The organism is Martinezella tropici, assembly GCF_008370325.1.
Taxonomy (GTDB): domain Bacteria; phylum Pseudomonadota; class Alphaproteobacteria; order Rhizobiales; family Rhizobiaceae; genus Rhizobium; species Rhizobium tropici_B.
Genome location: NZ_VNIP01000020.1, coordinates 1 through 53,894, shown reverse-complemented (window position 1 = coordinate 53,894; position 53,894 = coordinate 1). Strand labels below are relative to the sequence as shown.

64 protein-coding genes, 1 tRNA gene and 1 pseudogene (1 of these 66 running past the window's edge) are annotated in these 53,894 nt (G+C 59.4%); 20 read left to right on the top strand and 46 right to left on the bottom strand.

Annotated elements, in window-relative coordinates; all coding sequences use genetic code 11:
• Window positions 1-89: the final stretch of an FMN-dependent NADH-azoreductase gene (locus FP026_RS29555; protein ID WP_149638104.1), read on the top strand. 526 nt of this gene lie to the left of the window's left edge; the window shows 89 of its 615 coding nt (coding positions 527-615); the start codon falls outside the window, past its left edge; the stop codon is at window positions 87-89.
• A gap of 53 nt (window positions 90-142) precedes the next feature.
• Here FP026_RS29555 and FP026_RS29550 read toward each other — a convergent pair whose 3' ends face one another.
• Entirely contained in the window at window positions 143-724 is a 582-nt protein-coding gene (locus FP026_RS29550) for a TetR/AcrR family transcriptional regulator (protein ID WP_149638103.1), read from the bottom strand.
• Window positions 725-829: 105 nt separating this feature from the next.
• Between FP026_RS29550 and FP026_RS29545 the strand changes: the two genes are divergently transcribed.
• Window positions 830-1,606 (top strand): SDR family oxidoreductase, encoded by a 777-nt coding sequence (locus FP026_RS29545; RefSeq protein WP_149638102.1) that lies wholly within the window; start codon window positions 830-832, stop codon window positions 1,604-1,606.
• A 111-nt stretch (window positions 1,607-1,717) separates the two neighbouring features.
• On the opposite strand, the gene FP026_RS29540 is transcribed toward FP026_RS29545, so the two are convergent.
• Both FP026_RS29540 and ilvA read right to left on the bottom strand, forming a co-directional pair.
• Complete coding sequence (locus FP026_RS29540; protein WP_149638101.1) at window positions 1,718-2,056, bottom strand: HlyU family transcriptional regulator; 339 nt, start codon at window positions 2,054-2,056, stop codon at window positions 1,718-1,720.
• Window positions 2,057-2,093: 37 nt separating this feature from the next.
• Window positions 2,094-3,308 carry a threonine ammonia-lyase gene (ilvA, locus tag FP026_RS29535; RefSeq protein ID WP_246665492.1) on the bottom strand — a complete coding sequence of 405 codons (1,215 nt, stop codon included), beginning with the start codon at window positions 3,306-3,308 and terminating at the stop codon, window positions 2,094-2,096.
• Between the two features lie 388 nt (window positions 3,309-3,696).
• Between ilvA and FP026_RS29530 the strand changes: the two genes are divergently transcribed.
• Window positions 3,697-3,782 (top strand) — tRNA-Leu (locus FP026_RS29530).
• A 77-nt stretch (window positions 3,783-3,859) separates the two neighbouring features.
• Here FP026_RS29530 and wrbA read toward each other — a convergent pair.
• A complete protein-coding gene (gene wrbA, locus FP026_RS29525; protein ID WP_149638099.1) occupies window positions 3,860-4,459 on the bottom strand; it encodes an NAD(P)H:quinone oxidoreductase type IV in 600 nt (199 codons plus the stop codon).
• 239 nt (window positions 4,460-4,698) lie between these two features.
• Here wrbA and FP026_RS29520 point away from each other — a divergent pair, with 239 nt between their 5' ends.
• The 6 genes from FP026_RS29520 to FP026_RS29495 all read left to right on the top strand — a co-directional run bounded on the left by FP026_RS29520 (window position 4,699) and on the right by FP026_RS29495 (window position 14,839).
• Window positions 4,699-5,472, top strand: coding sequence for a competence/damage-inducible protein A (locus FP026_RS29520; RefSeq protein ID WP_149638098.1), 774 nt, complete (start codon window positions 4,699-4,701; stop codon window positions 5,470-5,472).
• A 113-nt stretch (window positions 5,473-5,585) separates the two neighbouring features.
• Window positions 5,586-6,431, top strand: a complete 846-nt coding sequence (locus FP026_RS29515; RefSeq protein ID WP_149638097.1) for a universal stress protein — start codon at window positions 5,586-5,588, stop codon at window positions 6,429-6,431.
• 316 nt (window positions 6,432-6,747) lie between these two features.
• Window positions 6,748-7,245 (top strand): xanthine phosphoribosyltransferase, encoded by a 498-nt coding sequence (gene gpt / locus FP026_RS29510; RefSeq protein ID WP_149638096.1) that lies wholly within the window; start codon window positions 6,748-6,750, stop codon window positions 7,243-7,245.
• Between the two features lie 770 nt (window positions 7,246-8,015).
• Window positions 8,016-11,813 (top strand): vitamin B12-dependent ribonucleotide reductase, encoded by a 3,798-nt coding sequence (locus tag FP026_RS29505; RefSeq protein ID WP_149638095.1) that lies wholly within the window; start codon window positions 8,016-8,018, stop codon window positions 11,811-11,813.
• Window positions 11,814-12,224: 411 nt separating this feature from the next.
• Window positions 12,225-13,631 (top strand): hypothetical protein, encoded by a 1,407-nt coding sequence (locus FP026_RS29500; protein ID WP_149638094.1) that lies wholly within the window; start codon window positions 12,225-12,227, stop codon window positions 13,629-13,631.
• 209 nt (window positions 13,632-13,840) lie between these two features.
• Window positions 13,841-14,839, top strand: a complete 999-nt coding sequence (locus FP026_RS29495; protein ID WP_246665491.1) for an acyltransferase family protein — start codon at window positions 13,841-13,843, stop codon at window positions 14,837-14,839.
• A gap of 34 nt (window positions 14,840-14,873) precedes the next feature.
• Here FP026_RS29495 and FP026_RS29490 read toward each other — a convergent pair whose 3' ends face one another.
• On the bottom strand, window positions 14,874-15,989 hold the full coding sequence (locus tag FP026_RS29490) for an alpha/beta fold hydrolase (RefSeq protein ID WP_246665490.1): 1,116 nt from the start codon (window positions 15,987-15,989) through the stop codon (window positions 14,874-14,876).
• 312 nt (window positions 15,990-16,301) lie between these two features.
• Here FP026_RS29490 and FP026_RS29485 point away from each other — a divergent pair, with 312 nt between their 5' ends.
• Window positions 16,302-17,924 carry an ABC-F family ATP-binding cassette domain-containing protein gene (locus FP026_RS29485; protein ID WP_149638092.1) on the top strand — a complete coding sequence of 541 codons (1,623 nt, stop codon included), beginning with the start codon at window positions 16,302-16,304 and terminating at the stop codon, window positions 17,922-17,924.
• Window positions 17,925-17,941: 17 nt separating this feature from the next.
• On the opposite strand, the gene FP026_RS29480 is transcribed toward FP026_RS29485, so the two are convergent.
• The 5 genes from FP026_RS29480 to FP026_RS30805 form a co-directional block, all read right to left on the bottom strand.
• Window positions 17,942-18,952 (bottom strand): OmpA family protein, encoded by a 1,011-nt coding sequence (locus FP026_RS29480; RefSeq protein WP_149638091.1) that lies wholly within the window; start codon window positions 18,950-18,952, stop codon window positions 17,942-17,944.
• Window positions 18,946-19,884, bottom strand: coding sequence for a hypothetical protein (locus FP026_RS29475; RefSeq protein WP_149638090.1), 939 nt, complete (start codon window positions 19,882-19,884; stop codon window positions 18,946-18,948). The genes FP026_RS29480 and FP026_RS29475 overlap by 7 nt, the downstream gene beginning before the upstream one ends.
• A complete protein-coding gene (locus tag FP026_RS29470) occupies window positions 19,884-20,702 on the bottom strand; it encodes a hypothetical protein (protein ID WP_149638089.1) in 819 nt (272 codons plus the stop codon). Before FP026_RS29470 ends, FP026_RS29475 begins: the two co-directional genes overlap by 1 nt.
• A complete protein-coding gene (locus FP026_RS29465; protein ID WP_149638088.1) occupies window positions 20,680-22,128 on the bottom strand; it encodes a hypothetical protein in 1,449 nt (482 codons plus the stop codon). The genes FP026_RS29470 and FP026_RS29465 overlap by 23 nt, the downstream gene beginning before the upstream one ends.
• 176 nt (window positions 22,129-22,304) lie before the next feature.
• Window positions 22,305-22,427, bottom strand: coding sequence for a hypothetical protein (locus FP026_RS30805; RefSeq protein ID WP_281408628.1), 123 nt, complete (start codon window positions 22,425-22,427; stop codon window positions 22,305-22,307).
• A gap of 216 nt (window positions 22,428-22,643) precedes the next feature.
• Between FP026_RS30805 and FP026_RS29460 the strand changes: the two genes are divergently transcribed.
• From FP026_RS29460 to FP026_RS29440, 5 genes are all read left to right on the top strand, one after another.
• Entirely contained in the window at window positions 22,644-23,660 is a 1,017-nt protein-coding gene (locus FP026_RS29460; protein ID WP_149638087.1) for a ketopantoate reductase family protein, read from the top strand.
• A 179-nt stretch (window positions 23,661-23,839) separates the two neighbouring features.
• The gene (locus tag FP026_RS29455) at window positions 23,840-24,067 is read left to right on the top strand and encodes a hypothetical protein (RefSeq protein ID WP_149638086.1); all 228 of its coding nucleotides are present in this window, start codon (window positions 23,840-23,842) and stop codon (window positions 24,065-24,067) included.
• A gap of 12 nt (window positions 24,068-24,079) precedes the next feature.
• Complete coding sequence (dapA, locus tag FP026_RS29450) at window positions 24,080-25,009, top strand: 4-hydroxy-tetrahydrodipicolinate synthase (protein WP_149638085.1); 930 nt, start codon at window positions 24,080-24,082, stop codon at window positions 25,007-25,009.
• Window positions 25,010-25,382: 373 nt separating this feature from the next.
• A complete protein-coding gene (locus FP026_RS29445; protein WP_149638084.1) occupies window positions 25,383-25,652 on the top strand; it encodes a hypothetical protein in 270 nt (89 codons plus the stop codon).
• 95 nt (window positions 25,653-25,747) lie between these two features.
• Complete coding sequence (locus FP026_RS29440) at window positions 25,748-26,080, top strand: DUF1883 domain-containing protein (protein WP_149638083.1); 333 nt, start codon at window positions 25,748-25,750, stop codon at window positions 26,078-26,080.
• Window positions 26,081-26,088: 8 nt separating this feature from the next.
• Here FP026_RS29440 and FP026_RS29435 read toward each other — a convergent pair whose 3' ends face one another.
• Together FP026_RS29435 and FP026_RS29430 are read right to left on the bottom strand one after the other, a co-directional pair.
• Window positions 26,089-27,405 (bottom strand): replication-associated recombination protein A, encoded by a 1,317-nt coding sequence (locus FP026_RS29435; RefSeq protein WP_149638082.1) that lies wholly within the window; start codon window positions 27,403-27,405, stop codon window positions 26,089-26,091.
• On the bottom strand, window positions 27,402-28,805 hold the full coding sequence (locus FP026_RS29430) for a DegQ family serine endoprotease (protein ID WP_149638081.1): 1,404 nt from the start codon (window positions 28,803-28,805) through the stop codon (window positions 27,402-27,404). The genes FP026_RS29435 and FP026_RS29430 overlap by 4 nt, the downstream gene beginning before the upstream one ends.
• Before the next feature lie 174 nt (window positions 28,806-28,979).
• On the opposite strand from FP026_RS29430, the gene FP026_RS29425 reads away from it, so the two are divergent.
• Complete coding sequence (locus FP026_RS29425) at window positions 28,980-29,327, top strand: lysozyme inhibitor LprI family protein (RefSeq protein ID WP_149638080.1); 348 nt, start codon at window positions 28,980-28,982, stop codon at window positions 29,325-29,327.
• 210 nt (window positions 29,328-29,537) lie between these two features.
• On the opposite strand, the gene ilvD is transcribed toward FP026_RS29425, so the two are convergent.
• Entirely contained in the window at window positions 29,538-31,376 is a 1,839-nt protein-coding gene (gene ilvD / locus FP026_RS29420) for a dihydroxy-acid dehydratase (RefSeq protein WP_149638079.1), read from the bottom strand.
• 339 nt (window positions 31,377-31,715) lie between these two features.
• Between ilvD and msrP the strand changes: the two genes are divergently transcribed.
• Window positions 31,716-32,666, top strand: coding sequence for a protein-methionine-sulfoxide reductase catalytic subunit MsrP (gene msrP / locus FP026_RS29415; protein ID WP_149638078.1), 951 nt, complete (start codon window positions 31,716-31,718; stop codon window positions 32,664-32,666).
• Window positions 32,666-33,319, top strand: a complete 654-nt coding sequence (gene msrQ / locus FP026_RS29410; RefSeq protein ID WP_432444163.1) for a protein-methionine-sulfoxide reductase heme-binding subunit MsrQ — start codon at window positions 32,666-32,668, stop codon at window positions 33,317-33,319. The genes msrP and msrQ overlap by 1 nt, the downstream gene beginning before the upstream one ends.
• A 30-nt stretch (window positions 33,320-33,349) precedes the next feature.
• On the opposite strand, the gene FP026_RS29405 is transcribed toward msrQ, so the two are convergent.
• From FP026_RS29405 to FP026_RS29385, 5 genes are all read right to left on the bottom strand, one after another.
• Window positions 33,350-34,240, bottom strand: a complete 891-nt coding sequence (locus FP026_RS29405) for an efflux RND transporter periplasmic adaptor subunit (RefSeq protein ID WP_149638076.1) — start codon at window positions 34,238-34,240, stop codon at window positions 33,350-33,352.
• The gene (locus FP026_RS29400) at window positions 34,237-34,446 is read right to left on the bottom strand and encodes a DUF1656 domain-containing protein (RefSeq protein WP_149638075.1); all 210 of its coding nucleotides are present in this window, start codon (window positions 34,444-34,446) and stop codon (window positions 34,237-34,239) included. The genes FP026_RS29405 and FP026_RS29400 overlap by 4 nt, the downstream gene beginning before the upstream one ends.
• Before the next feature lie 4 nt (window positions 34,447-34,450).
• Window positions 34,451-36,523 carry an FUSC family protein gene (locus FP026_RS29395; protein ID WP_149638074.1) on the bottom strand — a complete coding sequence of 691 codons (2,073 nt, stop codon included), beginning with the start codon at window positions 36,521-36,523 and terminating at the stop codon, window positions 34,451-34,453.
• Entirely contained in the window at window positions 36,520-36,990 is a 471-nt protein-coding gene (locus tag FP026_RS29390; RefSeq protein ID WP_149638073.1) for a MarR family winged helix-turn-helix transcriptional regulator, read from the bottom strand. Before FP026_RS29390 ends, FP026_RS29395 begins: the two co-directional genes overlap by 4 nt.
• A 157-nt stretch (window positions 36,991-37,147) precedes the next feature.
• Window positions 37,148-37,774: a TetR/AcrR family transcriptional regulator gene (locus FP026_RS29385; RefSeq protein WP_149638072.1), complete on the bottom strand. Its 627-nt coding sequence runs from the start codon at window positions 37,772-37,774 to the stop codon at window positions 37,148-37,150.
• A gap of 70 nt (window positions 37,775-37,844) precedes the next feature.
• On the opposite strand from FP026_RS29385, the gene FP026_RS29380 reads away from it, so the two are divergent.
• Window positions 37,845-38,363 carry a DinB family protein gene (locus FP026_RS29380; RefSeq protein ID WP_149638071.1) on the top strand — a complete coding sequence of 173 codons (519 nt, stop codon included), beginning with the start codon at window positions 37,845-37,847 and terminating at the stop codon, window positions 38,361-38,363.
• Between the two features lie 22 nt (window positions 38,364-38,385).
• On the opposite strand, the pseudogene FP026_RS29375 reads toward FP026_RS29380, so the two are convergent.
• The 28 genes and pseudogenes from FP026_RS29375 to rpsJ all read right to left on the bottom strand — a co-directional run bounded on the left by FP026_RS29375 (window position 38,386) and on the right by rpsJ (window position 53,542).
• Window positions 38,386-38,787 (bottom strand): annotated as a pseudogene (locus tag FP026_RS29375) (DUF2809 domain-containing protein).
• 172 nt (window positions 38,788-38,959) lie between these two features.
• Window positions 38,960-39,382 carry a 50S ribosomal protein L17 gene (gene rplQ, locus FP026_RS29370; protein ID WP_015339614.1) on the bottom strand — a complete coding sequence of 141 codons (423 nt, stop codon included), beginning with the start codon at window positions 39,380-39,382 and terminating at the stop codon, window positions 38,960-38,962.
• A 49-nt stretch (window positions 39,383-39,431) separates the two neighbouring features.
• Window positions 39,432-40,442 (bottom strand): DNA-directed RNA polymerase subunit alpha, encoded by a 1,011-nt coding sequence (locus FP026_RS29365; RefSeq protein WP_112337464.1) that lies wholly within the window; start codon window positions 40,440-40,442, stop codon window positions 39,432-39,434.
• A 103-nt stretch (window positions 40,443-40,545) separates the two neighbouring features.
• Window positions 40,546-40,935, bottom strand: coding sequence for a 30S ribosomal protein S11 (gene rpsK, locus FP026_RS29360; protein ID WP_004118426.1), 390 nt, complete (start codon window positions 40,933-40,935; stop codon window positions 40,546-40,548).
• A gap of 131 nt (window positions 40,936-41,066) precedes the next feature.
• Window positions 41,067-41,435: a 30S ribosomal protein S13 gene (gene rpsM / locus FP026_RS29355; protein WP_149638070.1), complete on the bottom strand. Its 369-nt coding sequence runs from the start codon at window positions 41,433-41,435 to the stop codon at window positions 41,067-41,069.
• Window positions 41,436-41,652: 217 nt separating this feature from the next.
• The gene (locus FP026_RS29350) at window positions 41,653-42,303 is read right to left on the bottom strand and encodes an adenylate kinase (protein WP_149638069.1); all 651 of its coding nucleotides are present in this window, start codon (window positions 42,301-42,303) and stop codon (window positions 41,653-41,655) included.
• On the bottom strand, window positions 42,300-43,640 hold the full coding sequence (secY, locus tag FP026_RS29345; protein ID WP_149638068.1) for a preprotein translocase subunit SecY: 1,341 nt from the start codon (window positions 43,638-43,640) through the stop codon (window positions 42,300-42,302). The genes FP026_RS29350 and secY overlap by 4 nt, the downstream gene beginning before the upstream one ends.
• Before the next feature lie 224 nt (window positions 43,641-43,864).
• Window positions 43,865-44,350, bottom strand: a complete 486-nt coding sequence (rplO, locus tag FP026_RS29340; protein WP_149638067.1) for a 50S ribosomal protein L15 — start codon at window positions 44,348-44,350, stop codon at window positions 43,865-43,867.
• A 17-nt stretch (window positions 44,351-44,367) separates the two neighbouring features.
• Window positions 44,368-44,580 carry a 50S ribosomal protein L30 gene (gene rpmD / locus FP026_RS29335; protein WP_007690786.1) on the bottom strand — a complete coding sequence of 71 codons (213 nt, stop codon included), beginning with the start codon at window positions 44,578-44,580 and terminating at the stop codon, window positions 44,368-44,370.
• 13 nt (window positions 44,581-44,593) lie between these two features.
• The gene (gene rpsE / locus FP026_RS29330) at window positions 44,594-45,163 is read right to left on the bottom strand and encodes a 30S ribosomal protein S5 (RefSeq protein ID WP_149638066.1); all 570 of its coding nucleotides are present in this window, start codon (window positions 45,161-45,163) and stop codon (window positions 44,594-44,596) included.
• Window positions 45,164-45,291: 128 nt separating this feature from the next.
• A complete protein-coding gene (rplR, locus tag FP026_RS29325) occupies window positions 45,292-45,654 on the bottom strand; it encodes a 50S ribosomal protein L18 (RefSeq protein ID WP_149638065.1) in 363 nt (120 codons plus the stop codon).
• Between the two features lie 12 nt (window positions 45,655-45,666).
• On the bottom strand, window positions 45,667-46,200 hold the full coding sequence (gene rplF, locus FP026_RS29320; protein ID WP_149638064.1) for a 50S ribosomal protein L6: 534 nt from the start codon (window positions 46,198-46,200) through the stop codon (window positions 45,667-45,669).
• A gap of 41 nt (window positions 46,201-46,241) precedes the next feature.
• Complete coding sequence (gene rpsH, locus FP026_RS29315; protein WP_104822788.1) at window positions 46,242-46,640, bottom strand: 30S ribosomal protein S8; 399 nt, start codon at window positions 46,638-46,640, stop codon at window positions 46,242-46,244.
• Between the two features lie 12 nt (window positions 46,641-46,652).
• On the bottom strand, window positions 46,653-46,958 hold the full coding sequence (gene rpsN, locus FP026_RS29310; protein ID WP_004118406.1) for a 30S ribosomal protein S14: 306 nt from the start codon (window positions 46,956-46,958) through the stop codon (window positions 46,653-46,655).
• A 33-nt stretch (window positions 46,959-46,991) separates the two neighbouring features.
• The gene (gene rplE / locus FP026_RS29305; RefSeq protein WP_149638063.1) at window positions 46,992-47,549 is read right to left on the bottom strand and encodes a 50S ribosomal protein L5; all 558 of its coding nucleotides are present in this window, start codon (window positions 47,547-47,549) and stop codon (window positions 46,992-46,994) included.
• Window positions 47,542-47,850 (bottom strand): 50S ribosomal protein L24, encoded by a 309-nt coding sequence (rplX, locus tag FP026_RS29300; protein ID WP_015339605.1) that lies wholly within the window; start codon window positions 47,848-47,850, stop codon window positions 47,542-47,544. The genes rplE and rplX overlap by 8 nt, the downstream gene beginning before the upstream one ends.
• An 11-nt stretch (window positions 47,851-47,861) precedes the next feature.
• Window positions 47,862-48,230: a 50S ribosomal protein L14 gene (gene rplN, locus FP026_RS29295; protein ID WP_003573790.1), complete on the bottom strand. Its 369-nt coding sequence runs from the start codon at window positions 48,228-48,230 to the stop codon at window positions 47,862-47,864.
• Between the two features lie 225 nt (window positions 48,231-48,455).
• Complete coding sequence (gene rpsQ / locus FP026_RS29290; protein WP_069611899.1) at window positions 48,456-48,695, bottom strand: 30S ribosomal protein S17; 240 nt, start codon at window positions 48,693-48,695, stop codon at window positions 48,456-48,458.
• Between the two features lie 12 nt (window positions 48,696-48,707).
• Window positions 48,708-48,908, bottom strand: coding sequence for a 50S ribosomal protein L29 (gene rpmC / locus FP026_RS29285; RefSeq protein ID WP_007690763.1), 201 nt, complete (start codon window positions 48,906-48,908; stop codon window positions 48,708-48,710).
• An 11-nt stretch (window positions 48,909-48,919) separates the two neighbouring features.
• Entirely contained in the window at window positions 48,920-49,333 is a 414-nt protein-coding gene (rplP, locus tag FP026_RS29280) for a 50S ribosomal protein L16 (RefSeq protein ID WP_004118395.1), read from the bottom strand.
• Between the two features lie 36 nt (window positions 49,334-49,369).
• On the bottom strand, window positions 49,370-50,095 hold the full coding sequence (gene rpsC, locus FP026_RS29275; RefSeq protein WP_004118393.1) for a 30S ribosomal protein S3: 726 nt from the start codon (window positions 50,093-50,095) through the stop codon (window positions 49,370-49,372).
• Window positions 50,095-50,484 carry a 50S ribosomal protein L22 gene (gene rplV / locus FP026_RS29270; protein WP_004118391.1) on the bottom strand — a complete coding sequence of 130 codons (390 nt, stop codon included), beginning with the start codon at window positions 50,482-50,484 and terminating at the stop codon, window positions 50,095-50,097. The genes rpsC and rplV overlap by 1 nt, the downstream gene beginning before the upstream one ends.
• 2 nt (window positions 50,485-50,486) lie before the next feature.
• Complete coding sequence (gene rpsS / locus FP026_RS29265; protein ID WP_015339602.1) at window positions 50,487-50,765, bottom strand: 30S ribosomal protein S19; 279 nt, start codon at window positions 50,763-50,765, stop codon at window positions 50,487-50,489.
• A 15-nt stretch (window positions 50,766-50,780) separates the two neighbouring features.
• Complete coding sequence (rplB, locus tag FP026_RS29260; RefSeq protein ID WP_149638062.1) at window positions 50,781-51,617, bottom strand: 50S ribosomal protein L2; 837 nt, start codon at window positions 51,615-51,617, stop codon at window positions 50,781-50,783.
• 11 nt (window positions 51,618-51,628) lie between these two features.
• Window positions 51,629-51,922, bottom strand: coding sequence for a 50S ribosomal protein L23 (locus tag FP026_RS29255; RefSeq protein WP_047634801.1), 294 nt, complete (start codon window positions 51,920-51,922; stop codon window positions 51,629-51,631).
• Window positions 51,919-52,539, bottom strand: a complete 621-nt coding sequence (gene rplD / locus FP026_RS29250; RefSeq protein ID WP_149638061.1) for a 50S ribosomal protein L4 — start codon at window positions 52,537-52,539, stop codon at window positions 51,919-51,921. Before rplD ends, FP026_RS29255 begins: the two co-directional genes overlap by 4 nt.
• A 13-nt stretch (window positions 52,540-52,552) precedes the next feature.
• Window positions 52,553-53,194: a 50S ribosomal protein L3 gene (gene rplC, locus FP026_RS29245; protein WP_069611897.1), complete on the bottom strand. Its 642-nt coding sequence runs from the start codon at window positions 53,192-53,194 to the stop codon at window positions 52,553-52,555.
• 39 nt (window positions 53,195-53,233) lie between these two features.
• A complete protein-coding gene (rpsJ, locus tag FP026_RS29240) occupies window positions 53,234-53,542 on the bottom strand; it encodes a 30S ribosomal protein S10 (RefSeq protein WP_003547547.1) in 309 nt (102 codons plus the stop codon).
• On the opposite strand from rpsJ, the gene FP026_RS30440 reads away from it, so the two are divergent.
• On the top strand, window positions 53,531-53,894 hold a 364-nt coding region (locus FP026_RS30440), incomplete at its 3' end, for a hypothetical protein (RefSeq protein ID WP_210247986.1). The genes rpsJ and FP026_RS30440 overlap by 12 nt on opposite strands.

The window sequence follows — 53,894 nt, the reverse complement described above, 5'->3', positions numbered from 1 at the left end:
TCGAAGGCATCGCTTTTGGTCCGGAAGCTGTTGAAAAGGCAATCGGCGCCGCCCAGGCCCGCGCCTCCGAGCTGGCCCTTGCCGCTTAATTGACTGCTATATTCGGACAGTGACAGGCGGCCGGCTTCAACCGGCCGCTTTGCTATTCTGCCTGTGGCAGCTCCTTCACGAACTGCTTGACGGTCTCCAGAATTTCGGTCGAAAGAGCCTCGTCATTCGCCACGCGCGCGAGGCCGAGCGCTCCGGTCATCAGGCACGAGGCGATGATGGCCTTCCGTCTGGCTTCGGCTGTTTCCGGCCTTGACATACGCGCCGTCATGGCCTCGAAATTCCTTCGCAGGCCATCCGTCGCAACAGAGCGGACCGCATCGCCGCTGCGCGCCATATCCGCCGTCAGCGCCGCATAGGCGCAGCCCTCGCCGCAATGGTCGCGGTGTCCCTCGCTGAGATAAGCATCGACATACTCGTCGAGCGAGACGCTCTCGGCAACGATCCCCTTTTCCTCCTGCTGCCGCCGCCATGATCCGATCGCCGATCCCACGGCTTCCGCCACGAGTTCGTCGCGCGAGGCGAAATGCTTATAGAAGCCGCCGACCGTCAGACCCGCTTCCTTCATCAGATCGGCAACACCGATCCCTTCCAATCCTTCTTCGCGCAGACGCTTGGCGGCAAGCGTCACGATGCGTTCGTGCGTCTTCTGCTTTTCCAATTGTGAGCGACCCATCGAAAATCCTTTCGTGCCCGGCTTGACAAAATGGATTACGATCATAATCCTTATAGATAACGATCATAATCCAGATCGTGATAAAAGCCAACAGGAGCTACGAACATGCGTCTCAACAACAAGGTCGCCGTCATTACCGGCGGAAACAGCGGTATTGGCCTTGCCACCGCCCGCCTCTTCCTCGCCGAAGGCGCCAAGGTCGCCATAACAGGCCGCAATGCCAAGACGCTGGCAGCGGCAGCGGAACAACTCGGCGGCGGCGTGCTGGCCTTGCAGGCCGACACCACCGATATCCCGGCCATGGAAAAGGCATTTGCCGAGGCTGCACAGAAGCTTGGAAAATTCGATGTGGTCTTTGCCAATGCCGGAATTGCCGGCGATACCCCGCTCGGCAACACCACGCTCGAGCAGTTTGAAACCATCGTGCGTATCAATTTCACTGGCGTCTTCTTCACCGTACAGGCCGCCTTGCCGCATCTGAACGACGGCGGATCGGTGATCCTGAATGGTTCCGTGCATGCCGTCCTCGGCATTCCCGGCGCTTCGGCCTATGCCGGCACGAAGGGCGCCGTTCGAGCCATGACCCGCAATCTCGCTTCCGAACTCGCGCCCCGCGGCATCCGCGTCAACCAGGTCACGCCAGGCGCCACCAAGACGCCGATCTGGGACCCGCGTGCTGCCACGCCGGAGGCCCTGGATGCGCTGCAGGCCCGCTTTGGCGGCATGAGCGCGCTCGGCCGCATGAGCGAAGCCGACGAAATCGCCAAGGCCGCACTCTACTTCGCCTCCGACGATTCCGCCAATGTCACGGCGATCGAAATCACGGTCGACGGCGGCGCAGTCAACGCCCCCGCCGGCGCGAAGATGTTCCGCACGGCTTAAGCCCAGCGAAAATCCAACCAGCTATCGATTTCAGTGAGTGTTATGGGCCGCCTGAGCAGATGCGGGAGGCGGCCCCTGCATCAGGCGCCTATTAAGGAAATCCGCCCGATTTCAGACCTGACGAACCTTTTCGCCGTCGCCGAAGAGGCCGGCGCCGTTCTGATCGATGATCTGCTGCGCCTTGCGGAAGGTCGATTCCACCGCGTCATCGGACGAGGCAAAGACGTCGGCGCGGATGAAATTGCGCACCAGGATCTCGCCGTTCACATCCTTCTCGATCCGGCCCATGAGGCGGAACTGATTGCCCTCGCGCTGCGGTGTCGCGTAGATCGTGCAGCCGGCATGGACCTGAGGCTCGGCGCTGACGGCCGGACCGGCAGACTTTTCAGTGCCCGCCTGCGATGCACCGCCGGTGAAGATCGAAAGGATATTTGAAAACAACGAAGCCATGGATCGCCTTTAGCATGAAGGTTGTAGGGTCGCAAAGTCAAATGATCAGGTTTGCCAGGATCTCGTTTTCGGTGATGTCCTCATAACCCATGCCGGAACTTTCAAAGTTGGCGATAAGCTGCTTGAAATTATCCGGATTCTTCGTCTCAATGCCAATCAGAATGGAGCCGAAATTGCGGGCGCTCTTCTTCAGATATTCGAAGCGAGCGATATCGTCTTCCGGCCCGAGCATGTTGAGGAAATCGCGAAGCGCGCCGGGGCGCTGCGCAAGACGCAGGATGAAGTATTTCTTCAAGCCCGCATAGCGCATGGCGCGCTCCTTGACGTCGGGCAGGCGTTCGAAATCAAAATTGCCGCCGGAGACGACGGCGACGATGGTCTTGCCGCGGATGCTGTCGCGATCGAGCTTTTCCAGCGCCGTGATCGCCAAAGCGCCGGCCGGCTCCAGCACGACGCCCTCGACATTCAGCATATCGGTGATGGTGACGCAGATGGCGTTTTCCTCGATGAGCTTGACCTGCTCGGCTGCAAAGCCCTTGAGAGCGGCGAAGTTCAGCTCGCCGATGCGGCCGACGGCGGCGCCATCGACGAAATTATCGACCTTGGCGAGCGTCACCACCTTCCCCGCCTCGATACTGCGGCGCAGGCTCGGCGCGCCGGCCGGCTCGGCAAAGGTGAAGGCGTCGCGAGCAAGCACGTCGGCGAAATAGCCGGTGATGCCGGCCGCAAGCCCACCGCCGCCCACCGGAAGAAGGATATGGTCGATCACGACGCCATCGGGCAGCTGCTCGGCGATTTCGGCCGCGACGGTCGCCTGCCCTTCGATGATATCGACGTGATCGAAAGGCGGCACCATGACGCCGTCGATACTTTCGACATGCTCGCGCGCGGCCTGATAACATTGATCGAAGAAATCGCCGAAGAGCTTGATGGTGATGAACTCGCCACCGAAGATTCGGGTCTTGTCGATCTTCTGCTGCGGCGTCGTGACGGGCATGTAGACGACGCCCGGCACACCAAAATGCCGGCAGACGAAGGCAAAACCCTGGGCATGATTGCCGGCAGAGGCGCAGACGAAGGTCTTTTCCGTGCCGCCTTTAGCAATCACCTTGCGGAAGAAATTGAAGGCGCCGCGAATCTTGTAGGAACGGACCGGCGTCAGATCCTCGCGCTTCAGCCAGATATCGGCACCATAGCGGGCGGAAAGATGCTCGTTCAGCTGTAGCGGCGTTGCGGGAAAAAGGCCACGCATGGCCTCGGTGGCTTCGAGAACAGTCTGTTTGTCCACGGCTTGTCCGTCCTTCTTCAATCCATCCCCGCTATGACATAGGAAAGATGAGCAAAGAAAGCCTGTTTATTACGCTTTTAGACTTGCCGGAATGATATTGTTCCCAATGATGCCGTCCGTAGCTTCATCCCCTAATTCTGCGAATTGACAGTGCGGCTTCGCGTGTCTCCAATACGTGACAGCCATCATGATGATGGTTAGAGGCCCGCCCCAATACCGATCCGTCGGCTCAGGCGGGCTTCGCTTTGCTGTCTTTTCAGACCACGACACGCCCCCTCCAAATCCACGAGCAAGCAGATATAAGCGAACAACCGCTTGACTGAATCGCTCAAGTGCTTGAAGGGAAAGGCACGCGGACGTGGCGAAACTGGTAGACGCAAGGGACTTAAAATCCCTCGGCCTTTGGCTGTACGGGTTCGACCCCCGTCGTCCGCACCAAAAACCAATCCAATAAGCTCAAACGAAAAAGGCGCAGCTTTCGCCGCGCCTCTCTCCAACAATAAGCAAAAATCAAATCAGGCCGACAGCTTGGCCGCGATCTTGGCGACGTGGGCGCCCTGATACTTTGCTGCTTCCAATTCGATTTCAGAAGGCTGGCGCGAGCCGTCGCTGTTGGTGATGGTAGAGGCGCCGTAGGGCGAGCCGCCCTTGACTTCTTCAGTGCCCATCTGGCCCTGGAAAGCATAGGGAAGGCCGACGACGACCATACCCTGATGCAAAAAGGTCGGGACGAAGCCAAGGATGGTCGATTCCTGGCCGCCATGCTGGGTTGCGGAAGACGTGAAGACCGAGCCGACCTTGCCGACGAGCTTGCCGCTGAACCAGAGGCCGCCGGTCTGATCCCAGAAGTTGCGCATCTGCGAGGCGACCGTGCCGAAACGGGTGCCGGCGCCGACAATGACGGCGTCATAGTCGGCAAGTTCGTCGGGCGTTGCGATCGGAGCTTCCTGGTCGAGCTTGAAGTGGGAGGCCTTGGCAACCTCTTCCGGCACGAGTTCGGGAACGCGCTTGACGGTAACTTCCGCACCGGCCGACTTTGCGCCCTCTGCGACGGCATAGGCCATCTTCTCGATGTGACCGTAAGCAGAATAATAGAGAACCAGAACCTTAGCCATGAACGTCTCCTTTTTGTTGGACGCGTTGAATGTCGATGAATGTTGTATCAGCGATGCGAGAGGGACGCAGCCCCCACGCTCAGAACGCACTGTTCATCCTGCGTAGACGGAAATTTATTTGCAATGCCTGGCGATGACTTGTGGCGATGCGAAAACGGGCGTTTGCATTCGCCGTAAACGGCGCTACCTATTTCGGACTTTTTGCGAACGCGCCGATGCGCATTTTCACGGATATCCTCATGTCAAACGATACCATTGTCACAGCCGCTATGCTGGCCATCGGCGACGAACTGCTCTCCGGCCGGACGAAGGACAAGAATATCGGCCATCTCGCCGATGTCTTGCTGCTGGCCGGCATCGATCTCAAGGAAGTCCGCATCGTTGCCGATGACGAAGATGCGATCGTTTCGGCGCTGAACGCCCTGCGCGGCCAATATGACTATGTCTTCACATCGGGCGGCATCGGCCCGACGCATGACGACATCACCGCCGATGCCATTGCCAAGGCCTTCTGCGTGCCCTGCGAGCACGATGCCGAGGCCATGCGGATCATGGGTGAAATGTATGCGCGGCGCGAGATGGAATTCACCGAGGCGCGCCAGCGCATGGCCCGCATGCCTGTCGGGTCGAAGCACATCGCCAATCCGGTCTCGACGGCTCCCGGCTTCAACATCGGCAACGTCTATGTCATGGCCGGCGTGCCGCAGGTTTTCCAGGCGATGCTCGACAATGTCATACCGACGCTCAAGACCGGCGCGCGCGTTTTGTCGACCGCCATTTCCTGCCCTTATGGCGAGGGCGAGATCGGCACGCCACTCGGGCTCATCCAGAAGGCACATCCGGACACCAGCATCGGCTCCTATCCGCGCTATGTCGGCCAATTCTTCTCGACCGAGATCGTCGTGAGGGGCCGATCCGCCGAATTAGTTGAAAATGTCGCCGCCGAAGTACGCGCGATGATCGAAGACATTCGCCAGTCGAAAGCCAAGGAAAATCAGTCGGCTGAGGCATGACGCTCAACGAATAAGTGCATCCGTGACGGAACCAGAGGCGATCGAAGCGCATTAATTTATGGCGGAATGAGATATAATGCTGAGATCCAACCCTCCGCATGGGAGATCACGTCATGTCGTACAAGACCATATTGACCGTTCTCGACAATCCCGGCAATACGCGCATCGCCGCCAATTTCGTGGCAGCGCTGGCGAAGGAGTACGACGCTCACATTGTCGGCCTTCATGCGGAAATCGTCTCCACCGTGCCGCTGGTGGCGCCGATGGAAATCCCGGACCCTGTCGCCGTGCAGGCTCTTCAGGATGTCGCGCATAATCAGGCAGTCGAAATCGAGCGGCTGTTCCGCACGAAGATGGAAGGCGCCGGCCTCGACTATGAATGGCACAGCTTTGCCAGCACGATCGGCTACGGCACCGAACCGCTGATCGAAAGCGCCCGCAGCGCCGATCTGCTGGTTGCCGTGCAGCCAGACCCATCCAAATATGGCGACTCGCAGGTCGATGTCGAAACCTTCCTGTTCGACAGCGGCCGCCCGGTGCTTCTGATCCCCTATATATTGACCGCTCCGAAACCGATCCGCCGCGTCCTGATCGCCTGGAACGGATCCAAGGAAGCGGCGCGCGCCACTTTCGACGCCCTGCCCTTCCTCAAGGCCGCGGATTCGGTCGAGATCCTCTCGGTCAGTACCTCCGAGAAGGAAAGCCATCCATCGCGGGAAACAGGCGTTCGCATCGCGGCGGCGCTGACGCGCCATGGCGTTCGCGCCAAGTTCGAGACGGCGGCCTGCACCGGCAAGTCGACGCCGTCGCAGGTCATCGAAAACCGGCTGGCGGATGACAGCATCGATCTGCTGGTCATGGGAGCCTATACGCATTCCTGGCTGTGGCAGATGATCTTCGGCGGCACGACGCGCACCTTGCTGCAATCGATGACGGCGATGACGCTTCTGGCCCGCTGAGCCGCGAAAGCTCGAAGCAAACGGTTTCCGGTGCAGATGTGCACCGATTGCGGGCTTTGCGGCTATTGCCTTTTGCCGGCAAATCCAGCAGAAAGCAGCGACCGATGACAGAATTCCCGCCAGGGAACCGTTCGCGCGGTCGACGGAGCATGATCCCGAAAAAGCATATGGCTTTTTCCCGGATGAGATCCTGTTCAAGCAGATAGCAAGCGAATCGCGTTCCGGATTTGGTTCATGGTCCGCGCCCGCCGCGGGGTCTGCTCAGGGTCGCCGGCATTGCCGGCGCGTTATTATTCCATGCCCCGGAGCTTCTGCCATGTCCCTGCCCGATAAAGCCTTTCCCGTATCCTGGGATCAGTTCCACCGCGATGCACGCGCGCTTGCCTGGCGGCTTGCCGGCCTCAACCGCGAATTCAAGGCAATCGTCTGTATCACCCGCGGCGGCCTCGTGCCGGCCGCCATCATCTCGCGCGAGCTCAATATCCGCCTGATCGAGACAGTCTGCGTCGCCTCCTATCACGACTATTCCAGCCAGGGCGAGATGAACCTGCTGAAAGGCATCGCGCCGGAACTGACAGTCAATGGCGGCGAAGGCGTGCTTGTCATCGACGACCTGACCGATACCGGCAAGACCGCCGTCCAAGTCCGCAACCTGCTGCCGAAAGCGCATTTCGCCTGCGTCTACGCCAAGCCGAAGGGTGTGCCGACCATCGACACCTTCATCACCGAAGTCAGCCAGGACACCTGGATCTACTTCCCCTGGGACATGGGCTTCACCTATCAGGAGCCGATCGCCAAGGGTCACCGCGGTTAATCCGCCCGTTTCGCTTTGCGAATCACCTGCTGATTCTGCTGCGCGTCGAAATGAAGTCGGAAGACGGTAATAGAGGTGGGCGCTGCGGCGCCCACTAGATTTAGTAGGCGTCACAATGGCGAGAACGCGCGGGATTCAAGGGTTTCCGCGCGAATCATGATACGCCACGGCATGATTTCGCTGCCTTGCCAATGGCATCCCGGTCACGGTCACAATTTTGTCGTTTTCGACTTCGGCGGTGATGGGACTTGCGCCGTCATCGGTCGCACAAAGGGCGAGCATCTCCCACCAAGCTCTTGATTCTTCTACCCTACTGGCGTTTCCCCAATTTCCACAGGCGAGCCCACAAGATATTGTGGTTAACAATCCATCGCAAACCACCCCTTGACGGAATCGGGTCTTTCAAAGTTAATGGACGACGTCGCGGCGGCGACTGGACCAGGCGGGTTAACGAGGGCTGGTTCTCAATTCGAAATCGGATCTTGATTCAAGGCGATTCACCTTTGCCGGTGATCGCCGCGGGGGTTTTTGTGTCGATCTCGATGCCGTCGAAAAAATATATGCGGGGACTGGCGGCAATAAGCTGTTAATACTATATTTAGTGTTTGCAGCCACCATCACCACAAGATACAGGAATCTCATCTCCGGGTGACACCTCCTGTCAGAAAGCGGATTGAAGACTGGCTGCGCGTTGAAATCGCGATGCCGGAATGAGAATTTTTGCGCCCTGCTTTCATGCGGGCGTGCACCAACGAATGAGGATTGGGACTATGCGCATCGAACGTCGTTTTACGAAGGCCGGCCAGTCACCCTATGCGGATATCGAGTTCCGCAAGGCGACCAGCGAGATCAAGAATCCCGACGGCTCGATCGTCTTCCGCCTCGAAAACATCGACGTTCCCGCGCAGTTCTCGCAGGTTGCCGCCGATATTCTCGCGCAGAAGTACTTCCGCAAGGCCGGCGTGCCCGCCAAGCTCAAACGCGTCGAGGAAAATGACGTTCCTTCCTTCCTGTGGCGTTCCGTGCCCGATGATGCGGCCATGAAGGATCTGCCGAAGGAGCAACAGAGCGGCTCCGAAACCGACGCACGCCAGGTCTTCGATCGCCTTGCCGGCACCTGGACCTATTGGGGCTGGAAGGGCGGCTACTTCTCTTCCGAGGAAGATGCTTCGGCCTTCTGTGACGAGCTTGCCTACATGCTCGCTACCCAACGCGTCGCTCCGAATTCGCCGCAGTGGTTCAACACCGGCATGCACTGGGCCTATGGCATCGATGGCCCTGGCCAGGGCCATTTCTATGTCGATCCCTTCACCGGCAAGCTCACCAAGTCCAAGTCGGCCTATGAGCATCCGCAGCCGCATGCCTGCTTCATCCAGTCGGTCGAGGACGATCTCGTCAATGAAGGCGGCATCATGGACCTGTGGGTTCGCGAAGCCCGCCTCTTCAAGTATGGCTCCGGCACCGGCTCTAACTTCTCGATGCTGCGCGCCGAGGGTGAAAAGCTTTCCGGCGGCGGCCGCTCCTCGGGCCTAATGAGTTTCCTGAAGATCGGCGACCGCGCCGCCGGCGCCATCAAGTCCGGCGGCACGACACGCCGCGCCGCGAAGATGGTCGTCGTCGACATCGACCATCCGGATATCGAGGAATACATCAACTGGAAGGTCAAGGAAGAGCAGAAGGTTGCCGCTCTCGTAACCGGCTCGAAGATCGTCGCCAAGCACCTGAAGGCGATCATGAAGGCCACGGTCAATTGCGAAGGCAACAATGACGATTGCTTCGATCCGGCCAAGAACCCTGCCCTCAAGCGCGAGATCCGCGCTGCCAAGAAGGACCAGGTTCCGGAAAACTACGTCCAGCGCGTCATCCAGTTCGCCCGCCAGGGCTACAAGGATCTCGAATTCAAGACCTACGACACGGACTGGGATTCGGAAGCTTATCTGACCGTATCCGGCCAGAATTCCAACAATTCCGTCTCCATCAAGGATGATTTCCTGCGCGCCGTCGAGAATGATGGCGAGTGGCACCTGACCGCCCGCAAGGACGGCAAGATCATCAAGACGCTGAAGGCCCGCGACCTCTGGGAATCCATTTCCTACGCCGCGTGGGCATCTGCCGATCCAGGCCTGCATTTCAACACGACGATGAACGACTGGCACACCAGCCCGGCTGCCGGCCCGATCCGCGCCTCCAACCCGTGCTCGGAATACATGTTCCTCGACGACACGGCCTGCAACCTTGCTTCGCTGAACCTGATGACCTTCAAGGATGCAGCGACGAAGCGCATCAACATCGCCGATTACGAGCATGCCGTCCGCCTCTGGACCGTCGTTCTCGAAGTCTCCGTGATGATGGCGCAGTTCCCCTCGCGCCGCATCGCCGAACTCTCCTACGAATACCGCACGCTCGGCCTCGGCTATGCCAATATCGGCGGCCTCCTGATGTCGTCGGGCATTCCCTACGACAGCGATGAAGCCCGCGCCATCGCCGGCTCGCTGACCGCGATCATGACCGGCGTCGCCTATGCGACCTCGGCCGAAATGGCGTCCGAACTCGGAACCTTCCCGATGTTCAAGCCGAACCGCGAGAACATGCTGCGCGTCATCCGCAACCATCGCCGCGCCGCCTACGGCGAGACCTCGGGCTATGAGAGCCTGTCGGTCAATCCTGTGGCGCTGATCCATGCCGACAATCCGGACCAGGATCTCGTTGCCCATGCCAAGGCGGCCTGGGACAAGGCGCTGGAACTCGGAGAGAAGCACGGCTACCGCAACGCACAGGCAACCGTGATCGCGCCGACGGGCACGATCGGTCTCGTCATGGATTGCGACACGACCGGCATCGAGCCGGACTTTGCCCTGGTGAAGTTCAAGAAGCTCGCCGGCGGCGGCTACTTCAAGATCATCAACCGCGCCGTTCCGGAAGCGCTGCGCACGCTCGGCTATTCCGAAAGCCAGATCGCCGAAATCGAGGCCTATGCCGTCGGCCATGGCAATCTGAACCAGGCTCCTGCCATCAACCCCTCGACGCTCAAGGCCAAGGGCTTTACCGCTGAGAAGGTCGATGCCGTCAACGCCGCGCTGAAGAGCGCCTTCGATATCAAGTTCGTCTTCAACCAGTGGACGCTCGGCGCCGACTTCCTGAAGGGCACGCTGAAGGTTTCCGACGAGCAGATGGCCGATATGAGCTTCAACCTGCTCGACCATCTCGGCTTCTCCAAGAAGGACATCGAGGCTGCCAATATCCATGTCTGCGGTGCGATGACGCTGGAAGGTGCGCCTTTCCTAAAGAACGAGCATCTCGCCGTCTTCGATTGCGCCAATCCCTGCGGCAAGATCGGCAAGCGCTACCTCTCGGTCGAAAGCCATATCCGCATGATGGCGGCTGCCCAGCCCTTCATCTCGGGCGCGATCTCCAAGACGATCAACATGGCGAACGAAGCGACCGTCGAGGATTGCAAGAACGCCTACATGCTCTCCTGGAAGCTGGGCCTGAAGGCCAACGCGCTTTATCGCGATGGCTCCAAGCTCAGCCAGCCGCTGAACGCCTCGCTGATCGAGGATGACAGCGACGAGGATGCGCTGGAGGAATTCCTGCAGGCGCCGGCAGCCGCGCAGGCCGTCACCATCACGGAAAAGATCGTCGAGCGCGTGATCGAGAAGGTCGTGCGCACGCAGGAAAAGCTCCCCGGTCGCCGCAAGGGCTACACCCAGAAGGCCAAGATCGGCGGGCACACGATCTTCCTGCGCACCGGCGAATATGACGATGGCCGTCTCGGCGAAATCTTCCTTGACATGAACAAGGAAGGCTCAGCGCTGCGCGCCTTCATCAACAACTTCGCGATCTCCGTCTCGCTCGGCCTGCAGTATGGCGTGCCGCTCGAGGAATATGTCGACGCCTTCACCTTCACCAAGTTTGAGCCGGCCGGCATCGTCACGGGCAACGACGCTATCAAGAATGCGACGTCGATCCTCGACTACGTCTTCCGCGAACTGGCGATCTCCTATCTCGGCCGTCACGATCTCGCCCATGTCGACACCTCGGACTTCAACAACACGGCGCTCGGCCGCGGCGTTTCCGAAGGCAAGGCCGATGTCGTCTCCAAGGGCCTAACCCGCGGCTATAAGCCGACGCTGGTTCCGACATCGGGTGACCGTTCGGCAGACGCCAAGGGCTCCGCAACGGCTGCCCCGGCACGGGCCGCCTCGCTTTCGACCGTTACCGCCTTTGCCGGCAATACGGTGCGCAAGCTGGAGCCGGCGAGCGCGGTCTCGACCTCCGAAGTCGTCGCCTTCAAGCGCGACTATGAGGAGCGTGCGAAGGAATTGGCCGAAGAGATCGCAGAGGAAGTTATCGCCGAATCCGCGACAGGCCTCTTCACCGATAATGCGGCAAGCGAAGCTGCCAATGCCAAGACGGAAGCAAAGAAGCTGGAATCCGAACGCCGCGCCCGTTCCATCATGCAGGGCTACACCGGCAACATGTGCACGGAGTGCCAAAACTTCACGATGGTCCGGAATGGAACTTGCGAGAAGTGCGACACTTGCGGCGCGACGAGCGGCTGCAGCTGATTCGATGAAGGTATTTGCTGCAGGCAGTCGTTGATTTTTATGCACAGCCTACAGAATGACGCAGAATATATCCCGGCCGAGATATCAAACTCGGGCGGGATAAAACTATAAACAAGCCAACAGAAGACGTCGTCGCAGCATATCTCCAGTCAATACTGGAGATCATCTTTCGACAAGATTGGCTGAACAGTAACTAGACAGCGCACAATGATCCAAAAGATGTATGAGTGGGCCATTTTCTCCGCATTGTTCTGAATAATCTAATCGCCTAAGAGCAATGGTGTTGCATCATTCCTTGTACTTGGCAGCGATATCAGTCCGGCCGGTCAAAGGACTGATGAGATCTTCTGCGGAAAGAATGGAACTATTTTCTCAAGCAATCGATAGAACGGATCAAAGAGGAGCTGCGTAATGGCGGCAGGACTTAATGGCTACCAAAAGCGGATAGTTGCTGACTTTCTTTCCGCTTTCTCCATGACGGATGCCGCGCTTCCTGAACGCCGCTTTTATTACTGCAGCCTGATGCAAGACTCCGTGGAGTGGTTGATCGCGGGAAGGCTTTTCGTTGAGGGCATGAAACCCGATGCAGAGTATCCTTCATTCCAATCGAACTCTGTTCGCGCTGGAGAGTATGCCCTCTCCGATCTTAGTCCTTCAGTTGAGCATTTTATCGAAGCGGTCGGTCGAGGGGAAATAGTCACACCCCACGGACTGATAAAGATTCCTGAAAGCGACGCCGGGACCTTCGGTACTACTTTTGAGCCTTTTCATTCAGCAGGAGACGGTCTTCGAAATCGTCTAGCCGTCCTCTCGTTTGTTGGAAAGCCATGGAACCAGCTATTCGATATACGACAGATCAATTGGGAACTTAAAGGCAACGATATTCCTTACGATAGCCTTCAAGAGTTGTTTCAAGGATACAGGCTGGACATGATGCTCTCTTCAACGCTGGAGATCGTCCTTCAGCCAGCGGTGCAGGTGGACTTAGATTGTGAGATTGACGGGAAAGACGCTTTGGTTGGCGTCGTCCTTCCGGCAGGAATTCCAAACGAAAATGTTTCGTTAGGTTATCGTATCGTCAGCAGCGTCTCAAAGCCAACTCAACGCGGGACGCTTTCTTCGGCACAGTTGGATTGGAAGATTGATGGCAAATTTCAACGCGGCCGACATCAATTCGAGGTGGAGCCAGGTTCAGTTGTGCAATGCTTCGCCCGCTTTGCCGGCCAAGTCCAAAACCACGGCTTTATCGCAGATCCAAATAATTTTCAGAATAACCGAAGGGCCGCGTATGAGGTCTTTGATCGGCGGCTGTCCACGCTCAATGAGTTTCTTTTTCGCCCCGTGACAAAAGGAATTCAAGCCCGTGATTTTGAAGCAGCTGTCTCGTTCCTTTTGTGGATGCTTGGGTTTAACCCTGTGCTTCTTGGCCTTTTTCCCAAGATTCAAGATGGTCCAGACATTCTAGTCACTTCACCACTTGGAGATTATTTGGTTATCGAATGTACGCTTGGCCTTTTGAAGGCGAATGATAAGCTCGCTAGCGTTGTGCAGAGATCAACGCTCGTTCGACAAGCTCTTGAAAAATGTGGTCATTCCCATCTACGCGTTATCCCAGTAATGGTGAGTTGCCTAACACGCGAAGAGCTGAAGGCCGAAGCCGAAGACGCTGATAGGAATGGCGTTTTTGTAATTTCACGCGAAGGCTTAGAAGAAGGGATCCAGCTTAGCTTAATCGCGCCGAACCCCAACAAAATTTTTGATCTGGCATTGTCTTCGATGGCCGCGGGCCAAACCAAATCCACTCGATCCAAAAACTAGATGGGCACCCCGCATCCCAAATGCCCGATTTCGGTCACGAAACCGGCGGGAAATCATCCATTTTCATTGGAATTGTTGCTGCCAGCAACATTCGGTCTGCCGTGACCTCGAAATCATTCTGCGTGAGTGTCCGGCCTTTCGACTCATTCCTATCGCCCCATCGGCCCGCGGGCCTTGGCGATGGCATTCCAGTCGCGCGAGGCACCGCTTTGAAAACCGGCAGCGATATCACGAGCATTCAATATCTGCGGGCCATTGCCGCAATTTCCGTTCTTTGCTTCCATGTCTGCGAAACATACGGCCTTGACTTCAAGAGTGGAGCGGCAGGTGTCGATATATTCTTCGTCATCAGCGGCTTCATCATGTGGGTCACGACCGACGGACGATCGCTCGGTCCGCAGGAATTCATGTGGCGCCGGCTCATCAGGATCGTGCCGCTCTACTGGATTGCGACGGCGGCAACCTTCGTCGTCGCCGTGTCGAAACCGCAATTCTTCTTCGACACGAATTCGAGCATCAAGAACTTGATCGGCTCGCTGTTCTTCGTGCCCTTCATGAAGGACGAAGCGCTGAGCCCCGTCGTCGAGCAGGGATGGACGCTCTCCTACGAGATGTTCTTCTATCTCATCTTTTCGATTTCACTGCTTCTGCCGGAACTCAGGCGGCTATGGTTTCTGATGGCGGCTCTGGTGACCATCGTGATTGCGCACTACCTGCTGCCTTCCGGCTATCTCAGTGTTTTTACACAACCAGTCATTCTTGAATTTGCTGCCGGCATCGTCATAGGGCACCTGTGGAAACAGGGCTTTCGGCTGCCTTTTTCCGTTGCTATCGGCTTGATGATCGTCGGCGTCGTGCTGCTTGTGGCGAGTGACCCGCTGATCCATCTGGAACGGGCTATCCGCTGGGGCATACCGGCAGTGTTGCTATTGTCAGGCGCTGCTTTCGCGGAGCGGGAACGAGGCGTGCCGCAGTTGGCATTCCTGCATTTCCTGGGGGATGCCTCCTATTCCATTTATGTTTGGCACGTGCTGATGGGTGTCCTGGTAACGGCGCTGCTGTTGCGTATCGGGGTGCCGCACGGCGCGCAGCCCGTGTTCATCGCGTTGGGTTCGCTGGCTTTCACGATCGTTTGCTACCTGTTCATAGAGCGGCCGATCCTCCGGAAAACCCGATCCTCGCGCCCGCGGCCAGCATATCGCGGCTGACGCATATGGACGAGGTCGATCGCTCGAACAATGCTTATGGCTGTGCTCCGGACCCTTTTGCCGTTCCGGCGATGACCGGGCAGGATTGTGGGATTGGTCGATCGAACAAGACCGAAATACTGCAATCGGATGTGAGCATCGCCTCGTCGTCATGCCCAACGCCGGGTATCTCGACGACCTTCTGATCGAGGTCGGACGGATGCCGCTTTTTCATATAGTCGAAAAAGGTCAATCCTCGTGCAAGCCGATATGGCCCTTGCGCCATGGCAGCACAGGAACGATCGATGAAATGGGTGTATGGGTTCGTGTCCGCCTCTCCCAGCAAATAGACGACATTGCGCGCGGCATATCTGGCTTCAACAGCCTTCGGATCCTGCGAGGAGACGTATAGGGGTGCGCCGGTCAGCCCATATCGCCATTGCGTTGCACGCGGGCAGGCAGCCACCGATTGATCCGCCGGCAAAGCCGGCCGCTCATTGTCGAAATAGAGGTAACTCGACGGATTGGCGACGAGATAGCGAACGGAGATGCCCGCACTCGCAAGGCTTTCGGTCTCGCGCCCGACCACCGCATAGCGCTGCACCAATTGCGCTCCCGCCGAATGCCCCATCACGACGATGGTCGACAGCGAAGGATAAAGGCGACGATCGCTGAAATGCCGAAGCAAGGCATCGAGTGCGGAGAAAGAACTGATCGGCGCGGGCTGGCGCGCGGCTTCTCCCTCTTTCCATCCGTTTTGCGTCCAGGCCAGCGTCTGTGCGGACAGCGAGAATGCGTTGACATCCGGCCTGATCAGGAACTGCGGCGCGACAACCATCGTCCTTTTCGCAAGATCTCCCGCCTTTGCCAGCAGCTTCTGGCCTGTCGCATAATAGGCATCGGCGTTTCTCAGCGTGCCGTGGATCACGATCAGCACCTTTGTCACGTCTGGGGATGTCGCATCGATCGCATGATCGGCGTAGACGGGCAGCTCTCCCTTCCCGTCCGGCGTGTCGACGAGCACGCGTTGATCCGCAATCTGCTTGACCGGCTTGTGGAGCTTCGCATGTTGGGAAGCCGTATAGGCCGCCTGGGCTTCGCCTGCCATGCCAATGCCGATCAATGCTACGATCGCCAGTCGGGTGTAACCCCGGCCCAGATTGCTTCTCATAATCTTCATCTGTAAAAACTCGGCTGAGACGGAGGACAATGAATATAGCGACTTCCAATCAAGCAGAAGACAGCCGGGGATCCGATCAAGCCCCGACCCTGCTGGAAGTTATGCTGCTTGAACGAGTGCGTGGGCAGGAATCCGTCGTCCCGGCGAAAGTTTCTCTTCTGCATGGCAAGTAGGCATCCCAGTAGCTGTCGCCCCGAGCGTCAGTTCGCTGTCGATCTCAGTTCTGTGCTCGAAAAACCTGCGACAGACCCGATAACCCGTGGCATAAGGCCCCCGAAAACTTTCTTCAGGCCTGGCGCAATCATGATTCGTATCGAGAATATCAGCAAGCAAAACAGCCATCGCATCCTCTTCATCGAGGCGTCCGCGGCGCTCAACAGGGGCGAGAGTGTCGGATTGGTCGGCCCGAATGGCGCCGGCAAGACGACGCTTTTCCGGATGATCACGGGGCAGGAGCAGCCCGATGAGGGGCAGGTTTCAGTCGATAGGGGCGTTACCATCGGCTATTTCAGCCAGGATGTCGGCGACATGGCGGGCCGAAGCGCCGTTTCGGAAGTGATGGAAGGCGCCGGGCCGGTCAGCGCGGTTGCCGCCGAGCTTCGCGAGCTGGAAGCCGCGATGAGCGATCCGGACCAGGCCGACAGGATGGATGAGATCATCGAGCGCTATGGCGAGGTGCAGGCGCGCTATGAGGAGCTCGACGGCTACGCCCTGGAGGGCCGCGCCCGCGAAGTGCTTGATGGCCTGAGCTTCAGCCAGGAGATGATGGACGGCGATGTCGGCGCGCTGTCGGGCGGCTGGAAGATGCGCGTGGCACTTGCCCGCATCCTCTTGATGCGCCCCGACGTCATGCTGCTCGACGAGCCGAGCAACCATCTCGATCTCGAAAGCCTGATCTGGCTGGAGTCCTTTCTCAAGGGCTATGAGGGCGCATTGCTGATGACCTCGCACGATCGCGAGTTCATGAACCGCATCGTCACCAAGATCATCGAAATCGATGCTGGCAACCTGACGAGCTATTCCGGCGACTACGAGTTCTATGAGCAGCAGCGCGCGCAGAACGAGAAGCAGCAGCAAGCGCAGTTCGAGCGCCAGCAGGCGATGCTTGCGAAGGAAATCAAGTTCATCGAGCGCTTCAAGGCGCGTGCCTCGCATGCCTCGCAGGTGCAGAGCCGCGTGAAGAAGCTGGAAAAGATCGATCGCGTCGAGCCACCGAAGCGCCGCCAGACAGTCGCCTTCGAATTCCAGCCGGCGCCGCGCTCAGGCGAGGACGTTGTCGTTCTGAAAAACGTTCACAAGGGCTATGGCAGCCGCAGCATCTATGAAGGGCTCGACTTCATGGTCCGGCGCCGGGAGCGCTGGTGCATCATGGGCATCAACGGCGCCGGCAAATCCACGCTTCTGAAGCTCGTCGCCGGCTCAGCGGAGCCGGATGAAGGCAGCGTCAATCTCGGCGCCAGTGTCAAGATGGGCTATTTCGCCCAGCACGCCATGGATCTGCTCGATGGCGAGCGCACCATATTCGAAACATTGGAGCACGAATTCCCGCAGGCCGGTCAGGGATCGCTGCGCGCGCTCGCCGGCTGCTTCGGCTTCTCCGGCGACGATGTCGAAAAGAAATGCCGCGTGCTGTCAGGCGGCGAAAAGGCGCGGCTTGTCATGGCGATCATGCTTTTCGATCCGCCGAACCTGCTGGTGCTGGACGAGCCGACCAACCATCTCGATCTCGACACCAAAGAGATGCTCATAGAGGCGCTGTCGCAATATGAGGGCACGATGCTGTTCGTCTCGCACGACAGGCATTTTCTGGCAGCGCTCTCCAACCGCGTGCTGGAGCTGACACCGGAAGGCATTCACCAGTATACCGGCGGCTACACGGAATATGTGGAGCGCACCGGCTACGAGGCGCCCGGTCTCCGAAGCTGACGGGGGCTGAACCAGCGCTATTGGGTGTTGGTCGAGGGCGCGGCACCGGCGTTGATCACGGCAACGGGCGCTGCCCTGCCGCGCACGCGGATTTCGATGCGGCGGCGTGCTTCGACAGCGCCGCGCTGGCCTGAGGTGACGGTATCGCCGGGCAGGATCAGCTGCGCGGCGGACATCGGCAGGATAGTGGCATCCTTCAGCTTGGGATTGGCCTTGAGCACATTGGCGACGGCAATGGCGCGGGCAAGGCCGAGCCCGGCATTGTCGGCGGGCAGCAGGGCCGACACCGGCAGTTTTCCATCCATCGCGCTGATGATCGTGTCGTCGAGATTGGATTTTTCACGCGCCAGCGGCTGTTCGTCCGTATGGCCGATCACCTCGACAATATTGGCGCCGTAGAGGCTCAGATTGCTGGCGATTTCGTCCGTGATCTTCGTGCTGAGCAGTTGGGTGAAAGTACCGGTAAGCTCGGCGCTTCCCGACTGGAAATAGTTCTTCTTGGCATCGTCGAGATTGATGATGGGCGGCCAGTCGTGCATGCCCTTCCCGCCGGTTCCAGCAAGAAGCTTGTCGAGCTGATCGGGAGCCGATGCAAGTTCCACACCATGTTCCTTCAGAACGGCGGCAACCTTGGAAAGCGATTGCAGGTCGGCCGTCGTCGCGCCCTGATCCGCCATGCTGTCGAGTGTCTCCTTCGCTAGCACCAGCTCTCGCCATTGCCTGTCCACTACTGCCTTGTCGGCAGCGGAGAGATCGCCGGAGACGACTTTGGACTGCAGAAGCACGATCTCGGCCGCCTGCTCCGCGCGCTTCTTCTCCAGCAAGGCGACCTGCTGTTCGGCCTTCCCAAGCTTGCGCTCGACCTCATAGCGCCGGTTTCTTTCCGCGGAAATCATGGCGGCCGCCACGAGTAGCAGGCAGAAGACCAGAAGCAGCATGGATTCGGCCATCGTCAGGCCAAGGATCAGGCCACGATTATAGCCCTTATGCTCCAGTTTCGGCGTGCTGTCGGAGCCTCCTGCTACCATAGATGCCACCAGCGTTTTCGCGGCACATCCTCGAGCTTAGCAGCGATGTCGTCATCGGCTTGCGGTTTCGGCAGCGGCGCTTGCCCCATCGCCTCCGCCATGCGGCCGAGCGCCACCTCGATGTTGCGCAACGGCTGCAATTGCGCCTCCGACATCTCCTTGATGGCGATGATGGCCGGCGCCAGCTCGGCGCGCACGACATCCTCCGGCGCGCGGATCTCGTCCAGCTTCTTGCCGACATTCTCGACGGCGGCGCCGAAGGTACCGATGATCTCGGACAATTGCGAGGTTGTCGCCGTCAGCTGCGCGGCCGCATCGTTGATCGGGGTTACGGCCTGCTTTGCCAGCATTTCCAGGATCTTGTTGATCTCCTGACCATTGCGTTCGGCTTGCCGTGCAATCTCCTCGAACCCTTCCGACAGCATCTGGTTGCTGACGCGCCGGTAATGCGAGAATTCACGCGACGACGAGTCGAGTTCGGTGCGCACGCGCCGCGTCATCTCGGCAAGCTCGTGGCGGACGCTGCGCTCGATATCGATCGGGTCGCGTCGCATCTGGTTGAAGAGGATGCGCAGCGTCACCCCGGCAATGGTCGAAGTGACGGCGATGCCGAAATTGCGGACGATGGTCTCGATCGATGTTTCGCCGGCAAAGAGATAGAGCGACACGCCAAGGCTCGATAGAGTGAAGAGAAACCCCATGTAGTAGAGGTTGTCGCCCGCCTGCTCGTTGTGCAGCCGGAACCCGGCAACGGCCAGCGACACGATGAAGTAGATCGCCATCAGCACAAGCGGCACGCCGGTCACCACAGGCAGCGACCACCCCATGAGCTTCGACGACCAGATGAAGATCATACCGCCGATGGTGATGGAGGCGAACAGCACCATCGGCCCATAATCACGGATGAGATATCTGGCGTCGGTGTTGGCCATCAGCGTATCCCCTCCAGCCGCACAAAGCCGCCGAAATCACCGTTGCTATTCTTGATCCATTGCGCCCAGAAGTTCGCAAGATCCTCCATGCTGAACTTCATGTTCGGCCTTTGAAAGGCAAGGATCTTGACCGCAACGCCATTCAATGACGTGCGAAACTGGTCGTTGGCCGGGCTGTGCTGGTATTTCTGATAGGAGACGCCATCCCGATAGTTGGAGAAGGCGGCGGTGTGCTCGATCATGTCGGAGGCGATGTAGAGGCGCTTCGGCAAACCGGCCGGTGCGTTGGCAAAGACCTCCAGATTGATCTTCTGGATGGCTGCCATGATCGGCGACAGCCTGCCGGACTCGCCCGCAGTCAGCTTGCCGGCGATATCGGCGAGCGGCTTCTGGAACCCCTTCTCCCATCGTGCTTGCGCCAGACGCGGATTGCTGGTCCATTCGTCGACGTTGGCGCCGCTTCCCGGGTTGCAGCCGTGGAAGGTCTGGATCAGCTCGCCCTCCTTCTCGGTCAGCGCGTAGATATCGATCGCGCCGCCGATCGGCACATCTGCCACGATCTTCTGGAACTGGTTGCGCAGATCGAGCGCCGTCGTGTCGGCGATCGGATCGGTGACATCGAGCAGGATGGCGATTTCCGCCTTCGGGCCGTCCACCGGGCAGAGCGACGCCTGGTCGATGGCGACGTTGCCGCTTGCCTTGTAGCGCAGCCAGCCATAGGCCCCGACGATCCCCAGCGACAGGACCGCGAGACAAACCGTTGCGATGATGAGGCCGGCGGATCCGCCGCGCCGGCTACGCCGCTTGCGTCGCGCCAAGGATGCTCTCCGGGAAAAGATTATCGAGCTGATGATATTTCTCGATGGCACGCTCGAATTCGTCGCCGATCTGCTTGATCTGTTCCGAAAGCTCCGTCTGCGCACCCTGGATGCGCGAGCCCAGAACCTTGTCGTCCCATTCCTCTTCGCTGCGTATGACAGGCGTCAGGCGCTCCATCTTGTAGGCGGCATTGAAGTAGGATGGTTCCGGCTCGGTGCGTGCGGCCCTGTTGGCATCGCGGTAGGAGGTGAGGAGCACGTTGGCGGCGCGCTCGAGATGGTTCTGGTGTTCGGCAAAGAGACCGGCCGTCCTGGCGCGATGAGCGATGATGGCTGATGTCTCCTGCCGGCGCAGCGAGAGGTCGCGGATGATTTCCTCGATCTTGCTGTTGTGCTCGTCGCGGATCTCGCGAAGGTCCTCGATCAGATCGAGCTTGCGGTCGATGTAATTGTCCCTCGCCGCATCCAGGCGCTTCTGCACGCCGGCAAAGCCGGGATAGGGATCGGTCAGATAGCAGCCGTCGATGAAGGCGACGAGCGAGAACATCAGGCCAATGGCAAAGAGCATCCAGGAATTCAGCTCCTGCAATCCGAGAGGTGCTGCCTTCAGGCGCTGTATCACCTCGGCGCCGGCACCGCTCAGGATCGTCGCCGAGACCTCACGATAATGTGCCAGCGCGATGTTGATGCCTAACGCCACGGCGACATAGGCGACAAGCCCAAGCAGGCCCAGCAGCTTCAGTGCAAAGGATCGATGCACGAGGAAGCGGACGCAGAAGAAGGAGAACATCAGCGCGGTGCCGATGTTCAGGAAGGCGAAGGCGGCCGCCTCAGTCACGCCGCCGACGATGCCCTGTTCGCTTCCCTTAGCGAGAAAGCTGCCGTTCATCACCATTTCGATGAGGACGAGGAAGACGATCAATGAGACCTTGAAACCCCATGCCGCATGGCTGGAAACCTTCGCGGCGCGCTGCAGCTTGTGCGTGGCCTTAAAGCCGACCATCTCATCCTCGGCTGTCTTCAGCTTGCGGCGCAGGCCATGCAGTTCGTCGACGCCGCTTGCAACCTCCGCCTTGAAGTCGGAGACGCTGGAGGCATTCGCCTGGCGGATCAGCCCGAATTGCCCTTCGAAATCGAGGTTGCGCAAGCGGCTGTCGAAAGTTTGAAACTGGTCTTCGAGGATCTGGTAGGAACTCTTCTTTTCCGCTTCGACCCAAGTGACGATGCGCTGCTCCGTCTCGTCATGCGACTGCGCATCCGGCGGCGGCCGGTTCTGACGCCCGGCGGCGGCACCCTTTTCCTTCAGATCGAGGGTCGCACCTAGCTTTTCGATATCGACGACGGGAAAAACGTCCGTCGAGGCACGGAAATCATGGCTGGTCTCCCGAACGCTGTCCCAGAGACGGTTGAGGGCTTCGAAACGCAACGATCTTCCCCGGCGAATTCATCAACTTAGAAAGGACAATTGAGAAATCGATAGCGCACCGGTTGTCCTTGGTCCAGAGCGATCTAGCGGAGGTTAGGACGCGATTGTGGTAAAGACTAGCCCGAGCCTGTGATGATCGGAAAACACTCATGCTAATCGCGATGATCATCCTTGCGTCAGGGATCGCCGCTACGCTGAACCGAATTCGGGAGAGGCTTCCAGAAGCCGGCGCGTTGCAGCCCCTCGCGATAGATATCGCGTTGCCATTGCTCCTTGAACGGCACGACGGAAATCCGCATCGATCGATGCCGGCAGAAAAACCTGGAAGCAGTTTCCATGCCGGATTGATTTCACTCGCGCTCGGGCGAGCACGGTGAAATTTCCATAAGTTTGTAACGTAGAGGAAGGTTCGGCGATTTTCAATTCCAATTGCCTGAAGCCTCAAAGACCCTTCGCCAAATCGAAAGCGCGACATATCTCTTCTGAACAGGCGATTTCATTCGGAGCATCAAGCCATGACGTCTTCTTCCTTCAAGAACATCTGTGTCTACGGCGCCGGCGCGCTGGGTGGCGCCATCGCCGCAAAGCTCGCTTCCTCTGAAGGAGCGCAGACGCAGGTCTCCGTCGTCGCACGCGGAGCTCATCTGGAGGCCATTCGCGCTGGCGGCATACGCCTTTGGGAAGCCGGGGCAGACAGCCCTCTCGTGGCGCGGATGACGGCAACGGCCGATGCGGGCGAGCTGCCGCCGCAGGATCTCGTCATCACCGGTCTCAAGGGCCATCAGCTTGCCGCAGCCGTCCCCGGCATTGCGAAACTGCTGCATTCAGGCACTCGCGTCGTCATGATCCTCAACGGCGTGCCTTGGTGGTATTTTCACCGGGACAGGCAGAGCGGCCATGCGGAGCACCAGATGGAGGAGCTCGATCCGAACGGCGATCTCTGGCGCCTGATCGGGCCGGAGCGCGTGATCGGCTGCGTCGCCTATCAAGGCGCGGAGGTCGTCGGGCCAGGCGAGATCAAGCTCGCCAACAACGGCCATTTCATCCTCGGCGAGCCGTCTGGCGAAACGACCGCCGACATAGAAGCCATCGCGGCACTACTGCAGAGGGCGGGCGTCAACATCTCCATTTCCACGCACATTCGCGACGATATCTGGAGCAAGCTGATGGGCAACGCCGCCTTCAACCCGATCAGCGCACTGACCAGGGGATTGATGTCCGACATCATGGATGACCCGGCGCTGGCAACCATGGTCGGCCAGGTGATGAGCGAAGTGAAGGCTGTCGCCGAGGCCTTGGGATCGCATATCGCCATCTCGATCGAAGAGCGCCTCGACCGCTCGCGTCAGATCGGCCCTGTGCGCACCTCGATGCTGCAGGATCTGCTTGCCGGCAAAGCACTGGAAATCACGCCTCTTGTCGGTGTCGTCGTTTCGCTCGGCAAGCTCGCAAATGTGCCGACGCCGGTCTCGGCAACCATCCTGGCGCTGGTGACGCAGCTCGACCAAAAGAACCAGCAGGATGCTGCCTAGCTGGCGGTCGATTGCCGCCAACGGCAGCTTCCTTTCCGGCAGCGGGCCACAAGCCAGTTGCCGGGCAAAATCCGGGAATGCCGGCCCTTTATATCTCACTTACTTCTTCGCCTTTCCCCGCGAATGGATTTCCTATGGCGGCCGGCGTTACGCTTGCGGTGGAATATGGAGATAGACCCATGCTCGACACGCACGCACCCAATCTGACTGACACCATCCGTGTCCTCGTTCATAACAGCGATAAGAGACATTACCGCGTTGCGGCAGCGGCCCCAGGCGTAAAAGGCCGGCGCCAGCGCCTGCTTAAAAATCGTCAGATCCGCGAAAAGCGCACCTTTCAGGCCATGTTCGCCTTCGGCCTGCTTCTCGGCGGCCTGGAGCTCTTTATCGTACTACATTACCTCTGAGACGCAGCCGACATGAACAGTCCCACTTTTCAGAGACGTATCGGCGGTGCGATCACCGCCCTTATCACCCCGTTTCATGATGGCGCTTTCGATAGCGTCGCCTTGATGGCGCATGTGGAATGGCAGCTGCTGAGCGGCATCGACGGGCTGCTGGTCTGTTCGCTAACGGGCGAAGGTCCGACACTGACAGAGACCGAGCGCATTCGCGCCATTGAAATCTGCGTCGAACTTTCCGAGGACAAGGTGCCCGTCATTGTCGCAACGGGAACCAACGATACGGCGACGACCATAAAGGAAACCATACAGGCGCAGCGACTTGGCGCCGATGCTGCCCTTGTGACAGTGCCCTATTATTCCAAGCCGACGCAGAAGGGCGTGCTTCACCACTTCGCGCGACTTGCGGCACAGACCGAGCTGCCGATCATCGTCCACAACCAACCATCGCATACCGCGGTCGACCTCGCGCTGGCGACGGTCGCGCAGCTGGCGAAGATTCCGGGAATCATCGGGATCGCCGACGGCAGCGGTGACGTCTCGCGAATCGATCTCTGGCCGGAACGGTTCGGGCTCTTTACGTCGAACGATGCCAGCGCGCTCGGCTTCACCACGGCGCATGGTCATGGCTGCTTCTCCAGTGCGGCCAATATCGTTCCACGCCTCTTTCGATCCATGCAGCATTCGGCTGCCTGCGGCAACGTCAGCGCTGCCCGATCCATAGACGAGCGCCTGCAGCCATTATTCAGCGCGCTGGCCCGCGAAAGCGAACCGGCAACGGTCAAGCACACCATGTCATTGGTCAGGGATATCGAGGCGGATGTACGCTTGCCCTTGGTTAGCGTCACCAGAGAGACGGCTGTGGCCATCCAAGCAGCAATCACACCGTTTCAGCTCGACGGAAGCGGCCGGTTCGCCTCGCGCCATGCCTATCGCCTGGGATTGTGAAACCGCGCCATCCCTATGAGATTTTTATATTTTTGCCCTTTCAGGCAAATGGAAAACCTAGCAACTCCCTCATAGATTCAACAGCGTAGCACCGGAAATGGTCTCATCGGACCAGCGGTGCCGGTGACACTGAAAGGAACTATGATGTCACGCCATACGCATGCCGGCCTATCCGCCGATCCCCTCCAACGCCCTCGTACGGCGACACTCGCAAGAAGCGAGTGGCCCATCTCTTCGGACGCATTACTGAACGGGCTTCGTTCCGTCGCTCCGCGCCTCGGACTTGTCCTCCTGATCGCCGGCGGCCTGCAGATAGTGCTGCGCCTGACCGGACACTGAGCGAAACCGAAGAGATCAAAGAGGAAACATAGACATGGCAAACGCACAGCATATTCAGCGCCGTTCGGCTCACAGCCCGATTTCGCCGGCCCCGGCCCGCTTCATCATTGGGCGCGATCGCCGCGGCGCCTGGATCGTTCAAGACCGGCAGGGCCTTGTCGGCGGTCTGTTCCGCAGCGAAGCGGCGGCTCTGCACTTCGCCTCCGAGGAATGCAACCACAATCCTGCCGACATCTGCCATGCGCCCGAAGGCGCCATCCTCGACCTGGACGGCTTCGTCCCAACCTCATCCAATCTGCACTAAACCTATCCCACGCAGGCTTCGACAATATCCCGCCGAACGCTTCCTTAACCGCCCTCAGTTAAGCTTCCGGCCAGATATCCATAGAACAGAAACCCATGTCGAAGCCTGCCTTCCGCTACAGCCACTACGATCTCAAAGAACAGCGCGCCGGAACGGTGATCGAAATCACCCTCTCGGCCATCGCCAATGTCAGGCTGATGAGCGGCTCGAATTTCGAGCGCTTCACGGAAACCCTCAAGCACCAGTTTATCGGCGGCGTCGCCAAGAAATCGCCGATCCGACTGACCATCCCGGAATCCGGTCACTGGCATCTCGTCGTCGATATGGAAGGCCACAACGGACTGGCTGAATCGAGCGTGAAGATCGTCGATGCGGCACCGGCTCCCCGCATGCAGAAAGCGCCGCAGGAAACCGCCAGCGGCAGATAACGCGGCTTCTAGCGCTCGCCGCGCTCCTTGCGCAGCTTCGACCACCAGTCCAGCCGCTTGCGAATCTCGCGCTCGAAGCCGCGTTCCGGCGGATCGTAGAACGTCTGGCGGCCCATCTTTTCCGGAAAATAATTCTGGCCTGAAAAGGCATCGGGTTCGTCGTGATCGTAGCGATAGCCGTCGCCGTAGCCTTCGGTACGCATCAGCTTCGTCGGCGCATTCAGGATGTGCTTGGGCGGCAGCAGAGAGCCGTTCTGCTTGGCGGCCTGGGTCGCGGCCTTGAAGGCCGTGTAGACGGCATTTGATTTCGGGGCGGTGGCGAGATAGACGCAGGCCTGCGCTAGCGCCAATTCACCCTCAGGTGACCCGAGATAATCATAGGCGTCCTTGGCAGCATTGCAGATGACAAGCGCCTGCGGATCGGCAAGCCCGATATCCTCCACCGCCATGCGCACCAGCCGGCGCCCCAGATAGAGCGGATCCTCGCCTGCATCGAACATGCGAGCGAGATAGTAGAGCGCGGCGTCCGGATCGGAGCCACGAACCGACTTGTGCAGCGCCGATATCAGGTTGTAGTGCCCATCCTGCGCCTTGTCATAGACCGGAGCGCGGCGCTGGACGATCTTGACCAGCATATCGGGATCGAAAAGCTCGTCCTTGCGCGCGGCACGCCAGACCTCTTCGGCCAGCGTCAGTACCGAGCGGCCATCGCCATCGGCCATGCGGATCAGGCTGGCACGGGCATCGTCCGTCAACGGCAGCGGCTTGCCCTCCACCGTTTCGGCCCGGCGCAACAGCTCCTCCAGGCTTTCCTCGTCATGCGAGCTGAACGTCAGGACGCGCGCGCGGGAGAGGAGAGCGGCGTTGAGTTCGAAGGAGGGATTTTCCGTCGTCGCTCCGACAAGAATGACGGTGCCGTCTTCCATCACGGGCAGGAAGCTATCCTGCTGCGCGCGATTGAAGCGATGGATCTCGTCGACGAACAGCAGGGTCTGGCGGCCATCCATGCGGCGCAACCGCGCCGCCTCGAACACCTTCTTCAGATCGGCAACACCGGAAAAGATCGCCGAAATCTGTTCGAAGGCGAGACCCGCCTCGCCCGAAAGCAACCTTGCAACGGTCGTCTTGCCGGTGCCGGGCGGTCCCCAGAAGATCATAGACCCCAGCGAGCCTGCCTCGATCATCCGGCGCAGTACGCCATCCTCGCCGGTCAGATGTGCCTGACCGGTGACTTCGGCAAGTGTTTGCGGCCGCAGACGGTCGGCGAGAGGCCGCTTGTTGGCGACCTCCTCCGGTATCCGCGGTGCAAACAGATCATTGCTCATCGGAAAAACTGCCGGATGCGCTGGCCGTCACGCTCGATCTCGACGCGCCAGAAGCTTGGGTTTGACGTGACGGTCCGCTGGAGAATCTCGGTCGTATTGATCGCCACGCCATTGATGGAAATGACGATATCGCGCGCGGCAAATCCCAGTCGATCGGCCGGCGAGTTCTGTTTCAGGCTTTCGATGACGACGCCCGTGGAATCCGGCGGCAGATGCAGGTCATCGGCAACCCGCGGCGAAAGATTGGCAACGGTTGCGCCGGAGAAGGGATTGTTGCCCTCGATCACCCGCTCATCGCGCGGGATGGATTCAGGCGCTGCGGCAAGCGTCATCGTGGTCTGATGTTCCTTGCCGTTGTCAAGCACGGTCAGCGACACGGTCGCGCCGAGACCGGCCGTCGTCAGGCGATAGCCGAGCGCATCCGGATGCTCGATGGAGATATTGTTCAGCGCCGTGATCACCTCGCCCGGCTTGAGACCGGCCTTGGCTGCCGGGCCGCCATCGACCACCTTGGTTACCAGCGCGCCGCGCACCTTGTCCAGGCCAAGCGCTTCGGCGACATCGGATGTGACCGGCTCGAAAGTAGCGCCGATGTAGGGCCGCTCGAAGGACTTGTCGCCACGATCGGCCGCGGCAAGGAAGACCTTGACCAGATTGGCGGGGATGGCAAAGCCGATACCGTTGGAGCCGCCACCCTGGGAGAAGATCGCCGTATTGAGCCCGATCAGCTCGCCGGTCATGTTGACAAGCGCGCCGCCCGAATTGCCGGGGTTGATCGAGGCATCGGTCTGGATGAAGAAGCCGACCTCGTTCTTCACCTGGTTGCGGGCGAGCGCCGAAACGATACCGCTCGTTACCGTCTGTCCGACGCCGAAAGGATTGCCGATCGCAAGCACGAGATCACCGACTTCGATGCCATCGGAATTGCTAAGCGGCAGAACCGGGAAGCTCTCGTTCTTCGACTGGATCTTCAAGACGGCGAGATCGACACGATCGTCCTTCAGAACGACCTTGCAGGGAAACTCGCGGCCATCCGAAAGCGCGATCTTGATGTCGTCGGCGCCATCGACGACGTGATTGTTGGTGATGACGGTGCCATTTGCCTCCACGATGACGCCCGAGCCGAGCGAAGACTGCTTCTCGGTGCGATTCGGCATGCGCTGGCCGAAAAACTGCTCGAAGAAGGGATCGCCGGCGAAGGGGGACTGACGCTGCACGACACGCTCTGCATAGACATTCACCACAGCGCCAGCCGTCTGCTTGACCAGCGGAGCGAAGGAAAGCTGCATCTGCGTCTGGCTTTCCGGCAGAGTCTTTGCCGTCTGAGCCTCAGCGGAAAGCGGCATCGCCATGACGAGGGCAATCATCGAAACGGCAGCGCGCTTCAGGAGGACATGCATAGAAATTTCCCTTTTTAATTCTCTTTAAACAACGTTGTAGCGCCCGACGCTAGAAAGAAAAGAGGGCGGAAGCATGAAGCATAAATGGATGTTTACAGCGATAAAAAACAGGCTCGCTGAACAAAACCGTGTTGTCATGCATTTCGCGTTGGGAATCGCCAAAGGGAGCCACATATGCGATCGAACCATCTTACCGCTGCCACCTTCCTCATCTCACTGGGCGTGGCCGGCGCCTCCCACGCCGCCAGCTTCGATTGCGAGGCACAGAACCTGAAACCGGACGAGAAGGCGATCTGCGACGTAAGAGCCCTCAACGATGCCGATGTGAAGATGGTGACGACCTTTGACCTGCTCTCTGGCCTTCTCGCTATGGGGGCGCGCGGCACGATGCAGGACCAGCAGACGGAATGGCTGAAGAAACGGCAGACATGCGGCGCCGATGTTGCCTGCCTTACCTCATCTTATCAGGAGCGTCAGAAAGAGCTGAATGACGCGTACAAGCAGATCAATCGGCCGCTGTGAGAGTTTAGTTTGAATGGCTTAAAGGCTTCGCCGGAGATGTCCCCTCGCCCCGCCTGCGGGGAGAGGGTTAGGGTGAGGGGCTACCGCAGGAACAGGCAAACTCTGCCGTTGCGATAAGCTCGAAAAGCCCCTCATCCGTCCTCTCGCAGCCGAGCTATGCTCGACTGCTCGAGTCCACCTTCTCCCCGCTGTGCGGGGCGAAGGGCGTTGTTATTTGCCACCCAAATCGCGAACGGCGCCGCGGTCCGCACTGGTCGCGAAAGCGGCATAGGCCTTCAACGCCGTGGTGACGTTGCGCTTGCGCACTTCGGCCGGATGCCAGCCCTTGGCATTCTGGGCTTCGCGGCGAACGGCAAGTTCCTTGTCGTCGACGCGCAGGCTGATGGTGCGGTTCGGGATGTCGATATCGATCATGTCGCCTTCGCGCACCAGGCCGATCGTGCCGCCATTGGCCGCTTCCGGCGAAGCATGGCCGATCGACAGGCCGGAGGTGCCGCCGGAGAAGCGGCCGTCGGTGATGAGCGCGCAGGCCTTGCCGAGTCCCTTCGACTTCAGGTAGCTCGTCGGATAGAGCATTTCCTGCATGCCGGGGCCGCCCTTCGGGCCTTCGTAGCGGATGACTACGACGTCGCCGGCCTTGACCTCGTTGCTGAGGATGCCCTTGACGGCAGCGTCCTGGCTTTCGAAGACCTTGGCGGGGCCGGAGAACTTCAGGATCGATTCATCGACGCCGGCGGTCTTCACGATGCAGCCATCGAGCGCCAGATTGCCCTTGAGGACAGCAAGACCGCCATCCTTGGAGAAGGGATGCTGGGCATCGCGAATGACGCCCTTTTCACGATCGAGATCAAGCTCTTCCCAGCGTGCGCTCTGGCTGAAGGCAACCTGTGTCGGAACACCGCCGGGAGCGGCGCTGAAAAGCTCCAGAGCAGCCTTGTTATCGGTGACGGCGATATCCCATTGCGCTAGGGCCTCGCCCAGCGTCGGGGCATGGACGGTCGGCAGGTCGGGGTTCAACAATCCCGCCCGGTTCAGCTCGCCGAGGATCGCCATGATGCCACCGGCGCGGTGCACGTCTTCCATGTGAACGTCAGCCTTGGCCGGTGCCACCTTGGACAGGCAGGGAACGCGCCGCGACAGGCGATCGATGTCATCCATGGTGAAATCGACTTCGCCCTCATGTGCTGCGGCGAGGATATGCAGCACGGTATTGGTCGAGCCGCCCATGGCGATGTCGAGCGCCATTGCGTTCTCGAACGCACCCTTGCTGGCGATCGTCCGCGGCAAAGCCGTCACATCGTCCTGTTCGTAATAGCGCTTTGCCAGAGCGACGACCCGGCGACCGGCCTCGAGGAAGAGTTCCTTGCGGTCCGAATGGGTGGCGAGCGTGGAGCCGTTGCCCGGCAGCGACAGGCCGAGAGCCTCGGTCAAGCAGTTCATCGAATTGGCTGTGAACATGCCCGAGCACGAGCCGCAGGTCGGACAGGCGGAGCGCTCGATGACCTGGACGTCTTCATCGCTGATCTTGTCGTCGGCAGCAGCAACCATGGCATCGACCAGATCGAGCGCGACCTTCTTGCCGTGCAAGACGACCTTGCCGGCCTCCATCGGGCCGCCGGAAACGAAGATCGTCGGGATATTCAGGCGGAGCGATGCCATCAGCATGCCGGGGGTGATCTTGTCGCAATTGGAGATGCAGACCATGGCGTCGGCGCAATGGGCATTGACCATATATTCAACGCTGTCGGCGATCAGCTCGCGCGACGGCAGCGAATAAAGCATGCCGTCATGGCCCATGGCGATGCCGTCGTCGACCGCGATGGTGTTGAATTCCTTGGCAACGCCGCCGGCCGCCTCGATTTCGCGCGCGACGAGCTGGCCGAGATCCTTGAGGTGGACGTGGCCCGGTACGAACTGGGTGAAGGAGTTGACCACCGCAATGATAGGCTTGCCGAAATCGCTGTCCTTCATACCCGTCGCGCGCCAAAGGCCGCGCGCACCGGCCATGTTGCGGCCGTGGGTGGTGGTTCTGGAACGATAAGCTGGCATGGTGTCTTCCTCGTCATCCTGGAATTTGTGCGGCGTCGGCATGGGCCAAAGGTTTCGGGCCGAAGGGGACGCCGGCAACTCCGCTTTTTGGAATTGTCCTAATCCAATCGTGCGATACTGTCACTATCAACTCAAGCGAATCCGGTACGCTGCCGGCCAAGGGCCAAGTCCTGGCAAACAAGTCGTACGACCAGAATTAGGAATGAAGCAGCCCGATCACAAGCGCACACAAAAAGTTGCTTTCACTTCCAAAGAAATGCCGGCCTAAGAGTGTAACAAAATCTGCATCCGCTGCGTATCGCTCATATCGAAGCTGCTATCGCATAGAGGAATTGTTCCATGACCTCCTTCCGCCCACCAAAAATCGCATCCTCCGAAATCACGCCTCGCTCGGTCTATCTCAAGCGCCGCGAGCTGCTGACGGCGGCGGCCGCCGCCGTCGGCATGGCGGCGATCGGCGGCAAGGCTGCGATGGCCGAGGCGCTGGCGGCGACCAAGAGCAATTATACGGTCAATGAGAAGCTAACGCCGATCAAGGACGTCACCACCTACAACAATTTCTACGAATTCGGGCTCGACAAGGCCGATCCGGCCAACCTCTCGGGCAAGTTCAAGCCGCGGCCCTGGACGATCAAGGTCGATGGCATGGTCAACAAGCCCGGCACCTTCGATGTCGATGCGCTGATCAAGGAATTTCCGCCGGAAGGGCGCGTCTATCGCATGCGCTGCGTTGAAGCCTGGTCGATGGTCATTCCCTGGGACGGCTTCCAGCTCTCGGCCCTGCTCGACAAGGTGGAGCCGCAGGGCAGCGCCAAGTTCGTCGCCTTCGAGACCGTGGTCCGGCCGGAAGAGATGCCGGGGCAGTCCGGCCTCCTGCAATCGCTGGACTGGCCCTATGTGGAGGGCCTGCGTCTCGATGAAGCACGCAACCCGCTGACGCTGCTTGCCGTCGGCCTCTACGGCGAGACTCTGCCGAACCAGAATGGTGCCCCGATCCGACTCGTCGTGCCGTGGAAATATGGCTTCAAGGGCATCAAGTCGATCGTCCGCATCACGCTTACCGACAAGCAGCCGCTGAATACCTGGCAGGCCACCAACAGCCAGGAATACGGCTTCTACGCCAACGTCAATCCGGCCGTCGATCATCCGCGCTGGAGCCAGGCGACCGAGCGTCGTATTGGTGAAGGCGGCTTCTTCGGCTCCAATCGCCATCCCACCCTGCCCTTCAACGGCTATGCCGATCAGGTCGCCAGCCTCTATAGCGGCATGGATCTCAGGGTGAATTTCTGATGGCGATGTCCTTCGCTCTCCCCAAGCGCTGGCAATCCGCCTCCGTCTGGGCGCTCTATTTTGTCGGACTTTTGCCGGCCGCATGGGAATTCTATCTCGGCGCGACGGACCAGCTCGGCGCCGATGCGGTCAAGACTTTCGAGCTCTTCCTGGGACTATGGGCGATCCGCTTCCTGCTGCTGACGCTTGCGGTCACGCCGCTTCGCGATCTCTTCGGCTGGAACTATCTGCGCTATCGCCGCGCGCTCGGCTTGCTCTGTTTCTATTATGTGCTGATGCACCTGACCGTCTATATGGTCCTCGATCAGGCGCTGGACGTACAGGCGGTCATCGATGACGTGCTGAAGCGGCCCTTCATCATGTTCGGCATGGGGGGGCTCGTCATGCTGCTGACGTTGGCCGTGACCTCGAACAATTTCTCGATCAAACGGCTCGGCAAGAAATGGATCTGGCTGCACCGCCTCGTCTATATCATTGCCGCCTGCGGTGCTCTGCACTTTGCGCTATCGACCAAGGTGCTGTCGGTGGAGCAGTTCATCTATATCGGCCTTCTGATCGCCATGATCCTCTACAGATCCTACCGGCCGATCATGATGGAGAAACGCAGGGCGGCGCACAGGCCTGCTGCGGCTTCGAGTTCCAGAGCGGCCTGAAGACGGCCGCCCTGCCTGTTCAAGCGATGATCATTCGGCGGCGCTGGCGACTTTCGCCTGGCCCTGCTCCTGCACCTCGACAGTCGCCGTCAGGCCGGCGATCAGCTTCGTGCCATCGGGCACTTTATCGAGCGCAATGCGCACCGGTACGCGCTGCGCCAGACGCACCCAGCTGAAGGTCGGCGTGATATTGGCAAGCAGGCTGCCGGAGGTGCGTTCGCGGTCCTCGATGCCGTAGGTGATGCTTTCGACATGGCCGGTCAGCTTCTCGACTTGACCCATCAGATGAATATAAACCTCATCGCCGACGTGGATGCGCGGCAGCTTGGTTTCCTCGAAATAACCTTCGACGCGCAGGGAATCGGTATCGATCAGTGCGACCTTGGCCGTGCCGGCCGAGACATAATCACCCGGGCGCAGGATGAGGTTCGAGATCGTGCCATTAACGGTGGCGCGAACCTCGGAGCGGTCGAGATTCAGCTGGGCAAGCTCGCGATTGGCAGTCGCCTGACGGAGAGCGGCTTCATCCTGCTGCACGGTGGTCAGTGCCTGCTCCTTCTGCTGCAGGGAGGCGGCATCACCGAGGCGCCCCTGCCGCGCGCTTTCGCGGCGGGCCTGATCGAGAGCGGCATTGCTGCTTGCAAGGGCTGCATCCGCCTGCTCGAGAGCGATGGCGAAACGATCGCGATCGACGCGGAAAAGGATATCGCCTTTCTTGACGGTCTGGTTGTCCTTGACGAGGACCTCGCTCACGAGGCCTGAAACATCCGGCGCGATACCGACGACGTCGGCCCTGAGGCGCGCATCGCGCGTCCAGGGCTCGTCCATGTAATGGCCCCAGAGCTGCCGTCCGACATAGAGAGCGGCAACGACGAAGATGAGTGTGACGGCCACGCGGCCGATGAGTTTGAACGCGTTCATGTGAAGTACCAACGAGAGACAGTGGAGACAGCGCCGAGCAGCAGGACGTAAAGCGCAAGATCGAAGAGACCGCGATGCCAGACCAGAGTGTAGGCACCGATCCATGCGAGCAGGCGTCGAAGGATGATGACGGCAAACAGCGTCACGAGCATGAGAACGAGAAGGCGCGGGATATAGACGCCATAAAGATCGAATTCTGCGGGCATGATATTACTCGGCGGCAATGGCAAGAGGTTGAGTTGTATCGGATAGGGGTGGCCGCCAGCTCGCCGGCGGCTCAGTATGGGGGAAGAGCGCCCGGCGAAGGCCGACAAGCGCATCGAGACTCGCGCGAGCGGAATCTCGCTTTTCCTGCGCGACGGCTTCGAGGCTATGGTCGATCGACACACGCAGTTCGTCGGCCGGATCCACGGCCCGTTTTGCCTTCAGCCGCGAACGATAGAAATCCGACACGCCGATCAGCACTTCGCTGACGGATGCAGCGGCAGCCGGTTTCAGCTGGCCGCGCTCCTTCTGCAGCATCAGCACGTTGAAGCCGAGACGGACATCGGCATAGCCGTCGACCTTCTTCAGCTCGCGGTCCTCGATGCCGGCGAGACGCGGTACGAGCTGGCCGAGGCGATCGAGGATGCGGCCGGAGAGGCGTTCATGATCGGCACGGCGGACACCGGCGGCAGTTTCGGCCAGATCTCTCCAGCCGGCCCGCACCAGCCGCCAGGCGGCAAGCTCGGAACCGAACGGGCGGGTAAGCAAAGTCCAGACCAAGGCGAAACCAACACCGGCCAGAGCGGCGATCGCACTGTTGGTGAAGCTGGCGAAATCGGCGGTGTAACGATCCTGCAGCGCGATGAAACTTGCACCGTTCACCGCCAGCAGCATGCCGAGCATGTTGGTTTGCGGGCGGGTAATCAGCAGCCCCATCACCAGGAAGGGCGGCGCAAAGACCAGCACCAGCATCTCGAAGCCGGAAATCGACGGCAACACGCCGAAGATATAGACGCAGGCGATGACCAGGCTCACCGCAGTCCAGATGAACATTGTAGTGATGAAGGGCGCGGGACGATCGAGCGCGGCGAAAAACGAGCAGGCAACGGCCACCATGGCGATGAAGCCGGCGCCATCCGCCCAACCGGAATAGATCCAGAAGAAGCAGGCGACGGCAATACCGGCGATGACGCCACCGGCCGAGAAGGCCAGCAGGGCGTAATCATAGTGCCTGCTGCGACCGACAACATTGCGGTAGCGGAAGGCGGGGCGCCAGGTGCCGACCTGCTGTCCCGAGACGATATGGGCGCGCAGCGTTAGGCAATCCTGCCACAAGTCGACAATTTCCTTGAGGCGAGCGAGAGCGCTCGACCGGACGAGGTCGTCCCAACCGATATCGAGGTCGTTCTCCTGCAACTCCTCGATCTTCTTCGACAAGGTCTCAGCGGTCTCATCGGCCTTGCCGCGACCACCCTGCCCCAGCCAATCGGCTACCTCGTTCAAAACAACGACCAATTCCTGCGATAGCGGCTTGCCGCCGGCCTTCAAGGCGTGCAGGCGATCGGCAAGTGAGGAGAAGAGCGGCAGCAGCATCAACAAGCGGCCACGCAGCTCGCGCGAATGCCTGACGATGTCGCGGCTGCCAGCATCATATTTCAACTGGCTGATGACGAGATCTAGGCCGGAAACGTCGGCGGCGAGCTTCTGTCGCTTCAAGGGAGTTGCCGGCGAAGCGCCCTCGCCTCGCAGGATCTCGTCTGCCCAGGTGCCGGCGTCATCCAGCCAGGAGCCTATGCGCTGGCCGAGGACGGTACCGACGCTGCTCGGAAAGACGACGGCGCTAACCACACTCGCGCAGACGATGCCGATAATAATCTCCTCAGAGCGGGCAAGCGCGACATCGAAAATGGTTTCGGGCGAGCCGACGGTCGGCAACGCGATCAGCGGCAACGTATAGCCGGCCAGCATGAATACATAGCTGCGCGAGGTGCGGTCGAGCATCGAGATAAACAGCAAGGTGCCGGTCCACAGCGCGACGACGACGGAGAGTAATTCCGGCGCGTTGACGAAGAGCGGGATGAGGATAACCGACGCGGTAGCACCGATAAGCGTGCCGAGCGCGCGGTAAAGCCCCTTGGAGCTGGTTGCGCCGGCGAGAGGATTGGCGACCACATAAACGGCGGCCATCGCCCAATAGGGACGCGGCAGATCGAGCGACAACGCGATGAACAACGCCATGATCGCAGCAACGAAGGCTTTGACGGAAAATAACCACTCGCGCCAGGATGGAATGCTCATGAGACCTTCTCCGGCTCAGGTTCGACAGCCTTGGATGCCTCGAACTCCTCGAAAGCCTTCAGGACGCGAACCGCAGCTTCGATATCCGCAGGGTCGACATTGGCAAGGATCTTGCTACGCAACTCATCAAGCACGTCTTCCATGCGGGAAGCCAGCTTTTGGCCTTCCGGCGTCAGCCACAGGCCTTTCGCGCGCCGATCCGTGGGATCATCCTTGCGGATGACAAGATCCATGCTTTCGAGCTGATCGATCAACCGCACCAGAGACGGGCCTTCGATACCGACACAGGTGGCGAGCACCACCTGCCGCACGCCTCCCCCCAGGCGGCCGATCCAAAGCAGCGGCGCGGCCACCGCCTCGGATATGCCATGGGAGCTCAGCGCAAGATCGACAGCCCGGCGCCATTGGCGGCCGGTGGTCAGCAGATTGGCTGTAAATATACGTTGCAGGGCGTTTGACGAGCTCATGAGAACCTATTAGCACTAAACTAATTAGGATTCAAATTATTATCATCAAAAGCGCCAGCCAAAATGGGAAATGCAGCTATGCGCTCGACGATAACCAAGGCAGTAAAGAGGCCGAGATTGTAGGCGTGGAGATCGGCCCAGCCACTCGACCCGCCTTTCATCGATCAGCGTTGCTCAGATAGGAACAGATCATTCTGACGAGCTCCCGCTTCAGTTCCGGCGCGCCCAGCACATGCTTTCGCGCCGCACTGTGGATCACTCCCTCCACCGCACCGGATAGCAGCTGGGCAAGAACATCGTCGGAGGGACCGTCGCGGTTATTGCGATGCGTGGCGACGAAGGCTTTGTAACGAGCGTGATATTCGGCCAGGAAGGCATCGTGCGCCAACCTCGAACCATCGTGGCCCGGCGCCTCATCCAGCAGCACTCTGTGAAGCTCCGGGTTCACATTGTGAGCGTCGATCATGCCTTGCACGAGCGCCTCCGCCCGCTGCGGCAACGGCAGTGTACCGGCCGTCGCCTTGCGCATAACCGCAAGCACCTCATCGAAATGACGACGCCTGACGGCTTCGACCAAGGAAAGTTTGTCGGGGAAATACTGATAGAGCGAACCGATACTGATACCGGCAACGGCCGCGACAATATTGGTCGTGAAGCCGGCCCATCCGCGCTCCCCTAAAACGCGAGCACCCGATTCGACAATCGTATCGACCGTTGCCCGCGAACGCGCCTGGCTCGGCTCTTTGCGCATCGGCGAGCGCGGTTTCCTAATGCGAGTAGACATGCGGCACCTATTCCACGAAAATGTGAACAGACTACTCGCATTTCATCGACCGACGAAAGAGTGTTTCATCATGAGCGAAATATCAGTGCTGCAAACTCTGTTCCGCTATCAGTCCTGGGCGAATGAGGAATTGCTTGACGCTATCGGTCGCCTCGATCCTGCCCGCCACAGCAAGGAACGTCATCTCTCCGTACGCCTGATGAACCACTCGCTGGTCGTCGGCCGCATATTCGCGGCGCATCTCACCGAAAGGGAGCACGGCTACGCGGACGACAATACGCCGGAGACGCCGTCCCTGCCCGATCTTCGTCAGGCGCTGGCGGCCTCGGATCAATGGTATCTGACCTATGTCGAGACCATCAGCCCGGAGCTTCTGTCAGCTCCGGTACCGTTCGTCTTCACGGATGGCGACAAAGGCTGCATGACGTGCCAAGAGATGCTCCTTCATGTCGTCACGCATGGAGGCTACCACAGGGGCGAGATCGGTCGGCTTCTGGCGCAGCTTTCCATTACACCGCCCTGGGACACACTTGCTGTACATCTTCATCGCAGCGAACCCGCGCGCAGGCTGGCCGTGGCGGCTGAATGAGCCGCCCGGCGGTTTTGGCCTTTCACAATGGCCTGAGCTTCGACAGTGCGCAATCGAGCGCCAGCGCTATGCCGGCGGCATAGGCTGCGATATTCCAGGGCGAGAACACCCTGCCCAGCAACAGGGTTCCGGCGGCGGTCAATCGAAAAGCATCGAGATCAGGCGTGTGCCAAAGCCTGAAAAGCTCGACGGCGACCGCGATGAGCAGCGCCGCCACGGCAATCCTGAAACGCCCCTGTGACACGAAGACTGCCGCCAGGAGCCAATAGACCATCGCTCCTCACAGTAATGAGTCACCATATTTGACGACCGCGAAGGGCAGATTGATCGCATAGCCATAATGCCGCAACGCAAGACCGCTGGCGATCGTCATCAGCAGCGCCACGAACAGAAGCAGTCTCCCGCGCGTCAATTTTCGCTGCATGTCCCACGACGCTCCCTGTCCCTGATGAGCCCGAGTCGATTGCGACCCAGCAAGGCTGCTTACGGTACTCCAAAGCATTCAGGGAGATTGAAAGGCCGCTCCCGCAGGCCCAAACGCCAAAAGGCCGGATGATCACTCATCCGGCCTTTGATATTTTATCCGAAGCTTAGCCTTAAGCGGCTGCGGCTTCTTCTTCAGCGGCAACGCGAGCCTTGTCGGCTGCGCCCTTGGCGTTGACGTCGCGATCGACGAATTCGACGACTGCGAGAGCGGCATTGTCGCCCTGGCGGAAGCCGGCCTTCATGATGCGCAGGTAGCCGCCGTTGCGGGTGGCGTAGCGGGTTGCGATCGCATCGAAGAGCTTCGAAACGACAGCTGCGTCGCGGATCTGCGAGATGGCCTGACGACGAGCGTGCAGGTCACCGCGCTTGCCGAGGGTTACCAGCTTCTCGACGATCGGGCGGATTTCCTTCGCCTTCGGGAGCGTGGTGACGATCTGCTCATGGGTGATGAGCGAAGCCGCCATGTTGGCGAACATCGCCTTACGGTGGCTAGCGGTTCTATTCAGCTTGCGGCCGGCTTTACCGTGGCGCATGGCTATTCTCCTTCACTTGCAGGCATTAGCTCGCCTGCCGTTTGAAACGTTAATATTGGTCTTCGTAGCGCTTGGCGAGATCTTCGATGTTCTCGGGCGGCCATGCCGGCACTTCCATGCCGAGGTGCAAGCCCATGGAAGCGAGAACTTCCTTGATTTCGTTCAGCGACTTGCGACCAAAATTCGGCGTGCGGAGCATTTCTGCTTCGGTCTTCTGAATGAGGTCGCCGATGTAGACGATGTTGTCGTTCTTCAGGCAATTTGCCGAGCGAACGGACAGTTCGAGTTCGTCCACCTTCTTGAGGAGCGCCGGGTTGAAAGCGAGTTCGGTAACTGCTTCCTCTTCGGTTTCCTTCTGCGGCTCGTCGAAGTTGACGAACACGCCAAGCTGATCCTGAAGGATGCGAGCCGCGAAAGCGACGGCATCTTCACCGCTGATCGAACCGTCGGTTTCGATCGACATGCTCAGCTTGTCGTAGTCGAGAACCTGTCCTTCACGGGTATTTTCAACCTTGTAGGACACCTTCTTGACCGGCGAATAGAGGCTGTCGACCGGGATGAGGCCGATCGGAGCATCTTCCGCACGATTGCGCTCGGCGGGCACATAGCCCTTGCCGTTGTTGACGGTGAATTCCATGCGGATTTCGGCGCCCTCGTCGAGCGTGCAGATGACATGCTCGGGATTGAGGATTTCGATATCGCCGACCGTCTGGATGTCGCCAGCCGTTACTACGCCGGGGCCCTGCTTGCGGACCACCATGCGCTTGGCATCATCGCCGTCCATCTTGATGGCGATTTCCTTGATGTTCAGCACGATGTCCGTCACGTCTTCCCGCACACCCGGGATAGAGGAGAACTCATGCAGTACGCCGTCGATCTGCACGGCCGTTACAGCGGCGCCGCGCAGAGAGGACAGCAGAACGCGACGCAGCGCGTTGCCGAGGGTAAGACCAAAGCCGCGCTCCAGCGGTTCGGCCACGAGCGTCGCCTTGGTGCGGCCGCTCGAGGTGAACTCGACCTTGTTGGGCTTGATCAGTTCCTGCCAGTTTTTCTGAATCATGTTTTTGCCTTCCGTTCGTTGCCACCATCCAATCGTGGCAACCGAGCTTGAGTAACGCCAAGCCGGGCGCATCTACCCCGGCCGGCGTCGTGAGTGGCGATGATCAGACGCGACGCTTCTTGCGCGGGCGGCAACCATTGTGCGGGATCGGGGTCACGTCGCGGATGGACGTGATCATGAAACCAGCAGCCTGGAGGGCGCGCAGAGCGGATTCACGGCCGGAGCCCGGACCGCAAACTTCAACTTCCAGCGATTTCATGCCATGTTCCTGAGCCTTCTTAGCACAGTCTTCGGCAGCGATCTGGGCAGCGAACGGGGTCGACTTGCGCGAACCCTTGAAGCCCTTGGCACCAGCGGACGACCAGGCAATAGCGTTGCCCTGTGCGTCGGTGATCGTGATCATCGTGTTGTTGAAGGTCGAATTGACGTGTGCGACGCCCGACGTGATATTTTTACGCTCGCGACGACGAACGCGTACGGCTTCCTTGGCCATGTTAGTCCTTTCTTGGATCTCTGCACCGCCGTAATCCCAGCGGCTACACCGAAGCGGCGCCCTTAGAGCTCCGCTCCAAACTCAAAAGAGGCCGGCGGACCGCCAGCCTCCCAAATCCGGTTGCCCGGAAGTTACTTCTTCTTACCAGCGATCGCCTTTGCCGGACCCTTGCGGGTGCGGGCATTGGTGTGCGTGCGCTGACCGCGAACCGGCAGGCCGCGGCGATGACGAAGGCCGCGGTAAGAACCCAGGTCCATCAGACGCTTGATGTTCATCGCGGTATCGCGACGCAGGTCACCTTCGACCTGGTAGTCGCGGTCGATAGCTTCACGGATCTGCAAAACTTCAGCATCCGTCAGCTGATGAACGCGACGCTCGGCCGGAATACCAACCTTGTCGCAGATTTCCTGAGCAAACTTCGGTCCGATCCCGTGAATGTAGCGAAGCGCAATAACTACGCGCTTTGCAGTCGGGATGTTGACGCCAGCGATACGAGCCACGCCTGTTCTCCTTGCATTCCTTTTGCCTTGGCAAAGGGTCTTGTTATGCAGCCCGGGAGCTGCTTGTTCAATGTGCGTCCGCCACATGTCAAAACGACCGTACCCGGACTTCCCGTTGGAAATCCGCGCCGATCGCATAGCATGTCGCGAGTTGGCGCGGTGTTTAGCGGAATCAGCGCAAAAAAGCAACCGCTCCGGCAAGTTTATTTTAGGCTATCTAAAGCTTAGACAGGATAGCCTCTATGCTTTCGGTCACATGCTCGATATCGGCCATGCCGTCGATGCTCTGCAACTTGCCCTTCGCATAGTAGTAACCGATCAGCGGCGACGTCTCCTTGTAGTAGACTTGGAGGCGAGTCGCCATGGTTTCTGCATTGTCGTCAGGGCGCCGCTTGAAATGGGTCGAGCCGCATTTGTCGCAGACACCTGCTGTTGCCGGAACCTTGTCCGTGTCGTGATAGACGCTACCGCAATTCGAGCAAGAATAACGGCCGGAGACGCGGCGAATCAACTCGGCGTCATCGACCTTGAGTTCGATAACGACCGAGAGGTCCAGCCCCTTGGATTCCAGCATCCGCTCCGTGGCATCGGCCTGCACCAGCGTGCGCGGAAAACCATCAAGGATGAAACCCCTGGCGCAATCCGGCTGGTCGATACGTTCGGAGACAATGGCGTTGACGATCTCATCGGAAACAAGCTTGCCGGCGTCCATGACGGCCTTGGCGCGCTTGCCAACTTCAGTCCCGGCAGCTACCGCAGCCCTCAGCATATCGCCTGTGGAAAGTTGCGGGATGCCGTACTTTTCCACGATACGCTGGGCCTGGGTCCCCTTACCTGCTCCCGGCGGCCCTAAAAGTATGAGTCTCATCGCCCCCTCTTTCCTCCACGCAACTTCGATTTCTTGATCAGGCCTTCATATTGCTGTGCGATCAGGTGACCCTGAATCTGCGCCACCGTATCCAGCGTTACGCTAACCACGATCAGAAGCGAAGTGCCACCCAGAGACAAGGGAATACCTGTCTGGGATACGAGAATTTCGGGCAGGATGCAGACGAAGACAAGATAGATCGCGCCGATGACCGTGATGCGGGTCAGCACGTAATCGATATATTCGGCCGTGCGCTCACCCGGGCGGATACCCGGAATGAAGCCGCCATGTTTCTTCAGATTGTCGGCCGTGTCCTTCGGATTGAAGACGAGCGCAGTGTAGAAGAAGGCGAAGAAGGCGATCAGGGCGCCGTAGAGCACCATGTAGACCGGCTGGCCGTGGCCAAGCGCGGCAACGATCGACGTCACCCATGTCGGAAGCGCCGTATTGTTGCCGAGACCGGCGACGGTTGCCGGCAGCAAGAGCAGCGACGACGCGAAGATCGCCGGGATAACGCCCGAGGTGTTGAGCTTCAGCGGCAGGTGCGACGTATCGCCCTGGAACATGCGCGTGCCGACCTGGCGCTTCGGATACTGGATCAGCAGGCGACGCTGCGCGCGCTCGACGAAAACGATGAGCGCGATGACCAGAACAGCAACGACCAGCACTGCGAGAATAAGGGGCGTGGAAAGCGCGCCGGTGCGGCCAAGTTCAAGAGTGCCGGCGAGCGCGGTCGGAAGACCTGCAGCGATACCGGCGAAGATGATCAGCGAGATACCGTTGCCGATACCACGCGACGTCACCTGCTCACCAAGCCACATCAGGAACATCGTGCCGCCGAGCAGCGTAATGACGGTGGAAATACGGAAGAACCAGCCTGGGTCCACCACGACGCCGTTGCCGTGCTCCAGGCCAATCGCAATACCATAGGCCTGCAATGCGCCGAGCAGCACCGTGCCGTAGCGGGTATACTGATTGATGATCTTGCGGCCCTGCTCGCCTTCCTTCTTCAGGTTTTCGAGCGAGGGAACGACCGAGGTCATCAGCTGAACGATGATCGAGGCCGAAATATAAGGCATAATGCCGAGCGCGAAGATCGCCATGCGCTGTACGGCACCACCGGAAAACATATTGAAGAGGCCAAGAATGCCGCCCGACTGATTCTGGAAAGCCTGGGCGTAAGCGGCAGGATTGAGGCCAGGAAGCGGAATGTGGGTGCCGAGTCGATAGACGAGGAGAGCGCCGAGCGTAAACCACAAGCGCTTCTTGAGATCCTCAGCCTTGGCAAAGGTCGAGAAATTGAGATTGGACGCCAATTGTTCCGCTGCAGAAGCCATGCAAATCTCCGCACTACCAATTCCGGCATAATCGGCCGGGTCCGGAATCAGTAAGTATATTGTTCAAAATTCGGGCTTCGGACGGATTGCCATGCAATCGGGCGCCTCACCCTTGGTTCCCGTTGTCAACCGGAAAGATACTGCCGCATCGTTCAGGTTCGTGAGGCTCACATATGGGAGAAAAATCGCCCGAAGTGAAGCACCTCGGGCGATCTTTGATAATATTATTCTGCGGCAGGAGCTTCTGCGGCAGAAGCGAGCAGCTTGATGGAGCCGCCGGCCTTCTCGATCTTTTCGACTGCCGGCTTGGAAGCGCCGGCAACTTCGAGGGCAAGCTTCGCCTTCAGTTCGCCGTCCGAGAGAACCCGAACGCCGTCCTTGACGCGGCGAATCACGCCTGCAGCCTTGAGGGCTGCCGCATCAACGGTCTTCTTGGCATCGAGCTTGCCGGCATCGACGGCAGCCTGGATACGTGCCAGCGATACGACAACGTAGTCGGATGCGAAGATGTTGTTGAAGCCACGCTTCGGCAGACGACGGTAGATGGGCATCTGACCGCCTTCGAAGCCGTTGATCGCAACGCCCGAACGGGACTTCTGACCCTTCACACCACGGCCGCCGGTCTTGCCGGAGCCGGAGCCGATGCCGCGGCCGAGGCGCTTGCGGCTGTGGGTCGAGCCTTCGTTATCCTTGATCTCATTCAGTTTCATAGCAAATTACCTCCGGCTCACTTCTCGTCGACAACGCGAACGAGATGCTGGACAGCACGGATCATGCCACGAACAGCCGGAGTATCTTCCAGCGTGCGGCGACGGTGCATCTTGTTCAGTCCGAGACCGATCAGCGTCTTCTGCTGAACGTCCGGACGGCGGATCGGGCTGCCAATCTGCTCGACCGTAACGGTCGCCTTAGCTTCAGCCTTCTTGGTCGTCTTGGCCATAGGTCAAACTCCCTTATTCTTCGGAGGCATTGCCCGAAGCGGCACGGCGAGCCTGCAGAGTGGCATACTTGATGCCGCGCTGAGCTGCGATGTCCTTCGGGTGAACCTGGTGCTTCAGGGCGTCGAACGTGGCGCGAACCATGTTGTACGGGTTCGACGAACCGGTCGACTTGGCGACGACGTCATGAACGCCGAGCGTTTCGAAAACGGCGCGCATCGGACCGCCGGCAATGATACCGGTACCGACCTTGGCCGAGCGCAGCAGAACCTTGCCGGCGCCATGACGGCCATGGACGTCGTGATGCAGCGTACGGCCGTCGCGCAGCGGTACGAAGATCATGTCGCGCTTGGCGCTTTCAGTTGCCTTGCGGATGGCTTCCGGCACTTCGCGTGCCTTGCCATGACCGAAGCCTACGCGGCCCTTCTGGTCGCCGACGACGACGAGAGCGGCGAAGCCGAAGCGACGGCCACCCTTGACAACCTTGGCGACGCGGTTGATCGCGACCAGCTTGTCGACGAATTCGCTATCGCGCTCTTCACGGCTCTGACGGTCGTCCCGCGGAGCCCTCTTTTCCTGTGCCATTGTCCTCTTCCTTTTTCTTTTCCGGGTGCAATCGGCAAACAAAACGAAGACCGCATCAACCTCCAAGCGGAGATTTGCGGTCCGGTGAAATCCGGCCGGCGCTTACAGGCTACCGGCCGAAAACTTGATCAGAAGGACAGACCGCCTTCGCGGGCTGCTTCAGCCAGAGCCTTGATACGGCCATGGTAGATGAAGGCGCCGCGATCGAACACGACTTCCTTGACGCCTGCCTTGGAGGCACGCTCGGCGACGAGCTTGCCAACGAGGGCGGCGGCGGCGGTATCGGCACCGGTCTTCAGAGAACCGCGCAGATCCTTGTCGAGGGTGGAGGCAGCCGCGAGGGTCTTGCCGGCCACATCATCGATGACCTGAACGTAGATGTTCTTCGACGAGCGATGAACCGACAGGCGCGGACGGCCGTTGGCCACCGACTTGATTTGACGGCGCACGCGGTTGGCGCGACGCGCAAGTGCTTCTTTCCTGCTAGCCATTTCGCGTGATCCTTACTTCTTCTTGCCTTCTTTGCGGACGATCCGCTCTTCGGCATACTTAACACCCTTGCCCTTGTAGGGCTCGGGACCGCGGTATTCGCGGATTTCAGCGGCAACCTGGCCGACCTGCTGCTTGTTGATGCCGGTGACGACGATTTCCGTCGGCTTCGGCACAGCGATCGAGATGCCCTGCGGCGGCTCATAAACCACGTCGTGGCTGAAGCCGAGTGCGAGCTGCAGGTTCTTACCCTGCATGGAGGCACGGTAGCCGACGCCGTTGATTTCGAGCTTGCGCTCGTAGCCGTCCTTAACACCCTTGAGGATGTTCTCGATCATCGTGCGGGACATGCCCCACTTTGCGCGAGCATCCTTGGTGTCGTTGAGCGGCGTCACGACGATTGCATTGTTTTCCAGCTTGAGACCGATTTCGTCGTTAGCGACGAAAAACAGCTCGCCCTTGGGGCCCTTGGCAGTCACTTTTTGGCCATCAACCGTGGCCGTGATCCCTGCAGGTACCTGAACGGGCTTCTTACCGATACGAGACATTTTTCAAACCTGTCTGTTTCGAGGGAGATCTCTGTTCGATCTTAGAAGACCGAGCAGAGAACCTCACCACCAACATTCTGTTCGCGAGCCTGGTGATCGGCCATCACACCCTTCGGAGTCGAAAGGATGGTGATGCCGAGACCGTTCGCGACCTGCGGAATGGACTTGACCGAGACATAAACTCGGCGGCCCGGCTTGGACACGCGGCCGATCTCACGGATCACCGACGAGCCTTCGTAGTACTTCAGCTCGATGTTGAGCTCAGACTTGCCGTTGCCGAAATCGACGACGGAGTAGCCACGGATGTAGCCTTCAGCCTGCAAAACATCGAGAACACGTGCACGGAGCTTGGAAGCAGGCGTCGAAACCGACGACTTACGACGCGAAGCACCGTTGCGGATGCGGGTGAGCATATCGCCCAAAGGATCAGTCATGGTCATCTAATCTGCTCCTTACCAGCTGGACTTGACGATGCCCGGCACCTTGCCGAGATTGCCGAGTTCACGCAGCGCGATACGCGACATGCGCAGTTTGCGGTAATAGGCGCGCGGACGGCCAGACACTTCGCAACGATTGCGAATACGGGTCTTCGATCCATCGCGCGGGAGCGATGCCAGCTTCAGGGTGGCCTTGAACCGGTCTTCGATCGAGAGAGACTGGTTCATGATGATTGCCTTCAGAGCAGCCCGCTTCGCGGCCTGGTTGGCAACCGTATTGCGGCGGCGCTTGTTCTTTTCAACTGCGCTTGTCTTCGCCATATCAGGGTTCCTTTTCTACGCTCGTCGTTACGGTTATTGACGGAACGGGAAGTTGAACTCTGTCAGGAGAGCTCGTGCTTCGTCGTCGGTCGTCGCCGTCGTGCAAACGATGATGTCCATGCCCCACATCTGATCAACCTTATCGTAGTTGATCTCAGGGAACACAATGTGCTCCTTGATGCCCATGGCGAAATTGCCACGACCGTCAAAGCTCTTCGGGTTCAGGCCGCGGAAGTCGCGAACGCGCGGAAGCGCGATGTTGACCAGACGATCCAGGAACTCATACATGCGGGCGCCGCGCAGGGTGACCTTGGCGCCGATCGGCATATTTTCGCGGACCTTGAAGCCAGCGATGGAGTTGCGTGCATGGGTGATGACCGGCTTCTGGCCAGCGATGGCCGCCAGGTCGGCAGCAGCAACGGTCGGCTTCTTCGAATCAGCCGTCGCTTCACCAACGCCCATGTTGATCACGATCTTGTCCAGCTTCGGGATCTGCATCTCGTTAGCGTAGGAGAACTTCTCCTGCATGGCTGCACGGATGCGAGCAACGTATTCTTTCTTGAGCCGCGGCTCGTACTTTACCTCAGCCATCGATCACTTCTCCCGAGGTCTTCGCCACGCGGACCTTCTTGCCATCCACAACCTTGAAACCAACGCGGGTCGGCTTGCCGTCCTTGTCGACGATTGCCAGGTTGGACAGGTGAAGCGAGGCTTCCTTGCTGATGATGCCGGCTTCCTGGTTCTGCGTCTGGCGCTGATGGCGCTTGATGACGTTGACGCCACGAACGACCGCACGGTCTTCCTTCGGCAGCACTTGAATGACTTCGCCGGTACGGCCCTTGTCCTTACCGGTCAATACGACAACCTTGTCGCCTTTACGGATCTTTTGCATCGCTCCGCTCCTTACAGTACTTCTGGAGCCAGCGAGATGATCTTCATGTGGTTCTTGGCGCGAAGTTCGCGCGGAACCGGTCCGAAGATACGGGTGCCGATCGGCTCTTTCTTGTTGTCGATGAGGACTGCTGCATTGGTATCGAAGCGGATGACGCTGCCATCCGGACGACGGATGTCCTTGGCGGTGCGAACGACAACCGCCTTCATCACGTCACCCTTCTTCACACGGCCGCGCGGAATAGCTTCCTTGATCGAAACGACGATCACGTCGCCGATCGAGGCATACTTGCGCTTCGAGCCGCCCAGCACCTTGATGCACATGACACGACGTGCGCCGGAATTATCCGCCACGTCGAGGTTTGTTTGCATCTGAATCATGTCAGGTCGCCTTCTTGTTGTTACCGGAATGGTTGGGCCAACCGACCCCCTACCCCGGCTTATGGACTAGTGTCTTGTCTGATTATGCCTGGCTTCGCGATCACCAGGGATCGTCTCTGCCGGCCATCAATAAGCAAAAGAACGCCCGTTCTCGAGCGTCCTGCTTCCAAGCTCGTGCTTCATACAGATATTTCGCCCAAGCGCAAGGGCCTGAGCGAAATTCTGTTACTTGGACTGGGCGGAAACGACCGTCCAGGTCTTGTCCTTGGAGATCGGCGCGCATTCCTCGATGGAAACGACGTCGCCGGTCTTGTACTGATTGTTTTCGTCGTGAGCCTTGTACTTCTTGGAACGACGAACGGTCTTCTGGAGCAGCGGGTGAGCGAAACGACGCTCAACGCGGACAACTACCGTCTTCTCGTTCTTGTCGCTGACCACGACGCCCTGCAGAATGCGCTTCGGCATGTTATTTTTCCTTTAGGCCTTTGCTTCTGCCGCCTTCTGGCGGGCAATGGTTTTTACGCGAGCGATGTCCTTGCGGACTTCGTTGATGCGCGAGGACTTCTCGAGCTGACCGGTCGCCTTCTGAAAGCGCAGGTTGAACTGCTCCTTCTTCAGCTTGGCAAGCTCGTCCTTGAGTTGGTCGGCGCTCAGGGCGCGAACATCTGCGGCTTTCATGAGCTTCTTCCTTACTCTGCAATGCGCTGAACGAAGCGCGTCTTGACCGAGAGCTTGGCAGCGCCGAGGCGCAGAGCCTCACGAGCGATTTCCTCGCTCACACCGTCGATCTCGAACATCATACGGCCGGGCTTGACCTTGCATGCCCAGTATTCGACAGAGCCCTTACCTTTACCCATACGGACTTCGGTCGGCTTTGCGGTTACCGGAACATCCGGGAACACGCGGATCCATACACGGCCGGCGCGCTTCATGTAGCGGGTGATCGCGCGGCGAGCCGCTTCGATCTCGCGAGCGTTGACGCGGTTGGGCTCCTGCGACTTCAGGCCGAATTCACCGAAAGCCAGATCAGAACCACCCTTGGCAACGCCCTTGATGCGGCCCTTGAATTGCTTGCGGTACTTCGTACGCTTTGGCTGCAACATTTTCTTATTCTCCGAACTTATCTGCCACGTACGCTATCAAGCGTTGTCGCGGCGACGGTCTCTATCGCGATCGCGGCTAGCCGGACCCTGGGCGTCGCCTTCGAGCGCGCGGCGTTCGGAGGCCATCGGATCGTGCTCAAGGATTTCGCCCTTGAAGATCCAGACCTTGATGCCGCAGATACCGAAAGCGGTTTCTGCTTCAGCCGTACCGTAGTCGATGTCGGCGCGCAGCGTATGCAGCGGCACGCGGCCTTCGCGGTACCATTCCGTACGAGCGATTTCAGCACCGCCAAGACGGCCGGCGCAGGTGATCTTGATGCCTTCGGCGCCAAGACGCATCGCGGACTGAACGGCGCGCTTCATGGCGCGACGGAAAGCAACACGGCGTTCCAGCTGCTGAGCAATCGACTGGGCAACCAGCGTCGCGTCGATTTCCGGCTTGCGTACTTCAACGATGTTGAGGTGCGTTTCGGAATTCGTCATGTCCGACAGCTTCTTGCGGAGCTTGTCGATGTCAGCGCCCTTCTTGCCGATGATCAGGCCCGGACGAGCCGAGTGGATCGTGACGCGGCACTTCTTGTGCGGACGCTCGATGACCACCTTGGAGATACCGGCCTGCTTCAGTTCGTTCATGACGAACTTGCGCATCTTCAGGTCTTCGTGGAGGAGCTGGCCATACTCGGCATTGTCCGCAAACCAGCGGCTATCCCAGGTACGGTTGATGCCGAGACGAAAACCGATCGGATTGATTTTCTGACCCATTATGCGGCCTCCCCTTGAGCTTCAACTTCACGGACGACGATCGTCAGATGTGCGAACGGGCGCTCGATACGAGACGCGCGGCCACGGCCACGAGCGTGGAAACGCTTCATGACGATCGACTTGCCGACGTAAGCTTCCGCTACGACCAGCGAGTCAACGTCGAGGTCGTGGTTGTTTTCTGCATTGGCGATCGCAGATTCGAGCGTCTTCTTCACGGCGCCAGCAATACGCTTGCGCGAGAATTCCAGCTCTGCGAGCGCGCGATCAACCTTCTTGCCGCGGATCGAAGCCGCGACCAGGTTGAGCTTCTGCGGGCTGACACGGAGCGTGCGCGCAACTGCCTGCGCCTCATTGTCCTTCAGCCGGCGTTCGGTTTTTGCCTTGCCCATTGTTACTTCCTCTTCGCCTTCTTGTCCGCACCGTGACCATAATAGGTACGGGTCGGGGCGAACTCGCCGAACTTGTGCCCGACCATGTCTTCATTGACGCTGACCGGAATGTGCTTGCTGCCGTTGTAGACGCCGAAGGTAAGACCAACGAACTGCGGCATGATGGTGGAGCGGCGGCTCCACATCTTGATTATTTCGTTACGTCCGCCTTCGCGCACCTTCTCAGCCTTCTTGAGAAGATAGCCGTCAACAAACGGACCTTTCCATACTGAACGAGCCACTTGAGACTTCCTCTCTTACTTCTTGCGCTGATGGCGCGAGCGCATAATCATCTTGTCGGTCGACTTGTTCGACCGCGTACGCTTGCCCTTGGTCGGCTTGCCCCATGGGGTCACCGGATGGCGACCACCGGAGGTGCGGCCTTCACCACCGCCGTGCGGATGGTCGACCGGGTTCATGACGACGCCGCGGTTATGCGGCTTCTTGCCACGCCAACGCGAACGACCGGCCTTACCGTCGTTGATGTTGCCGTGATCCGGGTTCGAAACCGCGCCGATCGAAGCAAGGCAAGTGCCGTGCACGAGGCGCTGTTCGCCGGAGTTCAGGCGAAGGATCGCCATACCCTGGTCGCGGCCGACGAGCTGCGCATAGGAACCGGCGGAGCGAGCGATCTGACCGCCCTTGCCCGGCTTCATTTCCACATTGTGGATGATGGAGCCGACCGGGATGAACTGAAGCGGCATGGCGTTGCCAGGCTTCACGTCAACGGTCTTTTCCGAAGCGATGACCTTGTCGCCGGCAGCCAAGCGCTGCGGAGCGAGAATGTAGGCCAGTTCGCCGTCCGTGTATTTCACCAGAGCGATGTAAGCGGTACGGTTCGGATCGTATTCGATGCGCTCGACGGTTCCTTCAACGTCGAACTTGCGACGCTTGAAGTCGACCAGACGATAGGTACGCTTGTGACCGCCACCCTGGAAACGCACGGTGATGCGGCCGGTGTTGTTGCGGCCGCCCTTGGAGGTCAGACCTTCCGTCAGCGCCTTGACCGGCTTGCCCTTGTAGAGCGAAGAGCGGTCGACGATGACCAGCTGACGCTGGCTCGGGGTCGTCGGATTGAATGTTTTCAATGCCATTTTCTTATTCCTCAGAGACCGGTGGAGACGTCGATCGACTGGCCTTCGGCGAGCGTCACAACAGCCTTCTTCACGTCCTTCTGCTTGCCGACGAGACCCTTGAACCGCTTGGTCTTGCCGAGGCGCAGCAGAGTGTTAACGGCCGTAACCTTGACGCCGAAGAGCGCTTCGACGGCAGCCTTGATTTCCGGCTTCGTCGCGTTCTTGGCAACGTTGAAAACAACCTGGTTATTGTCCGAAAGCAGCGTGGACTTTTCGGTGATCGCAGGAGAAACGATCACATCGTAATGGCGAAGATCCGTCACTTGAATCGCTCCTCTAGAGCTTCAATTGCAGCCTTGGACAGCACGAGCTTGCCGCGGCGCAGGATGTCGTAAACGTTGATGCCCTGAACCGGCAGAACATCGATGTTCGGGATGTTCTTGGCTGCGAGCTTGAAGTTGCTGTCGAGCTCAGCGCCGCCGATGAACAGAGCGTTCGTCAGGCCGAGCGTCTCGAAAGCGCCAGCGAGTGCCTTGGTCTTGGCTTCGGTTGCGACGAGATTGTCGATGACGATCACGTCCTCAGCCTTGAACTTGGCCGAGAGAGCATGACGCAGGCCGAGGGCGCGAACCTTCTTCGGCAGATCATGCTCGTGGCTGCGGGCGACCGGGCCGTGAGCCTTACCACCGCCGCGGAACTGCGGAGCGCGAGCCGAATGGTGACGAGCGCGGCCCGTACCCTTCTGCTTGTACATCTTGGCACCGGTGCGCGCTACGTCCGCGCGGCCCTTTGCCTGATGCGTGCCCTGCTGCTTCTTGGCAAGCTGCCAGCGAATGACGCGAGCAAGAATGTCTTCACGCGGCTCGAGGCCGAAAATCGCATCAGAAAGGGAAACCTTCCCGGCGTCTTTGCCCTCAAGGGTCTTGACGTTGAATTCCATTGGTTTGGCTCCCTTACTTCGCTGCCGACTTGACGGCGTCGCGCACGATGATCCAGGCACCCTTGGAGCCGGGAACCGCACCCTTGACCAGGATCAGACCACGATCTTCGTCGGTCGATACTACTTCAAGGTTCTGCGTCGTAACGCGCGTCTGGCCCATGTGACCAGCCATCTTCTTGTTCTTGAACACCTTGCCCGGGTCCTGGCGCGAGCCGGTCGAACCGTGCGAACGGTGCGAAACCGACACACCGTGCGTAGCACGCAGACCGCCGAAGCCGTGGCGCTTGATGGCGCCGGCAAAGCCCTTACCGATCGTCGTGCCGGTCACGTCGACGAGCTGACCCGCCGTGAAGTGACCTGCGTTGAGCTCGGTGCCGACTTCAAGCAGATTGTCTTCCGTGACACGGAATTCTGCGAGCTTGGCCTTCGGCTCTACGCTTGCAACGGCGAAATGGCCACGAAGAGCCTTCGTCGTGTTCTTAACTTTAGCCTGGCCGGCACCCAGCTGAACTGCGGTGTAGCCATTCTTTTCAACTGTGCGCTGGGCTACGACCTGGCAGCCTTCCATACGCAATACGGTAACCGGGACATGCTCGCCGGCGTCGTTGTAGACGCGGGTCATTCCCACCTTCTGTGCAATCACACCTGAACGCATCGGTTCAATCCTTCTCACTCAGCTCGAGGACCAGAGGCCTCAGAGCTTGATCTCAACATCGACACCGGCGGCGAGATCGAGCTTCATCAGCGCGTCTACCGTCTGCGGGGTCGGGTCAACGATGTCGAGGAGGCGCTTATGCGTGCGCATCTCGAACTGCTCGCGGCTCTTCTTGTCGATGTGCGGGGACCGGTTAACCGTAAACTTCTCGATGCGGGTCGGAAGCGGAACGGGGCCCCGGACGCTAGCACCGGTGCGCTTCGCCGTCGACACGATCTCGCGCGTGGAAGCATCGAGAATCCGGTGATCGAACGCCTTCAGGCGAATGCGGATATTTTGGCCGTTCATTCGACGTTATCCTTGTGTTTGTTATCTCGCGTGCCGCTCAAACAAGGGCACGGATTGTTCTTCTTCCTAAGGCGGACCACCGGTTTCAAAGATCGAGAGGGACGCCGGCTGCGGCATCCCCATCCACTTCTTCAGACCTTTCGGCCCACCTTAATTGTTAATCTCATTGGCCGCTTCGTTATCCGAAGCAGGGCGCAAATCACGCTCGCGCGCCATTTGCAACATTTCCATGTCATAAGCAAGCGGCTACCGCCGCTTGCATCATATTATTGTCATCGAATCGGCCGCTCGGATGGAGTGGCCGCCTTCAAATTACTCGACGATGGAGGCGACGATGCCTGCGCCGACGGTA

What these genes read in the sequence shown, in the direction of transcription:
- rplC (WP_069611897.1), bottom strand. Translation starts at nt 53,194, where the DNA reads ATGCGTTCAGGTGTGATTGCACAGAAGGTGGGAATGACCCGCGTCTAC.
- rpmC (WP_007690763.1), bottom strand. Translation starts at nt 48,908, where the DNA reads ATGAAAGCCGCAGATGTTCGCGCCCTGAGCGCCGACCAACTCAAGGAC.
- FP026_RS29380 (WP_149638071.1), top strand. Translation starts at nt 37,845, where the DNA reads ATGAGCGAAATATCAGTGCTGCAAACTCTGTTCCGCTATCAGTCCTGG.
- rpsK (WP_004118426.1), bottom strand. Translation starts at nt 40,935, where the DNA reads ATGGCCAAGGAAGCCGTACGCGTTCGTCGTCGCGAGCGTAAAAATATC.
- FP026_RS29485 (WP_149638092.1), top strand. Translation starts at nt 16,302, where the DNA reads ATGATTCGTATCGAGAATATCAGCAAGCAAAACAGCCATCGCATCCTC.
- FP026_RS29390 (WP_149638073.1), bottom strand. Translation starts at nt 36,990, where the DNA reads ATGAGCTCGTCAAACGCCCTGCAACGTATATTTACAGCCAATCTGCTG.
- rplE (WP_149638063.1), bottom strand. Translation starts at nt 47,549, where the DNA reads ATGGCTGAGGTAAAGTACGAGCCGCGGCTCAAGAAAGAATACGTTGCT.
- FP026_RS29350 (WP_149638069.1), bottom strand. Translation starts at nt 42,303, where the DNA reads ATGAGACTCATACTTTTAGGGCCGCCGGGAGCAGGTAAGGGGACCCAG.
- FP026_RS29385 (WP_149638072.1), bottom strand. Translation starts at nt 37,774, where the DNA reads ATGTCTACTCGCATTAGGAAACCGCGCTCGCCGATGCGCAAAGAGCCG.
- rpsQ (WP_069611899.1), bottom strand. Translation starts at nt 48,695, where the DNA reads ATGCCGAAGCGCATTCTGCAGGGCGTCGTGGTCAGCGACAAGAACGAG.
- FP026_RS29540 (WP_149638101.1), bottom strand. Translation starts at nt 2,056, where the DNA reads ATGGCTTCGTTGTTTTCAAATATCCTTTCGATCTTCACCGGCGGTGCA.
- ilvA (WP_246665492.1), bottom strand. Translation starts at nt 3,308, where the DNA reads ATGCGTGGCCTTTTTCCCGCAACGCCGCTACAGCTGAACGAGCATCTT.
- rpsE (WP_149638066.1), bottom strand. Translation starts at nt 45,163, where the DNA reads ATGGCACAGGAAAAGAGGGCTCCGCGGGACGACCGTCAGAGCCGTGAA.
- FP026_RS29520 (WP_149638098.1), top strand. Translation starts at nt 4,699, where the DNA reads ATGTCAAACGATACCATTGTCACAGCCGCTATGCTGGCCATCGGCGAC.
- gpt (WP_149638096.1), top strand. Translation starts at nt 6,748, where the DNA reads ATGTCCCTGCCCGATAAAGCCTTTCCCGTATCCTGGGATCAGTTCCAC.
- FP026_RS29425 (WP_149638080.1), top strand. Translation starts at nt 28,980, where the DNA reads ATGCGATCGAACCATCTTACCGCTGCCACCTTCCTCATCTCACTGGGC.
- rpsN (WP_004118406.1), bottom strand. Translation starts at nt 46,958, where the DNA reads ATGGCGAAGACAAGCGCAGTTGAAAAGAACAAGCGCCGCCGCAATACG.
- wrbA (WP_149638099.1), bottom strand. Translation starts at nt 4,459, where the DNA reads ATGGCTAAGGTTCTGGTTCTCTATTATTCTGCTTACGGTCACATCGAG.
- msrP (WP_149638078.1), top strand. Translation starts at nt 31,716, where the DNA reads ATGACCTCCTTCCGCCCACCAAAAATCGCATCCTCCGAAATCACGCCT.
- FP026_RS29445 (WP_149638084.1), top strand. Translation starts at nt 25,383, where the DNA reads ATGGCAAACGCACAGCATATTCAGCGCCGTTCGGCTCACAGCCCGATT.
- rpmD (WP_007690786.1), bottom strand. Translation starts at nt 44,580, where the DNA reads ATGGCCAAGACGACCAAGAAGGCTGAAGCTAAGGCGACCGTTACGGTC.
- rplO (WP_149638067.1), bottom strand. Translation starts at nt 44,350, where the DNA reads ATGAAACTGAATGAGATCAAGGATAACGAAGGCTCGACCCACAGCCGC.
- rplF (WP_149638064.1), bottom strand. Translation starts at nt 46,200, where the DNA reads ATGTCTCGTATCGGTAAGAAGCCCGTTCAGGTACCTGCAGGGATCACG.
- rplB (WP_149638062.1), bottom strand. Translation starts at nt 51,617, where the DNA reads ATGGCATTGAAAACATTCAATCCGACGACCCCGAGCCAGCGTCAGCTG.
- FP026_RS29505 (WP_149638095.1), top strand. Translation starts at nt 8,016, where the DNA reads ATGCGCATCGAACGTCGTTTTACGAAGGCCGGCCAGTCACCCTATGCG.
- FP026_RS29395 (WP_149638074.1), bottom strand. Translation starts at nt 36,523, where the DNA reads ATGAGCATTCCATCCTGGCGCGAGTGGTTATTTTCCGTCAAAGCCTTC.
- rplR (WP_149638065.1), bottom strand. Translation starts at nt 45,654, where the DNA reads ATGGCTAGCAGGAAAGAAGCACTTGCGCGTCGCGCCAACCGCGTGCGC.
- FP026_RS29455 (WP_149638086.1), top strand. Translation starts at nt 23,840, where the DNA reads ATGCTCGACACGCACGCACCCAATCTGACTGACACCATCCGTGTCCTC.
- FP026_RS29490 (WP_246665490.1), bottom strand. Translation starts at nt 15,989, where the DNA reads ATGAGAAGCAATCTGGGCCGGGGTTACACCCGACTGGCGATCGTAGCA.
- rplP (WP_004118395.1), bottom strand. Translation starts at nt 49,333, where the DNA reads ATGTTGCAGCCAAAGCGTACGAAGTACCGCAAGCAATTCAAGGGCCGC.
- FP026_RS29365 (WP_112337464.1), bottom strand. Translation starts at nt 40,442, where the DNA reads ATGATTCAGAAAAACTGGCAGGAACTGATCAAGCCCAACAAGGTCGAG.
- FP026_RS29475 (WP_149638090.1), bottom strand. Translation starts at nt 19,884, where the DNA reads ATGGCCAACACCGACGCCAGATATCTCATCCGTGATTATGGGCCGATG.
- FP026_RS30805 (WP_281408628.1), bottom strand. Translation starts at nt 22,427, where the DNA reads ATGCGGATTTCCGTCGTGCCGTTCAAGGAGCAATGGCAACGCGATATC.
- FP026_RS29545 (WP_149638102.1), top strand. Translation starts at nt 830, where the DNA reads ATGCGTCTCAACAACAAGGTCGCCGTCATTACCGGCGGAAACAGCGGT.
- rplD (WP_149638061.1), bottom strand. Translation starts at nt 52,539, where the DNA reads ATGGAATTCAACGTCAAGACCCTTGAGGGCAAAGACGCCGGGAAGGTT.
- FP026_RS29500 (WP_149638094.1), top strand. Translation starts at nt 12,225, where the DNA reads ATGGCGGCAGGACTTAATGGCTACCAAAAGCGGATAGTTGCTGACTTT.
- rplN (WP_003573790.1), bottom strand. Translation starts at nt 48,230, where the DNA reads ATGATTCAGATGCAAACAAACCTCGACGTGGCGGATAATTCCGGCGCA.
- dapA (WP_149638085.1), top strand. Translation starts at nt 24,080, where the DNA reads ATGAACAGTCCCACTTTTCAGAGACGTATCGGCGGTGCGATCACCGCC.
- FP026_RS29430 (WP_149638081.1), bottom strand. Translation starts at nt 28,805, where the DNA reads ATGCATGTCCTCCTGAAGCGCGCTGCCGTTTCGATGATTGCCCTCGTC.
- rplX (WP_015339605.1), bottom strand. Translation starts at nt 47,850, where the DNA reads ATGCAAAAGATCCGTAAAGGCGACAAGGTTGTCGTATTGACCGGTAAG.
- rplQ (WP_015339614.1), bottom strand. Translation starts at nt 39,382, where the DNA reads ATGCGCCACGGTAAAGCCGGCCGCAAGCTGAATAGAACCGCTAGCCAC.
- msrQ (WP_432444163.1), top strand. Translation starts at nt 32,666, where the DNA reads ATGGCGATGTCCTTCGCTCTCCCCAAGCGCTGGCAATCCGCCTCCGTC.
- FP026_RS29515 (WP_149638097.1), top strand. Translation starts at nt 5,586, where the DNA reads ATGTCGTACAAGACCATATTGACCGTTCTCGACAATCCCGGCAATACG.
- FP026_RS29460 (WP_149638087.1), top strand. Translation starts at nt 22,644, where the DNA reads ATGACGTCTTCTTCCTTCAAGAACATCTGTGTCTACGGCGCCGGCGCG.
- ilvD (WP_149638079.1), bottom strand. Translation starts at nt 31,376, where the DNA reads ATGCCAGCTTATCGTTCCAGAACCACCACCCACGGCCGCAACATGGCC.
- FP026_RS29550 (WP_149638103.1), bottom strand. Translation starts at nt 724, where the DNA reads ATGGGTCGCTCACAATTGGAAAAGCAGAAGACGCACGAACGCATCGTG.
- FP026_RS29440 (WP_149638083.1), top strand. Translation starts at nt 25,748, where the DNA reads ATGTCGAAGCCTGCCTTCCGCTACAGCCACTACGATCTCAAAGAACAG.
- rpsJ (WP_003547547.1), bottom strand. Translation starts at nt 53,542, where the DNA reads ATGAACGGCCAAAATATCCGCATTCGCCTGAAGGCGTTCGATCACCGG.
- rpsH (WP_104822788.1), bottom strand. Translation starts at nt 46,640, where the DNA reads ATGACCATGACTGATCCTTTGGGCGATATGCTCACCCGCATCCGCAAC.
- secY (WP_149638068.1), bottom strand. Translation starts at nt 43,640, where the DNA reads ATGGCTTCTGCAGCGGAACAATTGGCGTCCAATCTCAATTTCTCGACC.
- FP026_RS29480 (WP_149638091.1), bottom strand. Translation starts at nt 18,952, where the DNA reads ATGGTAGCAGGAGGCTCCGACAGCACGCCGAAACTGGAGCATAAGGGC.
- rplV (WP_004118391.1), bottom strand. Translation starts at nt 50,484, where the DNA reads ATGGGCAAGGCAAAAACCGAACGCCGGCTGAAGGACAATGAGGCGCAG.
- FP026_RS29400 (WP_149638075.1), bottom strand. Translation starts at nt 34,446, where the DNA reads ATGCCCGCAGAATTCGATCTTTATGGCGTCTATATCCCGCGCCTTCTC.
- FP026_RS29435 (WP_149638082.1), bottom strand. Translation starts at nt 27,405, where the DNA reads ATGAGCAATGATCTGTTTGCACCGCGGATACCGGAGGAGGTCGCCAAC.
- rpsC (WP_004118393.1), bottom strand. Translation starts at nt 50,095, where the DNA reads ATGGGTCAGAAAATCAATCCGATCGGTTTTCGTCTCGGCATCAACCGT.
- FP026_RS29405 (WP_149638076.1), bottom strand. Translation starts at nt 34,240, where the DNA reads ATGAACGCGTTCAAACTCATCGGCCGCGTGGCCGTCACACTCATCTTC.